Below are 57,671 nucleotides of genomic sequence, written 5' to 3'. Positions count from 1 at the left end.
GTGCGTACTTCAGAACGCGCGGCGCCTCGCCCAAGGCCCCCGCCCACCCCGGAAACGAAGAAGGCCCCAGGCGAATCGCCTGGGGCCTTCTCACTCAGCACTCACTCAGTTGTAGGTACCGGGCGTGATGTCGTCCGTCGAGAACGCGTCGAAGTCGACGTAGCCGAAGTCGCCGTCAGCGTACGCACCGTCGGATGCGAAGATCCGGTTCGGGTAGCGCTCGCTCTTGGCTTCCTCGGTGGCCTCGACCGTGACGTCGCGGTACTTCGAGAGACCGGTTCCGGCAGGGATGAGCTTTCCGATGATGACGTTCTCCTTGAGACCGACCAGCGGGTCACGCTTGCCCTGCATCGCAGCCTCGGTGAGCACGCGGGTCGTCTCCTGGAAGGAGGCGGCCGACAGCCACGACTCGGTCGCGAGCGACGCCTTCGTGATACCCATCAGCTCCGGACGGCCGGACGCGGGGCGCTTGCCCTCGGACACAGCCTCGCGGTTGATCGACTGGTAGCGCTTGAGGTCGACCATCTCACCCGGGAGCAGGGTCGTGTCGGCGTGATCGACGACGGTGACCTTGCGGAGCATCTGACGGACGATGACCTCGATGTGCTTGTCGTGGATCGGCACACCCTGCGAGCGGTACACGCCCTGGACGCCGCCGACGAGGTAACGCTGCACCTCGCGAGCACCCATGACGCGCATGATCTCCTTGGGGTCGAGCGTGCCGACCTGCAGGGGCTGACCGACGGTGACGTGCTGGCCGTCCTCGACGAGAAGCGTGGCACGCTTCAGCACCGGGTAGACCACGGGCTCGTCGCCGCTGTCGGGCGTGAGGATGACCTTCTTGCCCTTGTCGGTCTCGTCGATCGTGATGCGGCCATCGGCCTCGGCGATCGGGGACGCACCCTTGGGGGTACGCGCCTCGAAGAGCTCCTGCACACGGGGAAGACCCTGTGTGATGTCGTCCGCCGATGCCGAACCACCCGTGTGGAAGGTACGCATCGTCAGCTGGGTACCGGGCTCACCGATCGACTGGGCCGCGATGATGCCGACGGCCTCGCCGATGTCGACGGTCTTGCCGGTCGCGAGCGAACGGCCGTAGCACTGCGCGCAGACACCGACAGCGGAGTCGCAGGTCAGGACCGAGCGCACCTTGATGCTCTCGACACCGAGACCGACGAGCTTGTCGATCAGCACGTCACCCACGTCGTCACCGGCAGCGGCGAGCACCTCGCCCGACGCGCTCACGACATCGGAGGCCAGCGTACGAGCGAACACCGAGTTCTCGACGTTGGCGTCGCGCACGAGCTCACCCTGCGAGTTCGGAGCGGCGATCGGGAGCTCGAGGCCCTTCGACGTGCCACAGTCCTCTTCGCGGATGATGACGTCCTGCGAGACGTCCACCAGACGACGGGTCAGGTAACCCGAGTCGGCGGTACGCAGAGCGGTGTCGGCCAGACCCTTACGGGTACCGTGCGTCGCGATGAAGTACTCCGCCACCGACAGACCCTCGCGGTACGAGGAGATGATCGGACGCGGGATGATCTCACCCTTGGGGTTGTTCACCAGACCACGCATACCGGCGATGTTCCGGATCTGCAGCCAGTTACCACGAGCACCCGAGGACACCATGCGGTTGATGGTGTTGTCCTCCGGGAAGTTCGCCCGCATCGCGGCCTGGACCTCGTCGGTTGCCTCGGTCCAGATCTTGATGAGCTCCTGGCGACGCTCGGAGTCGGTCGTCAGACCCTTCTCGTACTGCGACTGAACCTTCGCGGCCTGCTTCTCGTAGCCGGCGACGATCTCGCCCTTGTTCGGCGGCGTGAGGATGTCGCTCAGGGCAACGGTCACACCGGAACGCGTGGCCCAGTAGAAACCGGCGTCCTTGATGCGGTCCAGCGACGCGGCCGTCTCGACCTTCGGGTACTCCTCGGCCAGCTTGTTGACGATCTGCGACAGCTTGTTCTTGTCGGCCTGCTCGCGAACGAACGGGTAGCCCTTGGGAAGCGTGTCGTTGAAGATCGCCTGACCCAGCGAGGCGTCGACGAGACCGTGACGCTCGTAGCCCTCGGGAGCTTCGCCCTCGAGGAAGGTCAGACCGGGGATGCGGATGCGGATCTTCGCCTGCAGGTCGAGGGTGCCCTCGTCCTTAGCCAGGATCGCCTCGCCCACCGAACCGAACGCACGACCCTCACCGACCGCACCCTCCCTGACCGTGGTCAGGTGGTGCAGACCGATGATCATGTCCTGCGAAGGCAGGGTGACCGGACGACCGTCGGACGGCTTCAGGATGTTGTTCGACGCGAGCATCAGCACGCGGGCCTCGGCCTGAGCCTCGACCGACAGGGGCAGGTGCACAGCCATCTGGTCACCGTCGAAGTCGGCGTTGAACGCCGCGCAGACGAGCGGGTGCAGCTGGATGGCCTTACCCTCGACGAGCTGCGGCTCGAACGCCTGGATACCCAGGCGGTGCAGGGTGGGTGCACGGTTGAGCAGCACCGGACGCTCGCGGATGATCTCTTCGAGCACGTCCCAGACCTCGGGACGGGTGCGCTCGACGGCACGCTTGGCAGCCTTGATGTTCTGCGAGTGACCGAGATCGATCAGGCGCTTGATGACGAACGGCTTGAAGAGCTCCAGAGCCATCTGCTTGGGCAGACCGCACTGGTGCAGCTTCAGCTGCGGGCCGACGATGATGACCGAACGGCCGGAGTAGTCGACACGCTTTCCGAGCAGGTTCTGACGGAAACGACCCTGCTTACCCTTCAGCATGTCGCTGAGGGACTTCAGGGCACGGTTGCCCGTACCGGTGACGGGACGACCGCGGCGACCGTTGTCGAACAGGGCGTCGACGGCCTCCTGCAGCATGCGCTTCTCGTTGTTGACGATGATCTCGGGGGCACCGAGGTCGATCAGACGACGAAGACGGTTGTTGCGGTTGATCACACGACGGTAGAGGTCGTTCAGGTCGGAAGTCGCGAAGCGGCCACCGTCGAGCTGGACCATCGGGCGCAGCTCCGGCGGGATCACCGGGACGACGTCGAGGACCATCGCGGCGGGGCTCATGCCGGTCTCGAGGAACGAGCTGACGACCTTGAGGCGCTTGATCGCACGGATCTTGCGCTGGCCCTTGCCCTCGGAGATCTGCAGACGCAGGTTCTCCGCCTCGGCGACGAGGTCGAACGCCGCGAGGCGACGCTGGATCGACTCGGCGCCCATGTAGGCCTCGAAGTACTGGCCGAAGCGGTCCTGCAGCTCGTGGAAGACGTCGTCCTCCGGGCGCAGGGCACCGACCTCGAGGGTGCGGAAGTCCTCCCACACGCGCTCCAGCTTCAGGATCGCGTCGTCTGCACCCTTGCGGATGAGCGACATCTCCTTCTCGGCGGCGTCCTTGACCTTCTTCTTGGCGTCGGCCTTGGCACCCTCTGCCTCGAGAGCGGCGAGCTCCTCCTCCAGCTTGGCCAGGCGCTCCGCGATCTTGGCGTCGCGACGGTCGCCGAGCGTCTTCAGCTCGAGGCGGATGTTGTTCTCCTGCGTGCCCAGGTCGCGGTGACGAGCTTCCTCGTCGACCGAGATGACCATGTAGGCGGCGAAGTAGATGACCTTCTCGAGGTCCTTCGGTGCCATGTCGAGCAGGTACCCGAGGCGCGAGGGCACGCCCTTGAAGTACCAGATGTGGGTGACCGGAGCAGCGAGCTCGATGTGACCCATGCGCTCACGACGGACGGAGCTCTTGGTGACCTCCACGCCGCAGCGCTCGCAGACGATGCCCTTGAAGCGGACGCGCTTGTACTTGCCGCAGGCGCACTCCCAGTCGCGGGACGGGCCGAAGATCTGCTCTCCGAAGAGACCATCCTTCTCCGGCTTCAGAGTGCGGTAGTTGATGGTTTCGGGCTTCTTGACCTCACCGTAGGACCACGCACGGATGTTCTCTGCGGTGGCCAGGCCGATGCGAAGCTCGTCGAAAGTTGTGGACTCGAGCACTAGTTCTCCTGTGTCGGAAATTCTGTTTGAGAAGTCTGCTTCGGTGTGCCCGGGAGTTGGACCCCCGGGCACACCCGCGGATTAGATCTCGTCGATCGAGGCGGCCTCGAAGCGGCTGGAGATGTTGATACCGAGCTCTTCCGCGGCGCGGAACGCCTCATCGTCGGTGTCGCGGAGGTTCACCAGTGTGCCGTCGGCCGAGAGGACCTCGACGTTCAGGCAGAGCGACTGCATCTCCTTCATGAGCACCTTGAAGGACTCGGGGATGCCGGGCTCCTGGATGTTCTCGCCCTTGACGATCGCCTCGTACACCTTGACGCGGCCGAGGATGTCGTCGGACTTGATCGTGAGGAGCTCCTGGAGCGCGTATGCGGCGCCGTAGGCCTCGAGGGCCCACACCTCCATCTCACCGAAGCGCTGTCCACCGAACTGCGCCTTACCACCGAGCGGCTGCTGGGTGATCATCGAGTACGGACCCGTGGAACGTGCGTGGATCTTGTCGTCGACCAGGTGGTGCAGCTTCAGGATGTACATGTAGCCCACGGAGATCGGGGCCGGGAACGGCTCGCCGGAGCGGCCGTCGAACATCTGGGCCTTTCCGCTCGAGTCGATCAGTCGCACACCGTCGCGGGTCGGGGTCGTGGCGTCGAGGAGACCAGCGATCTCCTCCTCGCTCGCACCGTCGAACACCGGGGTGGCGACCTTCGTACCGGGAGCAGCCTCGAAGGCCTCCTCCGGCAGACGGACGGCCCACTCCGGGGTGCCCTCGACCTTCCAGCCCTGCTTCGCGATCCACCCGAGGTGGGTCTCGAGCACCTGGCCGAAGTTCATTCGACCCGGGATGCCGAGCGGGTTCAGGACGATGTCGACCGGGGTGCCGTCCGCCATGAACGGCATGTCCTCGATCGGGAGGATCTTCGCGATGACACCCTTGTTGCCGTGACGGCCGGCGAGCTTGTCACCCTCGGTGATCTTGCGCTTCTGGGCGATGTAGACCACGACGCGGCGGTTGACACCGGAGCCGAGCTCGTCGTCGCCGTCCTCGGCGTTGAACTCCTTGACCGCGATGATGGTTCCCTGCTCACCGTGAGGCACCTTCAGGGACGTGTCGCGGACCTCGCGGCTCTTCTCGTTGAAGATCGCGCGCAGCAGACGCTCCTCGGCCGACAGCTCGGTCTCACCCTTCGGCGTGACCTTGCCGACGAGGATGTCGCCGGGGCGGACCTCGGCGCCGATGCGGATGATGCCGCGCTCGTCGAGGTCCTTCAGCAGCTCCGGGCTGACGTTGGGGAGGTCACGGGTGATCTCCTCCTTGCCGAGCTTGGTGTCGCGCGCGTCGACCTCGTACTCCTCGATGTGGATCGAGGAGAGGGTGTCGTCCTTCACCAGGTCCTGGCTCAGGATGATCGCGTCCTCGAAGTTGTAGCCCTCCCACGTCATGAACGCGACGAGGAGGTTCTTCCCGAGGGCCAGCTCGCCGTTCTCGGTGGCGGGGCCATCGGCGATGACCTCTCCGACCTCGACGCGCTCACCGGCGTTGACGACGACCTTCTGGTTGTACGACGTGCCCTGGTTCGAGCGGTCGAACTTGCGGAGGTGGTACTCCTGCGTCCCGCCCTCATCGAGCATGACGACGACGCGGTCTGCGGAGACCTCGGAGACGACACCGGCCTTCTCGGCGGTGAGGACGTCACCGGCGTCGATGGCCGTGTAGCCCTCCATACCGGTTCCGACGAGCGGCGAGTCGCTGCGCAGCAGCGGGACGGCCTGACGCTGCATGTTGGCACCCATGAGGGCGCGCTGTGCGTCGTCGTGCTCGAGGAACGGCACGAGCGAGGTCGCGACCGACACCATCTGGCGCGGGGAGACGTCGATGTAGCCGATGTCTTCCGGCAGGAACATGTCGACCTCGCCGCTGCCGCCCTTGGGGCGGGCCAGGACGTGGCTCTCGATGAAGCGACCCTTGGCATCGAGCGGGGCGTTCGCCTGCGCGATGTTGAAGTCGACCTCTTCGGAAGCCGTGAGGTAGTCGATCTGCTCGGTCACGACGCCGTCGACGACCTTGCGGTACGGGGTCTCGATGAAACCGAACGAGTTGATGCGCGCGAAGGTCGCGAGCGCACCGATCAGACCGATGTTCGGGCCTTCCGGAGTCTCGATCGGGCACATGCGGCCGTAGTGCGAGGGGTGGACGTCACGGACCTCGACGCCGGCGCGGTCACGCGAGAGACCACCGGGTCCGAGCGCGGAGAGACGACGCTTGTTCGTCAGACCTGCGAGCGGGTTGTTCTGGTCCATGAACTGCGACAGCTGCGACGTTCCGAAGAACTCCTTGATCGCGGCGACGACGGGTCGCACGTTGATCAGGGTCTGCGGCGTGATCGCCTCGATGTCCTGCGTGGTCATGCGCTCGCGGACGACGCGCTCCATGCGGGAGAGACCGGTGCGGACCTGGTTCTGGATGAGCTCGCCGACCGCGCGGATGCGACGGTTGCCGAAGTTGTCGATGTCGTCGGTCGCGAGACGGATCTCGGCCTTCTTGCCACCGCGGATGCCCGTGAAGGTCTCCTCGGTGCCTGCATGCAGGCGGACGAGGTACTTGATCGTGGCCACGATGTCCTCGACGGTGAGCACCGAGGAGGTCAGCGGCTGGTCCAGGCCCAGCTTGTGGTTGATCTTGTAACGACCGACCTTGGCCAGGTCGTAGCGCTTCGGGTTGAAGTAGAAGTTGTCCAGGAGGGCGCGGGCGGCCTCGGCGGCGACCTGCTCGCCCGGACGGAGCTTGCGGTAGATGTCGCGGAGCGCATCTTCCTTCGTGACGATCGTGTCCTTCGCGAGCGTCTCCTCGATCGAGGTGTAGCCGGCGAACTCGGCGAGGATCTCCTCGCTGGTCATGCCCAGCGCCTTGAGGAAGACGGTGACCGACTGCTTGCGCTTGCGGTCGACGCGCACGCCGACCTGGTCGCGCTTGTCGATCTCGAACTCGAGCCATGCACCACGGCTCGGGATGACGCGCGCCGACACGATGTCCTTGTCGGACGTCTTGTCGGGGGTCTTGTCGAAGTAGACACCCGGGGAGCGGACCAGCTGCGAGACGACGACGCGCTCGGAGCCGTTGATGATGAACGTGCCCTTGTCGGTCTGCAGCGGGAAGTCGCCCATGAAGACCGTCTGGGTCTTGATCTCACCCGTGAGGTGGTTCATGAACTCGGCCTCGACGTACAGCGGAGCGGCGTAGGTCTTGCCACGCTCCTTGCACTCCTCGATCGAGTACTTCTCCGGCTCGAGGTAGGGGTTCGTGAACGACAGCTGCATCGTCTCGCCGAGGTCCTCGATCGGAGAGATCTCCTCGAAGATCTCGCCCAGACCGCTGTTCTCGTTGACGTCCGTGCGCCCCTGCTTCTTGGCCTCGGCCACGCGCGCCTTCCAGGCGTCGTTGCCGACCAGCCAACCGAAGGATTCGGTCTGCAGAGCGAGAAGGTCAGGGACCGTCAGCGTGTCGGAGATCTTGGCGAACGAAAGACGGGAAGCTCCGCGTCCGTTCTTGGTGGTGGTGGATGTGGATGCGTTGCGAGCAGCAGCCAAGGGAATAACCTCCGTGAGCCCCGCAGGGCTTCTCGATTCCTTTGTCGTCAGGTGGAGTGTGCGCTCGAGAACTCAACGAAATGCCGACCACCATATGAGGGCAGGGAGGAGCGAGCGCAACTACCAACTATACGCACGATTGTGCGACATGGCAAGCGCAGTCCTTGACCAATGTGGGAAGCTGCGGTATGAGCCCTGGCCCGGTGCTCTCAGGACGCGATGTTCAGCTCGTTGCCGGGGATCGAGGCCAGCAGTCGCCGCGTGTACGGGTCCCGCGGGTTGGTGAAGATCTCCTCCGAGGTCGCCGCCTCGACGAGCCTGCCGTCCTTCATGACGCAGACGTAGTCGCTGATCAGTCGCACCACGGCGAGGTCGTGGGAGATGAACAGATAGCTCAGTCCGTACTCCCGTTGCAGGTCGCCGAGCAGCGTGAGGATCTGGTCCTGCACCAGCACGTCGAGCGCCGAGACCGGCTCGTCACAGACGATCACGTCGGGAGAGAGCGCGAGGGCCCTCGCGATCGCGACGCGCTGCCGCTGACCTCCGGACAGCTCGGACGGGTAGCGACGCAGCATCGACTGCGGCAGCGCCACGTCGTCCAGCAGCTGCCGTACGCGCGTGCGTCGATCGGCTCCGCTGCCCCTCTTGTAGAACTCCAGCGGTTCGGCGATCAGGCGCTCGATCGTGAACATCGGGTTCAGGCTCGAGTACGGATCCTGGAAGATGGGCTGCACCTGCTGTCGGAACTCGCGCGTCTCGGCCCGCGAGAGCGTCGAGATGTCCTTGCCCTCGTAGCGGATCAGTCCGCTCGTGGGCTCGATCACCTTCAGCAGCATCCGCGCGGTCGTGGTCTTCCCTGAGCCGGACTCCCCCACGATGGCGACCGTCTCCCCGCGCGGGATGACCAGCGACACGTCGTCGACGGCCACGAAGTCCTCGCCACGCCCGCGCACCGGGTACACCTTGGTGAGGTTCTCGATCTCGACGATGTTGTCGGCGGGGACGGTCCCGGCGGCATCCGTCTCTGCGGCATCCGTCTCTGCGGTGCGCTCCTGCACCCGGAAGGCCTCCGGCCGCAGTCGGGCGGCGGCGACCGAGGGAGCGGCCTTCACCAGCGACTGCGTGTACGGATGCTGCGGATCCTCCAGGATCTGCCGCGCGGCTCCTTGCTCGACGACCTTGCCGCGGTGCATCACGATCACACGCTCCGCGCGCTCGGCGGCGAGCCCGAGGTCGTGTGTGATGAGCAGCACGGCCGTTCCCAGCTCGCGGGTCATCTGGCCGATCTGATCGAGGATGGTCTGCTGCACGGTCACATCCAGGGCGCTGGTCGGCTCGTCGGCGATCAGCAGTCGCGGCTTGCACGCCAGACCGATCGCGATGAGCGCGCGCTGGCGCATGCCGCCGGAGAACTCGTGCGGGTACTGCTTCGCACGCCGCTCCGGGTCGGGAAGGCCCGCGGCCGTGAGTGCCTCCACCACCTTGGCCTGCACATCCTGCCGGGTCGCGAGACCGTGAGCGAGCAGCGTTTCGGCGACCTGCGTGCCGATCTTGGCCACCGGGTTCAGGTTCGACATCGGATCCTGCGGGACGAGACCGATGTCCCGGCCGCGGATCGTGCGCAGCTCGTTCTCGGAGGCGTGGGTGATGTCCTTCCCGTCGAGCCGGATGCTCCCGGAGGCCACCTTCCCGCCACCCGCGAGCAGTCCGATGATCGCCATCGCGGTGGTCGACTTGCCCGAACCGGACTCGCCGACGATCGCGACGGTCTCGCCCGGACGGATCTCGAGGTCCACACCTTCGACGGCGTGCACGACCCCGTCCATGGTGGCGAAGTCCACGGCGAGTCCTTGGACCGACAGCAACGGCTCGGTCGACATCTGATTCTCCTTCACGGCGCGCGTCGCGCCTTCGTCGCGCGCGTTCATCGCGCCCTCGTCCGCGGGTCCATCGCCTCGCGCAACGCCTCGCCGAGGAGGGTGAAGCCGAGCGCGGTGACGGCGATGCAGATGCCGGGGAGGAACGCGAGCCACGGGGCGATCGCGAGTTCGGACTGTGCGTAGGTGAGCATGCGCCCCCACTCGGCCGTCGCGGGGCCACCGCCGCCGAGACCGAGGAACGACAGCGCCGCCGCATCGATCACGGCGGTCGCGAGCGTCAGCGTCCCCTGCACGATCACGGGGCCGATGGCGTTGGGGAGCACGTGCGACATGGTGATCTTGCCGCGGCCGAGGCCGAGCGTCTGCGCCGACAGGACGTAGTCACTCGAACGCTGCTGCAGCATCGACGCACGGAGCAGCCGCGCGAAGATCGGCACCTGGGACGCACCGATGGCGATCATCACGGCGAACGGGGTCTGCCCGAGGATCGCGGCGATCGACACCGCGAGCAGCAGGTTCGGCACCGAGAGGATGATGTCGACCACGCGCATGATCACGGTGTCGACCCAGCCGCCGAACGTCCCGGCGATGAGGCCGAGGATCATGCCGCCGACAAGGCCCATCGCGGTGGAGATGACACCGATCAGGAGTGATGCCTGCGCGCCCCAGATCAGCTTCGACAGCACGTCCCCACCGAACCGGTCGAGGCCGAGCGGGAACTCCGGCAGCTCCCCCGGACCGGGGATGTGGGTCGGCGTGATGTACTTCGCCCCGGGAAGCGCCGTCTCCGGGTACGGAGCCAGCCAGGGGGCGAGTGCGGCGACGAGCAGGAACAGCAGCACGATGACGGCGCCGATCCAGGCCGTGGGATTGCGACGGAGGCGGCGGAACACGTCCTGCCAGAATCCGCCGGAGCTCTTCTTCAGGTCGGCCTGCGCGATCGCGACGGTGTCGATGCCGCCGCCGCTCTCTGCCGATGGCCCCTGGGCGGGCGGAAGAGGGATGCTCATGCGACCGCCTCCTTTCGGACGATGGAGAGGGACATCACTGCACCCTCACTCTCGGGTCGATGAAGCTGTAGGAGACATCGACCGCCAGGTTGATCAGCGCGTACGCGATCGCGATGAAGATGATGAAACCCTGAAGGACCGGGAAGTCCCTGGTGAAGATCGCCCTCGCCAGGAACGAGCCGATGCCGGGGAAGGCGAACACCGTTTCGGTGAGCACCGCCCCGGAGATCAGGAGTCCGGTCTGCAAGCCGATCGTGGTGATCACCGGGAGCATGGCGTTGCGCAGGATGAAGCGGTTGCGCAGCGTCGGGGAACCGACGCCCTTCGCCCGACCGGTGCGCACGTAGTCCGCGTTCTGGACCTCCAGCACGCTCGCCCTGGTGATGCGCACGATGATCGCGAGCGGGATCGTCCCGAGCGCGAGGGCCGGCAGGATCAGATGCAGGATCGCGTCCCATGCGGCGTCGAATTCACCGGTGATGATGCCGTCCCACACATAGAACCCCGTGGGATGGGTGGCGTCTATTCGAGGATCCTGTCGTCCGTCAGACGGCAGCCAGCCCAGCTGCACGGCGAACACGTACTTCAGGATGAACGCCAGGAAGAACACCGGGATCGTGATGCCGACGAGGCTCAGCACGACCGATGCGTGGTCGGTGAACTTGCCGTGGCGGCGGGCCGCCCAGTAGCCCAGCGGGATACCGATGCCGACCGCGAAGATGAGCGCCATGACGCTCAGCTCCAGCGTCGCGGGGAACCGGCGGAGGAACTCCTCCGTCACCGGCCGGTTCGTCTGGATGGACGTTCCGAAGTCGCCCTGCAGGAGTCGGCCGATCCAGGTGAAGTACTGCTGGATGATCGGCTCGTCGAAGCCGTAGAGCTCGTTGACCCTGGCGATGGCCTCGGGGGTGGCCTTCTCACCGAGGAGGGCGACCGCGGGGCCGCCGGGAAGGGCCCTGACCCAGGCGAACAGCAGGATGCTGAGCCCGAACAGGGTGGGGATGAGGAACAGCAGTCGCCTGCCGATGGTGCGCAGCACGAAGATCTCCGTCGATCGGAAGGTACGCCGTTCCCCGGTCCCGCGGAGTGCGCGGGACCGGGGCTCGACGTATCACACGGTCAGGCCTACTTGGTGAGGACGATGTCGGTGAAGACCTCGTCGTTCACGGGGCTGGCCGGGTAGCTCTCCACGCGCGGGTCGAACGCCAGGGTCGGCGCCGGGTGTGCGAGCGGGACACCGGGGATGAACGTGGCGACCATCTCGTTGATCTCCTCGTACAGCGCGGTCTGCTCCTCGAGGTTGGAGACGCCGCGCGCCTCCGTCAGCTTCTGGAACAGCTCCGGGTTGTCGAAGCCCCACTCGGAACTCTTCTGTCCGAAGAAGACGCCGACGAAGTTGTCGGTGTCGTTGTAGTCACCGGTCCAGCCCAGCAGGTGGATGCCGTGGTCGGCCGTGCCGGTGGTGCGGTCGAGGTACTCGACCCACTCCTCCGAGACCGGGGTGGTCTCCACGCCGACTTCGGAGAGCTGCGACGACAGGACCGTGTAGATCTGCTCGGGGTCCGGCATGTAGGGACGAGAGACGTTGACCGGGTAGTTGAACGTCAGCTTCAGCGGGTTCGCCTCGTCGTAGCCCGCCTCGGCCAGCAGGGACTTGGCCTTCTCGGGGTCGTAGTCGAAGGTCGTCACGTCCGGGTTGTAGCCGTTGACGACCTCGGGGACGAACTCGATCGCCTTCTGCGTGCCCTCGGGGAGCACCTGGCTGATCAGGGCGTCCTTGTCGACGGCGTACGACAGCGCCTCGCGGACCTTCGGGTCCTGGAGCTCCGGGACGGCCTGGTTGAACGCGAGGTACAGGATCGTGAACGGCGGGCGCGAGACCATCGTGAACCCGTCGTCGGCGAGGGCCTTGGTGTCGGCGGGGCCGACGAGGTCGTAGCCGTCGATCGAGCCGGACTCGAGTGCCTGGCGGCGGGCGGTCGGATCATCGATCGTGCGGAAGATGATCTCGTCGATCTGACCGGCATCGCCCCAGTAGTCGTCGTAGGCCGTGAGCGTGACCTGCTCGCCTGGTGCCCACTCCTCGAACTGGTACGGCCCGGTACCCACCGGGTGTCCCATCGCGTACTCGGACAGCTGCGGTGCCTCGGCGGAACCGCTGACGTCGTCGGCGCCGAACTCCTGCATGGCCGACGGGCTCTGCATGGCGAACGAGGGCAGCGAGAGGGAAGCGACGAAGCCGGCGAACGGCTTGTTCAGGTCGACAGTGACCGAGTAGTCGCCGTCTGGGGTGCACGACTTGTAGACGGCATCCGCCGCGTTGGAGGCGTACCCCTTGAAGAGCTTGTTGTAGTAGTAGCCGAAGGCCTCGGACGCGGCCAGACCCGTCCAGTTGAACCAGCGGTCGAAGTTGGCGCAGACGGCCTCGGCGTTGAACGGCGTCCCGTCCTGGAAGGTCACGTTCTCCTTGAGCGTGAACGTGTGCGACATGCCGTCCTCGGACGACTCCCACTTCTCGGCGAGGAGCGGCGCGGGGTCGGCGGTGCCGGGCTCGGTGCCGACGAGACCCTCGAAGATCTGTCGCGAGACGCGGAAGCTCTCGCCGTCCTGCGCGAACGCGGGGTCGAGGCTCGCCGGGTCGGAGGACGCCGCGAAGACGAACGTCCCGTCCACGTCGCCGGAGCCCTCGGCGCCGTCATCTCCTCGTTCGCTCGCGACACACCCGGCGAGGGCGAGAGCGGCGATCGTGGCTCCGGCTGCGGCGATGAGACCTCGCCGACGCTTGACTGATTGGTGCATTGTGTGACCTTCCCTGTCGGGCGCTTCTTTGCGCGTCCCGAAGCCTCTTCGCCTCGGGGACGGTGATGACTAGACGGTACCCAGCGGATCCTCAGATACCAAACGCATCCAGGTTGCAATCCGGTATCGGCGCGACCGGCGTCGATCCGGTAGTGTCCAGATCGTGCCCGACTCCCCCACGCTCGCCGTCTGCTTCGGAGAAGGCATGGTCGCCCTCGTCGCGGCCGCCGCGGGACCGCTCGAGGACTGCCGGACCTTCCACCGTTCCCTTGCGGGAGCCGAGTGGAACACCGCGATCGCTCTGGCATCCGCCGGTATCCGCACCGCCGTCGTCTCGCGCGTCGGCGATGACGGGTTCGGTCGTTTCCTCACGGCGGAGCTGCGCGCCCACGGCGTCGACGATTCCGCGGTGCAGGTCGACGCCGACGCGCCGACCGGACTCTATGTGAAGGAGCTCGCCCCGCGAGCGGATGGCGCGGTCGACGGCACGATGCACTACTACCGGTCGGGTTCCGCGGCCTCGGCGATGTCCCCGCAGACGTTGGCCGAGCCGAGGACCTCCGCACTCCTCGCCGAGGCGGCACTCGTGCACACCTCCGGAATCACCCCGGCCCTGTCCGCATCGGCACTCGCGGCGCAGGAATCGCTGTTCGCCGACCGGCGTCCCGACAGTCTGCTCAGCTTCGACCTGAACTGGCGGCCCGCGCTGTGGCGTGGCCGCGTGGCGGAGGGGAAGGCGGTCGTGTCGGACTTCGCCCGCCGGGCCGACATCGTGTTCTGCACCCGTCCCGACGCCGAGGCGGTGTTCGGGACCAGTGACCCGCAAAAACTCCGTGCGCACTTCCCCGAGCCCCGGTACCTGCTGGTCACCGACTCCGGCGGTGCCGTCGCCTACGACGGCACCGAACGTGCCGAGAGTGAAGCGCTCGACGCCCCCGTCGTCGAGACGATCGGTGCCGGGGATGCCTTCGCCGCCGGATTCCTGGCCGGCGTCCTCACCGGACTCTCGCTCACGGGAAGCCTCGCCCGCGGACACCGCATCGCGACGCGCGCGCTCGTCAGCACCCGGGATCACGTCGACTGACACGCCCTCGGTCCGGGGAGAGTGGCCTCAGGGCCTCCGTCGCGACGGAACCGCGTCGTGCGTGCGCTGTAACGACACGGCCACCGGTTCACCGCTGTGCTGCACGACGCGGACGAAGAGCACGTCGACCAGGGCGAGCTGGGCGATACGGCTCGACATCGCGGCCATCCGGAACGGCGACTCCCGCGCGTGCGTGAGCAGCACGACATCCGCCGCGAGTGCCACCGGCGAATCGGCCACGCTGGTCACCGCGACCGCCAGGGCTCCGGCGTCGCGCGCGACGTCGAGAGCACGGATCGTCTCGGCGGTCTCGCCGCCGTGCGAGAACGCGATCGCCACATCACCGGTGGTGCGCAGGGCGGCGGCGGTCACCGCGAGATGCGGATCCGAGGAGTGCGAGACCGAGCATCCGATGCGAGACAGCTTCAGCAGCAGGTCCTGCGCCGTCAGGGACGACGCCGCCTGCCCGAAGAGGTCGATGTGCCGTGCACCGACCACCGCGCGGGCGACCCGGTCGAGGGCATCGGCATCGAGGGCGAGCGCGGTCTGCTCGATCGCGTCGATCTCCTGCGCGGCGAGCTTGGCCGCGATGGCCGTCGGCCCGTCCTCCCGGTCGATCGCCGTGGTGTCCAGGCCGAAGCGCGCCTGCTGCGCCTGCGCGAGCGTGATGGCACGCGCGACCGCGACCCGGAGTTCCCGATACCCGGAGTAGCCCAGGGACTGGGCGTAGCGGGCGACCGTCGACAGGGACGTGTGGCAGAGCTGGGCGAGATCGTTGATCGCGAGGTCCACGACGAGCGTGGGGTCTCCGAGGATCGTCTCGGCAACCCGTGCCTCTGCGGCACTCACCTTCGGAAGGGAGCGTCGCACCCGAGCGAGAACGTCATCGTCCATGGGGGTCCTGTCTCAGCCGGCGCTGTTCATCCTCTGCGTCACGGCGAAGCGCCCCAGGAGTGCTTCCCTCGCCATCTGCGCACCGAGCCTACTGGCAGCGGCGACCTCGATGGTGGGCAGCGGAAGGGGACTCCGCGTCGGAAGACCGACGTTGACGACGACCGCTCCGGGATCACGGACAGCCGTCCGCTCGACGAGAGAGCGCTGCGCGGCATCCGTGTCCGGCCTGTCGATCAGCAGCACCGTCGTACCGGGCGCCGCCGTGACCTCGTCGAGCACACGGTCCTGCTCCGGCAGGTCGGCGGACGCGACGTCCAGGCGCACACGGAGTCCGTCGGCGGCGAGCGCATCCGCCACGTACGATCCCGCACTGTCGACGGCGAGGGTCGACCGGCGGCGCGCGTCGATGACCGCGAGGGCCGTGGCTGCCTCGGGGGCATCGCCGGAGACCGTCACCGTCCGACGCACGATCTCCGCGGCGTCGTAGTCGTCCGGGTCGTCGTGCCCGAGCTCTGCGGCGACGCGGAGCTTGGTGGCGAGTGCGGCGACGCGAGCGGCGGCCTCCTCCACGCGCGCACGGGAGAGCGAGCCGTCGCGCAACGCGGCGACGATCCCGTCCCTGGCCGCGTGGAAGTCCCGTTCGTCCTGATCCACAAGCGCGGCGTCACCCGGGTTGGTCGGGTTGCCGATGCAGAGGAGGTCGGCGCCGGCAGCGAGGGCGAGCGCCGCTCCCCCGCCGAGTCCGACCGTCTCTCGGATGGCGGCCATGTCCAGCGCATCCGTGATGATGACGCCGTCATAGCCCCAGTCGCGCAGCTTTCCGAGCACGCGGGGGTTGAGCGTCGCGGGCTGCTCGCCCCACGCCGGGACCACGATGTGGGCGGTCATCACGGCATCGACGCCGGCATCGACCGCCGCGCGGAACGGCTCCAGGTGCACCCGTTCGAACTCCTCGACGTCGAGAGTGATCTCGGGGAGGGAGTGGTGCGAGTCGAGGTGGGTGTCGCCGTGGCCGGGGAAGTGCTTCACGCACGCGGCGACCGCGGAGTCCTGGATGCCGTCGATCGTCGCGACCACGTGACGGGAGACGAGCGCCTCGTCGTCACCGAACGCCCGCACACCGATCACCGGGTTGCGAGGGTCGGTGTTGACGTCGGCGACCGGACCGAGCACGACGTTCGCACCGACCGCACGGACCCGCCGGGCGAGTTCCGCGCCGGTCCGCTCCGAGGCGACCAGGTCGTCGAGGAGCCCGAGCTGAGCGGCTCCGGGCACGGTGGAGCCGGTGGCGGACTCGAGGCGCGTGACGCTGCCGCCCTCTTCGTCGATGCCGATCAGGGCGTTCGGGTTCGCGTCGAGGATCTCGGCGCTCAAGGCCGGGAGTCCTTCGCCGACGTTCTGGCCGAAGTACACCACGCCGGCCAGGCCGTCACGCAGTTCCTGGCGCAACCACTCCGGTGCTTCGGTGCCGAAGAATCCCGGCCACAGCACACCGTTCGCGAGGCGCTCGAGCTCGTCGGTCATCCCTTCACCGCGCCTGCGACCATGCCCGAGGCGAGCTTGCGCTGCACGAGGACGAAGAAGATCATGACCGGGACCGTGATGATGGTCGAGGCCGCCATGATGCTGCCCCAGTCGTTGGAGTAGAGGCCGAAGAACGACTTCAGACCGATCGAGACTGTGTACTGGTCGGTCTGCGCGCCGAGGATCGTCATCGCGAAGATGAACTCGTTCCACGCGGTGATGAAGCTGAAGATGCTCGTCGCGACGAGACCGGGCATGACCAGGGGCAGCAGCACCGAACGGAACATCCGCCACCAGCTCGCGCCGTCGATGTACGCCGCCTCTTCGAGCTCGACGGGGACGGCGGCCACGAAGCCGCGCAGCATCCAGATGCCGAACGCGAGGGACAGCGCGACGTACACGACCATGAGTCCGAGGATGCTGTTGAGCAGACCGAGGCTCTTGACCTGGAGGAAGAGCGGGATGACGAGCGCCTCGAGCGGCACCATCTGCACGATGAGGATCATCATCAGGATCATGGTGCGGAACTTGAACTTGAACCGCGCGACGGCGACCGCGGCGAGCAGACACACGAGCGCACTGACGAGCACGGTGACGAGCGCGACGATCGCCGAGTTGCGGAGGTAGGTGCCGAAGCCGCCCTCGGTCAAGACGAAGGCGAAGTTGTCCCACGTGAATTCCTGGGGGACCAACGACTGCCCGCCACTGGAGGCCTTGGCGTCGAAGGCGCTGGAGACCATCCAGTAGACGGGGAACAGGGTGAAGATCAGGACCGCGGCGACCGCGATGCCGGTGCCGATGCGGGAGCGGAGCCTCGGACGCGGGTTCACAGCTCATCCTCCTTCATGAGGGAGCGGATGTAGACGATCGTGATGCCGATGAGCACGAGGGTGAGCAGCACGGCGAGAGCGGCACCGAATCCGTAGCGGTTCTGTCCGAAGGACTCGACGTAGGACCAGACACCGAGGTTCAGCACCTGACGGTTGCCGCCCCCACCGCCGGGCATCAGGTACACCTGTGCGAAGACCTTGAAGTCCCAGATGGTCGAGAGGATGATCACGACCGAGAACACGGGCCTGAGGGTCGGGAAGATGATCTTCCAGAAGCGGCGCCAGGCGCCCGCACCGTCGAGCGCTGCGGCTTCGAGCATCTCCTTCGAGACGCCGAGGAGGCCGGCCAGCACGGTGATCGCCACGAACGGGAAGCCGTGGTGGACCACGTTGAGGAGCACGATGGCGTAGAACGACCACTGGTTCGTGAACCAGTTGACCGGATCGCTCATGAGACCGAGGTCCATGAGGACCTGGTTGAAGATGCCGCGGTCGGCATCGAAGATGAAGGTCCAGACGTACGTGCCGGTCACGGCGGGCATCGCCCACGCGACCATGATGCAGCTGGAGACGATGACCCGCCAGGTCGTGCCGAGGCGTGCCAGGAGCAGGGCCACGAGCGTGCCGACGGCCACGGTGACGAACACCGCGACGGCGGCGAACCCGACCGTGTTGGGCAGCACCACCGTCCAGAGAGTCGGGTTGGTGAGCGCCTCGACGTAGTTGTCGAAGCCGATCCAGTTGTTCTCCCCGGTGTTGATCTCACGCAGGCCGTAGTCCTGCAGCGAGTAGATGAACACCTGGACGAGCGGCCAGAGCATGAGCACCGCGAGGATGGCCAGCCCGGGCGCGAGAAGGAGCCAGGGGCGGGCCGCGACGATCGAGAGACCGCGTCGCTTCCGGCCGCCGGCCACGGAGGCGGAGGTGGACTCCGCCTTCGTGGCCGGCAGTGGCGCTTGCACCATCGACATGGAAGGGATGCTTCCTTACTGGTTGAGCAGTTCGGTCATCTCGGCGGCGGCGTCCTTCGTCGCGGTGGCGACGTCCTTCTGCCCGCTGAGGATGGCCTGGATCATGGAGTTGGTCGTCTTCTTCGCCTGCACGGCGCCGAAGTTCGGGGTGACCGGCACGGATGCGCCGCCGTCGACCATCTGCTCGGCGAACGGTGCGACGAGCGGGTCGGTCGAGGCGAGGGCCTCCTCCATCGCGGACTGCACGCCCGGGAAGTAGCCGGTCTCGTTCGACCACTGCTCGGCGAACTCACCGGTGGTGACGAGCTTGACGAACTCCCACGCCAGGTCGGCGTTCTTGGTCGTGTTGAAGATCGAGAGGTGCGATCCGCCCAGCACGGACGGGGCGATGCCGCCGTCTTCGCCCGGGATGACCGCGGCGCCGATCTTGCCTTCGAGCTCGGGGTTCGTCTCCATGAGCTTGTTCGGGGTCCAGGAGCCGGAGAGCATCATGGCGACGTTGCCCTGCGTGAACGCGTCGCTCAGATCGGTCTCCTTCCAGGTCGTGGCACCTGCGGAGGAGAAGCCGTGCTCGGTGGCCAGGCCCGTGTAGAACTCGATGCCCGCCTGCGATTCCTTGCTGTCGAGCTCGCTCGTCCAGGTCTTGCCGTCCTTCGTGGCGATCTCGCCGCCGGCACCCCAGACCCAGGGGTAGACCTGGAACTCGGCGTCACCCGGAACCGGGAACGGCATCATGTCGGGCTTGGCGGCCTTGATCGCGTCGCCCGCTGCGACGATGTCGTCCCACGTCTTCGGAGCCTCGAGACCGAGCTCCTCGAACACGTCGGCGCGGTAGACGAGCGAGCGGACGCCGGCGTACCACGGCATGCCGTAGAGCTCACCGTCGTAGGTGCCGGCGACCTCGAGGCCCTCGACCAGGTCGCCGCGCAGGTCCTTCTCACCGTCGACGTACTCGTCGATCGGGAGGAGTGCTCCGGCGTCGGCAAACTCGGCGGTCCAGGTGGTGCCGGTCTCGGCGATGTCGGGGGTCGTACCACCGGCGATGGAGGTCACGAAGCGATCGTGGGCGTCGGCCCACTGGATCTCGTCGATCTTGACCGTCGCACCGGTCTCCTTTTCGAAGGCTGCCGCGACGTCGTCGTAGAAGGCGGTCGCGTCGGGGTTGGTGCCCTTCATGATCCAGACGGTGAGCTCCTTGCCCTCACCGTCGGCCGAACCGGTGTCGCTGCCGCCGGCGCAGCCGGCGAGGGCGAGCGTGGCCACGGCGCCGAGCGCCACGGCCGAGAGAATGCGCTTGTGCATTGCGGGGATCTCCTCTTTGAAAGTCCTGGAAAGCATCGGGTACTCACCGGGGGTTAGGAAAAAGTATCCACGACTAACTAATTCCCTGCAAGTTGCTCCCACAATCGTCATGTGGCCGTAACATCAGCTTCCCCCGGTAGGCTCCCCGGATGGTTCGCCGCACTCCCGACAAGGACCGTTCGACGGTCGCCCGCCACGCGACGCTCCCCTCTCCCGGGCCCGCCAGAGGTTTCCTGAAGATCGCCGGAATCACGCTGGGCGTCGTGCTCGTCTCCGCGATCGCCGTCGCCGCTTTCGTCGTGACCGACTACTTCAACCGATTCAACGACGGTGCCGTCGCGCTGGAGGGTGCGCCGGAGGTCGAGCCGCCCTCGATCAGTGCCTACCCCGGCGAGTTCAGCATGCTCATCATCGGGACCGACGAGTGCGGTGCGGTGTCGACGGGCCTGCTGGGTGAGCGCTGCTCCGAGGCTGACGGCGGGATCCTCAACGACGTGAACCTGCTCGTGCACGTGTCGGCGGAACCCCGCAAGGTCACGGCGATCTCGCTCCCTCGTGATCTGATGCTCGAGACGCCGGAGTGCACCCTGCCCGACGGATCCGTCGCCTCGGCCACGAGCAAGACGCAGATCAACTCGATCTTCCAGCGCGCCGGACTGTCCTGCGTAGCGAAGACGGTGACCGAGCTCACGGGCATGGAGATCCCCTTCGCCGCGAAGATCGACTTCGACGGCGTGATGGAGGTGACCGATGCGATCGGCGGCGTCGAGGTGTGCATCGGCGGCGACGGCATCCGAGACAGCCACACCGCTCTCGACTGGGCGCCGGGCCCCCGCACCGTCTCCGGCTACGAAGCCCTCCAGTTCATCCGCACGCGGCACGGCGTCGGCGACGAGAGCGACATGGCGAGGGTGTCGAACCAGCAGCAGTACATGTCGCGCCTGGTGAAGAAGATCATGAGCGACGAGGTCCTCACCGACCCCGGCAAGGTGCTCGGACTCGCCAACACCGTCGTCGACAACATCGACCCGAGCGACCAGCTGGCCAACCCGGTGCGTCTGGCGCAGCTCGCGCTGTCCATCAAGGATGTGCCGTTCTCCGAGTTCGTCTTCGTGCAGTACCCCGTGTTCGAGGACCCGGACGATTCCGACCGTGTCATCCCCAACCGCGAGGCTGCAGCGACGATCTGGGATGCGCTGAAGGCCGGCCAGTCGGTGCAGCTGACGGGCAAGGCCAGCAACAACGGCGGCGTCGAGCTCGTCGACCCCGCGCCGGGAACCGATCCGGAGGCACCGGCGACCGAGGCACCTCCCACCGGGACACCCTCGCCGCGTGCCACGCTCGACCCGGCCATCTCCGGCCAGACGGTCGAGCAGGAGACGTGCGCCAACGGCAAGCAGCGCTGAGCCCCTCCCCGGAGCGTAGGCTCGTGCCCATGGGCCGGACGAGATCGCGCGACACCGAGCACCCGCAGGCCCGACTCGATCATGGGGGCATCGCCGGTGTCCTGCCGTCGGAGTTCACCACGGGCTTCGAGCTGATCGTCGACGGCACCCCGCAGTCGCACGTCGACCTCGACGACCCGACGCACCTGCACTTCGAGTACATCGTGCGCATGGGGGCGGTGATCGATCAGCTCGCCGCAGGCCCGCTGACCGCCGTGCACCTCGGCGCCGGCGCGATGACGATCCCCCGCTACATCGAAGCGACGCGCCCCGGCTCCCGCCAGCAGGTCATCGAGTTGGAGGCTCCGCTGGCACAGCTGGTCCGGGAGCACCTCCCGCTGCCGAAGGGCGCCTCCATCCGGATCAGGATCGGCGACGCGCGGGCGGGCGTCACGAAGCTCCCGAACGCACTGCGGGCGAACTGCGACCTCGTCGTCTCCGACGTCTACTCGGGGGCGCAGACGCCCGCACACCTCACCAGCGTCGAGTTCTACCGCGAGCTCGCCGAGCTGCTGGCTCCCGGCGGCGTACTCCTCGTCAACGTCGCCGATGGTCCCGGCCTCGCCTTCGCCCGGCGCCAGACGGCGACGATCGCGGAGGTCCTCCCGGAGGTCGCCGTCCTCGCCGACACCCAGGTGCTCAAGGGCAGACGATTCGGGAACCTCGTGATCGCGGCGTCCGCCGCTCCCCTGCCGACGGAATGGCTGCCGCGGATCCTCGCCGCCGGCCCCCACCCCGCGAAGATCGCCCAGGGCGCCGAGGTCGAGACGTTCACCCAGGGCGCCCGCATCGTCACGGATGCGGATGCCGTCGCCTCACCGCGTCCCGACGCCTCGCTGTTCCTGCGCTGAGCCGGCCGATCCGGCACAGCGACGACGCCGGATGCGGCGACCAGGGCGCGCCGCCGGGACGACCCCGCGACCGGAAGGCAGACTGGACGGGGACGCTGCGGAAGGAGAGCAATGAGTTTCATCCGGGGATACGACCAGGAGACCCTCCGCGAGGTGGTCGATCTCGACGAGTGCGCGACCCGTCTCGCGGAGATCGAGGGGCAGCGGAGCCTGCCCGCACTGCTGGAGCGGGTCTGGCTGTTGAAAGTGCTCGACCGCCTGGATGAGGCGCTCGCGCTGGCCGACGAGACCGTCCGCCAGGCGCGCATGGCCGGTACCCGCAAGGACGTGCTCCGCGCTCGCGTGCTGCACGCGACGATCCTGCAGTATCGGGGAGCGCACGCTGCTGCCGAACAGGAGCTGGCGACCTGCGCGACCGAGGCCGAGGGACAACGGTGGCTGTCGATCGCGGCCTTCGCGTATCAGCACCACGGCAAGAACGCCTACGACGCCGGGGACTTCGAGACCGCCCGGGAGAGCTTCAAGCAGTCGCTGTTCCTGCGTCGTGAGTCCGGTGCACAGGACAGCGAACTGGAGACCGCGCTGCTCGCGATCGAAGCGGCCGAGCGGCATCGTCCCTCACAGCTCATCGCGGGCTGAGTCCTCCCGCGACCGCGATGTCGGTCGCATGGCTTACCCTGATCGCATGGCGGAACTCGACCGTGTGCGCGTCTGGGGCGAAGCACTGATCACGCTGCATCTCGATGACAGCTGGTCCTTCGGCTTCGACAATGCCAAGCGCCGTGCCGGGCAGTGCGACTACACGAAACAGCGCATCACGGTCTCGCGCTATCTGGCCGCGCGGTTCGATGACGACGAGATCCACCAGGTGCTGCTGCACGAGGTCGCGCACGCCCTCGCCGGTCACGCGGCGGCGCACGGACCGGCGTGGAAGCGCGTCGCGCGCGACCTCGGATACGTCGGCGGCACGACGCACCACGGAGAGACCGCCGTCGAGCTCGCCCCCTGGGTGGGAAGCTGTCCCGCGGGTCACGTGACGTACCGCCACCGCCGACCGACCCGCCCCACTTCCTGCGCGCGCTGTTCGCGCACCTACGACGCCCGACACCTGTTCGCCTGGACGCGGCGCGAGATCTCGTCCGACGTGCGTCTCGCCGCGCAGATGCCGCGCTGACTGCGACTCAGGTGACCGGGTCGCCTGAGTCCCCCTGCTCGGTCGAGTCCGCGAGGTCGTGGTGAGGGGCGGCGCCATGTCGGCGGCGAAGCAACGCCGCGATCCCGCGCCAGCCGACGAGGAACGCGCCGAGGACCAGCGTCGCGACGATGATGAACGGCACCTCGGCGGTGTCACCGCTGAGCACGCGGATGAGCATTCCGCCTGCGACCGTCACGATCCACACGACCACGCCCCACAGGACGGACCACGGGCGGCGCGGCCTGCCCGGGAGCAGAGCGGCGAGGAGATGCCCGAGGAGCACCGCGATCAGGAAGGGCCAGGCGGTGAGCAGGAACCCGGCGGGGTTCTCGTCATGCGAGGCCCGGCCGATCGCCGCGAAGACCAGCACGAGCACGATGTCGACGATGACGGCGGGGAGGTACCTCATGCCACGACCCTACGTGCCCTGAGCCGAACCGGAGCCTCCCTCGCCGCACGAGTCCGTGCCGGGGGATCAGGCGAACGGGACGAACGCCCCCGACCGCAGCACCGGGACGACGTCGACCGCGTCGAGCGCGGCAGCGTCCGTCGTCGACGTCGGCACCAGTCCGGCTGCCTCGATGCGGGTGGTCGCCTCGACACCCCCGGCAAGCTCGCGCCCTGACCCGCTCGCGCCGATCATGTGCCGCAGGGCGCCTCGCAGGGCACGGAACCCCTCGGCGGCGACCGCCGCATCCGGGGCCGTGTGATCGATGCCGCGATCCGAGAGCGCCAGGACGATCGCCCCCGCGCCGAGCTGGTCCTCGACCGCGAACCGCAGCGTTCCCTCCGCATCGGCCTCCCCCGCGGCGATGATCGCGACCGAGGTACGCGCCTGCCGCCGCTCCTGGAGTGTCTGCACCGCTCGTGCCACGGCAGAGGCGTTGCGGACACCGCCGATCAGCACGGTCGCATCCGGTGCTGCCGCCGCGGCCACTGCCGCGCCGTTCCGCGACCAGCCCTCCGCCTCCGCCAGCACGACCTCCGTGCCGGACATCACCGCATCGATGACCGTGGAGGAGAACCGCAACACGTCCACGACCACCACGATGTCGGTGGGGGCGAGGCGGGCGAGGCCCGCGGTTCCCCACTCGAGACGGACCTGATACGTGGACTGATCGAACGGCGACGGCATCCGACCAGCCTAGAGGCGTCAGTCCGCCGCGAGCGCCTCCACCGGAGCCACCCGCGTCGCCAGGCGGGTGGGCGTCGCCGCGGCCACGAGGGTGAGCACGGCCGTGGAGGCGACGATGATCGCCACCGGGATCCACGGGATCTGCGGTGCCACGAGGCCGGCGGGGACGAAGTCGGGCAGGGTCGGGACGGATCCCAGGAGCGACTGCGCGGCGATCCAGCCGTACACGACGCCCAGCACGAGTCCGGTCAGCGTCGCCGCGACGGTGATGTGCGTCGCCTCCAAGAGGACCATCCGCCGCACCTGCCCGTTGGACAGACCGATCGAGCGCAGCAGACCGAGTTCGCGACGGCGCTGCACGACACCGATCGTGAGCAGGTTCACAAGGCCGACCGCGGCGATCACGGCGGAGACGGCCACGAGCACCATCATGATCGCGGCGAAGGCGTCCATCGGGGCGAAGAACTCGTCGGGGACCTCTCCCGTGACCTGGCTCATCATCAGACGCTTCGCGGACTCGAGCGCGACGGCGAACATCGTCACCAGGGTCACCCCCATCACCACGCCGATCGCCATCCGCGACGAGCGCTCCGGATACCGCAGTGCGTTCTCGGCGGCGAGTCGCGCAGTGGCGCTCGACCCGAACATCCGCCCCACCAACCGCAGCACGGGCGGCATGAACAGCACGGAGCCGAGGGCCAGGCCGGTGAACGAGAGCACCCCGCCGAAGAAGGCGACCACGACGCCGAGGGGCGTCATGAGGCCGACCACCACCCCACCGGCCAGCAGTGCCGCACCGGTGAGGAGCAGGATCCAGGCGCCGATGTGTCGTCCCTTCGTGCCCGAGACCTCCTCGTGCGTGCGTTCCACGGCGCCGCCGAGGGCCTGCAGCGGGGTCACCGAGAGCACCCGTCGCGAGCCGGCCCAGGCTGCAGCCCAGGTGGTGAGCGCCACGCCGACCGCCGGAAGCGCCACGAACGGCTGCGCGAGGGAGAAGGAGGTCGGGACGTTGTCGAGGAACCGGGCGCCGACCTGCACCCCGATCGCCGCCAGCACGAGTCCGGCGAGAAGGCCGAGTCCCGCACCGATCAGCCCGACCACGAGGCCCTGCGTGCCCACCTCGGCCCGCTGCGAGCGCGCCGTCGCTCCGATCAGACGGAGGAGAGCGATCTGCCGGGTGCGCCCGGCGATGATCGTCGAGAAGGTGTTCGCCGTGACGATCGCCGCGACATACATCGCGACCACCGTCAGCAGCACCGACAGGAGCGCGACGACGAACGCGAGCGTCCCGCTGTCGCCGATGAACGGGTCGGCCTGCAACACCGCGCCGATGTATGCGGTGATCTCCACGAGGAGCACCCCGAACGCGGCCGACAGTGCGGCCACCAGGATGCTGGCGCCCATACCGCGATCACGCAGCCAGGCCAGACGCGGTCCGGTCGCCCGACTCTCGGGGACGACCGACGCGACGGCGGTCATGCGGCCACCTCTGCGGCGAGCATGTACGCGGAGATCTCCTCCGCGGTCTGCCGAGGGTGGTCCGCGACGATGCGGCCGTCTCCGAGGTACAGCACGCGGTCGGCGTGACTCGCGGCGATCGCGTCATGCGTGACCATCGCGATGGACTGCCCGTGCTCCCGGCTCGCCGTGGCGAGCAGACGCAACACCTCTCGGCCTGTCTTCGAGTCGAGGTTCCCGGTGGGTTCATCCGCGAACACGAGGTCGGGCGCGGTGGCGAGAGCGCGGGCGATCGCGACCCGCTGCTGCTGCCCGCCCGACAGCTGATGGGGCCGGTGGTTCAAGCGTGAGCCGAGGCCGAGGGTCTCGATGAGACCGTCGATCCTGGCGCGTTCGATCGCACTCGGACGCCGGCCGTCGAGCTCGAACGGCAGCATGATGTTGGCACGTGCGTCGAGCGTGGGGACGAGGTTGAACGCCTGGAAGATGAAGCCCACGCGACGGCGGCGCAGGATGGTGAGGTCGATGTCACCGAGCCCGGTGATCTCGGTGTCGCCGATCCACGCACGGCCCTCCGTGGGGCTGTCGAGCCCCGCCATGATGTGCATCAGGGTGGACTTCCCCGAGCCGGAGGGCCCCATGATCGCGGTGAACTGTCCGCGGCGGATGCCCACGCTGACATCGTCGAGCGCACGGACGGTGCCCTCGCCCGAGCCGTAGGTCTTCTTCAGGTGCTGGACGCGGGCGGCGAGCCCCATGTCGGTGGTCGTGATCTCCATGCCTCCGACGCTATTTCGGTCGCTGCCTGCGGGTCATCGCCCGGGCGGATCATCCGCGTACATCGCAAGGATGATCCGTGCTCGACCGACGGTCAGGCGAGGCCGTGCTCGAACGCGAAGACCACGAGCTGCACCCGGTCGCGCAGCACGAGCTTCGTGAGGATGCGGCTGATGTGCGTCTTCACCGTCGCCTCACTGAGGTACTCCCGGCCGGCGATCTCGGCGTTCGACAAGCCGCGTGCCGCGAGCGCGAAGATCTCCTTCTCGCGATCGGTGAGCGTGTCGTACTGCGGAGGCACCGGGCGCGGCGCTTCCGCGAAGTGCGCGAACAGGTCGCGCGTCGCCGCGGCCGCGATCACGCTCGAACCGGAGTGCACAGTGCGGATCGCGGCGAGCAGGAACTCGGGATCGGCGTCCTTGAGCAGGAAGCCGCTCGCACCCTGCCGGATCGCCCGGGCGGCGGCCTCGTCGAGGTCGAACGTGGTGAGCATGACGACGCGCGGAGGCTCCGGACGGGCGAGGATCTCGGCCGTCGCGGTGAGCCCGTCCATGACCGGCATCCGGATGTCCATCAGCACCACGTCCGGCCGCGTCGCCCGCACGACCTCGAGAGCCTCCCGCCCGTCGCCCGCTTCGCCGACCACTTCGAGATCGGGCTGCGAAGCCACGAGCATGCGGATACCGGCACGGAACAGCGCCTGGTCGTCGACGAGCACGACTCTGATCATTCGGCGGCTCCGATCGGAAGCGTGGCATGGACGACGAACTGCGCCCCTCGACGCTCGGCTTGCAGACTACCGCCGACGAGCTGCGCCCGCTCCCGCATCCCGATCACGCCGTGGCCCCCGACACCGACGGCAGCGTCGCGCGACACCGTGTTGCGCACGTCGACGTCGACGCGGTCCGCGAGCCACGCGAGGTGGACGTCGACCGCGCCGTCGCCGTGCCGGATCGCGTTCGTGAGCGCCTCCTGCAGGATGCGGTACACCGCGAGCTGGATGGCCCCGGGCGGCTCCCCCGGGGGCATGGGATCGACCGTGACCCGCGGCTCGATTCCCGCTTGCCGGACCTGCGCGAACAGGGCTTCGAGGTCGGCGAGGGTCGGTTGCGGACCGTCACCCTGACGGTGCCGGAGCTGCGTGAGCAGCATCCGCACATCGCTCAAGGCTCCGCGCGCGGTCTGCGCGATCGTGCCGAGTGCCTCGGTCGCCATCTCGGGTTTCGCCGCTGCCGCATACCGTGCACCGTCCGCCTGCGCGATGACGACGGCCAGGGAGTGGGCGACGATGTCGTGCATGTCCCGCGCGATGCGCACCCGCTCCTGCTCCTCGATGGCGAGTGACTCGGCCTGCAGCTGCGCCGCACGGGTGCGCCGCGCACGCAGCACGACCCGCCACAGCAACCCGCACACCCAGGCGAAGCCGAGGGCCATGACCGAGATCACCAGCAGGAGTGTGCCCGTCGTCACCTTCTCCCAGCCGCTGCTCGTGCCGAAGGCGACACCGTTGACGACCACCATGTACAGCGCGGCGATGAGGCCGCCCAGAAGCGCGGAGCCGAACCCCCACCAGAGCACACGCCGAGTTCCCCAGGCCGCCGTGGCGTAGAGCACGAGCAGGATAGCGATGTCGATCGGCACCGGCCCGAATCCGGCCAGCATCTGGAGGATCGCGCCCGCCCACGCGGCGGCGAGGGCGAGCCCGGGCGCGAGTCGCCCGATCGCGACACCGCCGAACATCAGGACGGCGGCGAAGACCACGGCCACGACCGCCGCGCCCCCGAGCGCGCTGTTCCCGGTACCCGGACCGTAGAACACGATCGACATCGGGACGAAGACGAGGAAGAGCAGCGCCGCCCCGACGATGTCGAGGATCAGCGCCGTGCGGGACAGGGGGCGGATCACTCCCCCACGCTACGCGAGGGTCTGGGGGCGGGCATCCGTCGCAGGATGTATCCCCGGCTCGTCACACGCGGGCGATGATCTCTCCGTGCGGCACGAGGTACCAGCCGTCGCCGTCATCGGCCCAGCGCTTCCAGGCGTCGCTGATCTCCTGCAGCTCGGCCCGCGTCGCCAGGTCGCTGTCGACGAGCTGCCGTGCGAGTGCCGACTCGAGGATGCGGTCGGCCCACATCCCGCCCCACCACGCACGCTCGGAAGGAGAGGCGTAGCACCAGGTGGACGCCGTCGCCGTGACCTCTTCGAAGCCCGCGGCGCGCGCCCAGGCCAACAGTCGTCGTCCGGCATCGGGCTCCCCGCCGTTCGCCCGCGCGGCTGCCTGGTACAGCGTCAGCCAGCGGTCGAGTTCGGGCAGGATCGGGAACCAGATGAAGCCCGCGTAGTCCGCATCGCGAGCGGCGACGATGCCACCCGGAGCGGTCACTCGGCGCATCTCCCGTAGGGCCTGCACCGGGTCGCCGACATGCTGCAGCACCTGGTGCGCGTGCACGACGTCGAAGGAGGCATCGGGGAAGCTCAGGGCGTGCACGTCCTCGATCGAGAAGGAGAGGTTCGTCAGGCCCCGCTCGCCGGCGAGGTCGCGCGACAGGGACAGCGCGTTCTCGTCGATCTCGGTCGCGGTGACGTGGGCGACGATCCCGGCGAAGTCGGCGGTGATGGTGCCCGGCCCCGCCCCGACGTCGAGAAGCCGCGTCGCCGCGGTGAGGTGCGGACGAAGGTAGGCCGCGGAGTTCGCGATGTCGCGCGAGTTGTGCGAGCGGAGGACGGATTCGTGGTGTCCATGCGTGTACGAGGCCATGCGGTTCAGTCTGGCAGAGCGCAGGGCAGCGACGCTCAGTGCAACTCGACGACGGCGCGCCGGATCGCCTCGCGGTCGGGCTTCCCGGATGGGAGGACGTCGATCTCGTCCACGAGGATCAGGCGGGCCGGACGTGCGTGCCTGCCGAGCTCGTCTTCGACGGCGTCGCGCGCGTGGGCGAGCTGCTCGGACTCGCTGCGCCGCAGGACCTCGCCGCGGACTGCGACGATCACCGAGGCCTCCCCCCAGCGCTCGTCTTCCACGCCGACCACCACGGCCTCGTGAAGTCCCGCGATCCGACGGACGATGCGCTCCACGCGATCGAGCGAGATGTTGATCCCGCCCGAGACGATCACATTGTCCGCTCTGCCGTGCACACGCACGATCCCCTCCTCCACCAGGCCCAGGTCGCCGGTGCGGTACCAGCGGATCCCGTGCTCGTCGTGGACGAACGTCCGGGCCGTCAGCGACCCGTCGCCGAGGTACCCTTCGGCGAGCATGGGACCCGCGAGACGCAGCTCGCCATCGACCACGCGCACCCCCACGGTGTCGAGTGGCACACCGTCGTAGACGCACCCGCCGCTGGTCTCCGTCGAGCCGTAGGTGCGCACCAGACGCACTCCGAGGTCGGCCGCCCGCTCGCGGAGGGGCTCCGGGAGCGCCTGCCCACCGACGAGGATCGCTCGATACGCCGTGAGCGCGGCACGGACCGCCGTGTCCTCCGCCGCATCGAGCAGCGTCGCGACCTGGGCCGGGACCAGCGAGGTGTACAGGTCGGGGATGCCCGACGGCGACGAAGGGCGCATCATCTCGAAGGTCGCCTCAGCGAAGGACTCCGGCGAGAAGCGGCCCTCGATCCGCGACGGCCGGGTACCGGCGAGGATCGAGCGCACGAGCACCTGCAGCCCCGCGACGTAGCCGGCGGGGAGGGCGAGCAGCCAGCGTCCGCTGCCGATCCGCGCCGCGGTGGCCTCGGCGCTCGCCCGCAACGCCTCACCGCTGAGCGCGACTCGCTTCGGGATGCCGCTCGACCCTGACGTCGCGATGACGGCCGCGATGCCGTCGGCGACGCCCTCGGGCGCGCCGTCAACCATCCCGAGTCCCAGGGCGGGGCCGCCGTCGAACGCACGCTCCAAGGCATCCCGCAGCTGTGCCGGGTCTTCGGCATCCGTCGGGATCAGTGCGACCATGCTGCTCTCCGGCTCAGTAGTGCCAGGGGAAGGAAGACCAGTCGGGATCGCGCTTCTCGAGGAACGAGTCGCGGCCCTCGACGGCTTCATCGGTGCCATAGGCCAGGCGGGTCGCCTCCCCGGCGAACACCTGCTGTCCGACCAGACCGTCGTCGACGGCATTGAAGGCGAACTTCAGCATGCGGATCGCCGTGGGCGATTTCGTGAGCACGGTGCGGGCCATCTTCAGCGCTTCGCGTTCGAGTTCGGCGTGCGGGACCACACGGTTCACGGCGCCCATCTCGTACGCGCGCTGCGCGGAGTACTCCTCGGCGAGGAAGAACACCTCACGCGCGAACTTCTGACCGGTCTGGCGAGCCATGTACGCAGACCCGTAGCCGGCGTCGAAGCTGCCGACATCGGCGTCCGTCTGCTTGAAGCGGGCCTCCTCCGCGGATGCGATCGTGAGGTCGCAGACCACGTGCAGGGAGTGCCCGCCTCCCGCTGCCCACCCCGGCACGACCGCGATGACGACCTTGGGCATGAAGCGGATGAGGCGCTGCACCTCGAGGATGTGCAGACGACCGACCGCGGCACGGCTCGCACCGTCGACGACCGCCGTCTCGGCGTCCGAGTACTTGTAGCCGTCACGACCGCGGATTCGCTGGTCACCACCGGAGCAGAACGCCCAGCCGCCGTCTTTCGGGCTCGGACCGTTGCCGGTGAGCAGCACCGCGCCGATGCGCGCGTCCTGCCTGGCGATGTCGAGGGCACGGTAGAGCTCGTCGACGGTGTGCGGGCGGAACGCGTTGCGCACCTCCGGACGGTTGAAGGCGATGCGTGCGACTCCGCCGTCGCGCGAGACGTGCGCAGTGATATCGGTGTAGCTCTCGGCCTCGGGCGCGAGCACCCATTCGGCCGGGTCGAAGAGGTCGGAGACGAATGCGCTGGTCACGACATCCAGCCTATTCCTCGCCCCGCTCGGTGCGGGATTCCGTGATGTCAGGCGCGGCGAGCGCGTACCGTCTTGATCCAGCCGTCGACGATGTCCCAGCCGACACCGATCGCGAAGCCGAACCCCAACAGCACGGCGAGGATACGGAAGACGCCACCCTCGTCGGCGGATGCCGCCTGCCCCGCGGCGAAACCCTCGCCGCCCGCAGCTGCGATCCGCGCGAGGAAGTCCGGATTCACGAGCTGGTTCGTGAGCAGGAGGGCGACGACCCAGAGAAGGAACATCAGAGCGAGGATCGTGTTCACCACAGCCAGGCCGATCGTCCACCGTCTCGTGCGGAACAGCACGACGGCGAACACCGCCTCCGCGGCGATCAGGAGGAACAGGACGCTGATCCCCCAGGGCCACAACTGTGGATCGACGATCGGCACGACGGTGCCGTCCACGATGACGAAGCCTCGGAAACGGTCCCAGAGGAGCGCGCCGACGGAGATCCCGAGGAAGACGAGCGATGCGATCAGATCGTTCCGCCCCGCCACACCGTTCTCGCTCGGCTCCGGGAGCTGGTCGAGGTCCCACTTCTCGATCGCCGTCGCGCTGTCGGTGCGATCGAGGATGACGAACACCAAAGTGGTCCAGAAGCAGATGTGGAGGATCGCGCCCCCGGCGGCGAGGATCGATGAGGAGATGATCTCGCCGACCGGAGCGCCCGCGATGGTCTGCCCGAGGGCGACCGCTCCGAAGACGCAGACCGGAACGATGATCAGCAGCAGCTTGAGCAGCCGCCACCAGGTCAGGTAGAACCGCGGACCGATGAGGTACAGCGGGCGATCCGCATAGCCGGCGGCGAGGACGCCGGGGTCGCCGAGCTCGGTGAGCACCGCGCGCTCGGCATCCTCCGGTGCGTCGCCCTGGTCCACCCGCGCCTCGATCGCATCGGCGATGGAGGCCTCGAGCTCTGCACGGACGTCGTCCTGGGCGTCGGGACGGAGACTGCGGATCGTGGCACTGATGTACCGCTCCGCGAGCGTGGTCGTCGTGGTCATGTCAGTTCTCCTCTGTGGTGAGAGAGGTGATCGCGGTCGTGAGTGACCGCCATTCGTCGGTGAGGGTGTCGGCCAGCCGGATGCCTGCTTCGGAGGTGCGGTAGAACTTGCGCGGCCTGGCTTCCTCGGTGTTCCACTCGCTCGTGAGGTACTCCTGCTTCTCCAGACGGCGAAGCAGCGGATACAGCGTGTTGGCGTCCGTCGCGAAGCCGCGGCGCTCGAGTTGCTCGAGAAGCGAGTAGCCGTACCCCGGCGCACGCAGCAGCTGCAGGCAGGCGAGCACCACCGTGCCGCGCCTCAGTTCCTGCAGGTGCGTATCGAGCGTCTCGTTCATGTCGAACACAATACTGTGTGTCACACACTATTGGCAATGGCACATCGACAATCGAAGCGCGGTGCCGACCTGACGACTCACCCGGACGACGAACACCGGCCCGCATGCTCCACGGAGCAGAATGGGCACATGATCCCGCCGCTCGCAGACCTGCTCGACTCGGCCAGGGTCGTCGCCCTCCCCCTGCACAGTCGCTTCCGCGGCGTCGATGTGCGCGAAGCGCTCCTCTTCGAAGGACCGGAAGGCTGGGCGGAGTTCTCACCGTTCGTCGAGTACGACGACGTCGAGGCCTCGACCTGGCTCGCCGCGGCGATCGACTTCGCCTGGCGCCCCCAGCCTGAACCGCTCCGTGATCGGATCGGCGTGAACGCGACCGTCCCGGCGATCGAGGCCGACCGCGTGGCTGAGCTGCTGTCGCGGTTCACGGGGTGCCGCACGGCCAAGGTCAAGGTCGCCGAGCCGGGGCAGACCCTCGCCGACGACGTGGCACGCGTCCGGGCGGTGCGCGAGGCGATGGGGCCCGAGGGACGCATCCGGGTCGACGCGAACGGCGCCTGGAACGTCGACGAGGCCGAGCACGCGGTGCACGCCCTCGGTGAATATGACCTGGAATACGTCGAGCAACCCTGCGCGACGGTTCCGGAGCTGGCGGAACTCCGCACGCGCGTGAAGTACATGGGCATCCCGGTGGCAGCAGATGAGAGCGTGCGGAAGTCCTCCGATCCACTCGCGGTCGCCCGCGCCGGTGCCGCCGACCTCCTCGTGATCAAGGCCCAGCCACTGGGCGGCATCACGCACGCCCTGCAGATCGTCACGGCTGCTGGACTCCCGGTCGTGGTCTCGAGCGCGCTGGACACCGCGATCGGCCTGTCCCAGGGAGCCGCGCTCGCCGCCGCCCTTCCGACGCTGGACTACGACTGCGGGCTCGGCACGGCGTCGCTGTTCCTCGACGACGTGGCCGACCTGCGTCCGGTTGACGGCTCGATCCCGGTCGGACGCGTGACCCCGGACGCGGAAGCACTCAGCCGCCTCGCCGCCTCGGACGAACGCCGCGAATGGTGGTTCGCTCGCCTCGCCCGCTGCCACTACGAGCTGTCCGCCGCCGCGCACTGACCCCGCGCGCCGCCGACACGCCAGATCTCGGGCGCTTCCGCGGGTACGGTCCGGCATCTGGCGTGTCGGCCGAGGATTGAACGAGCGGACCGGGACCGCTACAACTCGATGAACAGCTGCACGAGCCGTCCGAGCTGCTCGCTGCCCGAATGCCGCAGCTGCGCGTCGTCGAGCCCTGCCATCGCACCACGCACGGTCATGCCCTCCCAGAGGATCATGAGCATCCGCGCCGCCGTCTCCGCAGGCAGCCGCAACTGCAACGGCCCCGCCGACACGATGTCCTCGATGATCTGCGCGATGCTCCCGACCATCTCGCTCTCCTGAACGAGATAGGCCGCGCCGAACTCGGGGTCACGCAGTGCACGGATACGGATCTCGCTCATCAGCATCACGCCGAGGCGGTCATCGCCTCCGAGCTCCATGATCTGCTGGACGAGCTCGATGGGGTCGCAGCCCTCGGCGAGCGCGCCGTCCGCGGTCAGCTGCTCGACGCGCGCACGCACCGCGCTCACACGCACCTCGGAGACGCTGGCCGCCAGCATCAGGAAGAGCTCGTCCTTGGATTCGAAGTTCGAGTAGAACGCGCCGCGGGTGAACCCTGCACGCTCGCAGACCGCCTCGACGGAGGCACCGTCAAGTCCGACTTCGGCGAAGACCTGCGCCGCCGCCTCCAGCAGACGGGCACGCGTGTTCTCGCGACTACGGGTTGCGGGTGTCGACATCGAAACCTCCTGACCCTTCACTCTCGCACGATTCACACCCCGCACACAGACTCACCCGTGCGGGTCACCTTACGATACATCTATGTATCGGATACACCTGTGTATCCACCCCGCACCCTTTCGGAGGAACGCGTGTCCACACTCCTGTCCTCACTCGGACGTTGGTCGTTCCGTCACCCGTGGCGAGTCCTCGTGTCCTGGCTCCTCGCGCTCGGCATCGCCGGTGCCGGTGCCCTCGTGCTCGGCGCAGGCACGGACAACACCTTCTCCATCCCCGGAACCGAGTCCCAGGCAGGTCTGGAGCAGCTCTCCCGGTCCTTCCCCCAGGTGAGCGGCACGAACGCGCAGTTCATCGTGGTGGCCTCCGACGGCGATCAGGTCACGGATGACGACTACCGCGACCACATCGAAGAGGCCGTCGACGACCTCGCGGACCTCGACGGTGTCCTCGCGGCCACCTCGCCGTACGACGAGATGGTCAGCGGGATGATCAACGACGACGACACCGCGGCGATCGTCCGTGTGCAGTTCGACGGTGAGTCCACGGATGTCTCGGACGACACGAAAGAGGCACTGCGCACCGTCGTGAGCGACCTGGACTCCGAGCTCCCGGACGGCGCACAGACCTCCCTCGGCGGCGACCTCTTCGCGATCTCGATCCCGGGCGTCACGCTCACCGAGGCGGTCGGTCTGCTCATCGCGCTGCTGGTCCTGATCGTCACCTTCCGCTCATTCGTCGTCGCCGGTCTTCCCCTCCTCACGGCGATCCTCGGCGTCGGCATCTCGATGGCAGGCATCTTCACGGCGACGGCCTTCGCCACGGTCTCTTCCACCACGCCGCTGCTGGCGCTCATGCTCGGGCTCGCGGTCGGCATCGACTACGCACTGTTCATCATGGCGCGACATCAGGATCAGGTGCGCGAGGGCGTCGATCCTGAGGAGTCCGCGTCGCGCGCCGTCGGGACGGCCGGCTCCGCCGTGGTGTTCGCGGGCGTCACCGTACTCATCGCCCTGATCGGACTCGGCTTCGCCGGCATCCCGTTCCTGACGACCATGGGCATCGCCGCCTCGGTCGCCGTGGCCGTCGCTGTCGCGATCGCGGTCACCCTCACCCCCGCGCTCCTCGGATTCATGAAGGGCAGAGTGGTCGGTCGGCCGAAGCGCGCACCGAAGCCCAAGAAGAAGGACGCGAGCGACGACCCCGACAGCGCGCCCGCGGCTCCCGCCCGCGCCAAGGGCAGTGCCCGCTGGGTGAACGGTGTCACCAAGCGCCCCCGCCTCGTCTCCCTCGCCGTGGTGATCGGCCTCGGCATCGTGGCCATCCCCGCCCTCAGCCTGAACCTCGCCCTCCCGAACGCCGGGGTGCTGCCGAAGGACTCGGAAGCGCGTCAGAACTACGACCTCGTCGCTGAGGAATTCGGCCCCGGGTTCAACGGCCCGCTGATCCTCACGGGCACGATCGTCACGTCCACCGATCCGCTCACCTTGATGGAAGACCTCGGGGATGCCGTCGCGAAGGTACCTGGCGTCAAGGAAGTCGCCCTCGCGACACCGAACGAGACCGCTGACACCGGCATCGTCCAGATCATCCCGGAGACGGCCCCGGACGACCCGGCGACCGCCGACCTCGTCCGCGAGCTGCGCAGCCATCACGACGAGTGGCTCGACGAGTTCGGCATCGACCTCAAGGTCACCGGCTTCACCGCCGTCGGCATCGACATCTCCGATCAGCTCGGCAATGCCCTGTTGCCGTTCGGCATCTTCGTGATCGGCCTCTCGCTGATCCTGCTGACCATCGTGTTCCGCTCGCTGTGGGTGCCGATCACCGCGGCCGCCGGATACCTGCTCTCGATCGTGGCGGCGTTCGGCGTCGTCGGGGCCGTGTTCGAATGGGGCTGGTTCGCCGACCTCCTGCACGTCGCCCGGGTCGGGCCCATCATCAGCTTCATGCCGATCATCCTGATGGGCGTGCTATTCGGACTCGCGATGGACTACCAGGTCTTCCTCGTCTCGCGCATGCGGGAGGACTTCGTGCACGACCCGGACTCCAAGAGCCCCGACCGGGCGACGCGGCGCGCTGCCGCATTGCGCACCGTTCGCAGCGGGTTCACCGGGTCGGCGAAGGTGGTCACGGCGGCCGGCCTCATCATGTTCGCCGTCTTCGTGGCGTTCGTCCCCGAGGGCGACTCGTCGCTCAAACCCATCGCCCTGGGCCTCGCGGCCGGCATCGCGATCGACGCCTTCCTGGTGCGCATGACCTTGATCCCCGCGCTGATGGCGATCCTCGGCGAGCGCGCCTGGGAGCTCCCGGCCTGGCTGGAGAAGGTCCTCCCCCGCGTCGACGTCGAGGGCGAGGCGGTGGAACGCGAGCGGCACCTCGCTGCCTGGCCGGGAGACGGTTCGATCGTCGCCGCCGACGACCTCGTGCTGACGGAGGCCGGGATCGACGGACTGCACCTCCGGGTCCGTCCGGGCGGAGCGCTGCTGCTGACCGGGAGCTCCGGTGCCGCGTTGCGTGCGCTGGCTCTGACGATCGCCGGACGGGTGACGCCTGACGCAGGCCGCCTCCGGGTGGCGGGGCATCTGCTGCCAGGACGCGCGGCCTGGGTGCGCGCACACGTCGGCGCCTTGATCGCGACGGATGCCGGGGTCCCGGCATCCGAGCTCTCCGAGGCGCTGCGGGATCGACCCGCGGTGGTCGTGATCGACGGCGTCGAGAGGCTCCCCCTCGACGCGCGCGATCAGATCGCCGCCCGACTCCGGGATGCGGATGCTGCGACCGCGGTGATCCTCACGACCACCGCGCCCGAGGTCGCGCGCGACCTCCTCGCCGCCGCAGGTCGTCCCACCCCCGACCTTCTCTCCGTCGACACCCCCGCCGAGCGTCGACACCCCCTCGAGTCACCGCATCCAGACGGGGGTATCGACGACGAAAGGGGGCCTCGACCTGAGGACGACACGACGAAAGCCACCGAGGTGACCGCATGACCCTCCCCATCGAGCGCGCCCGCTCCCGCAAACCCATCACGTGGCTCACGATTCTCGGAGTGCTGCTGCTGCCTGCCGCGGTCGGCGGCATCCTGGTCGCGGCCCTGCAGAACCCGACCGAGCGTCTGGACTCGATGACCGCGGCGATCGTCAATCTCGACGATCCGGTGACCATCGACGGGCAGGTGACCCCGCTCGGACGCCAGCTCGCCTCGGGCCTGGTCGAAGGATCGGACGACCTGGACTCGAACCTCACCTGGGTCATCTCCAACGAGGACGACGCCAGCGACGGACTCGCCGACGGCACCTACCAGGCCGTCATCACGATCCCGGAGGAGTTCTCCGCGGCCGCCACCTCCGCGGGCACCGCGATCTCGGACGGCGGTGGGGAGGCCGAGCAAGCCACGATCACCGTCACCACACCCGACGACGGCCTCGTCGCCGATGACCTCATCACGGGCCAGATCGCCGACGTCGCCGCCTCGACCATGGGCACCATGCTCTCCGAGGCCACGACCGAGAACATCCTGGTCGGCTTCACCACCATCGGCGACCAGATCGGCGAGGCGGCGGATGGTGCGTTGAAGCTCGCGAACGGAGCGCGGGATGCCGCGACCGGAGCCGCAGCGATCCCCGACGGTGCCACGAAACTCGCTTCCGGTGCGGGCGAACTCAGCACCGGTGCATCGTCACTCGCCACCGGACTCGACACGATCGCGGGCAAGACGCGGGATGCCGCCGCGGGTGCCGCGCAGATCGGCTCAGGGCTGACGGCCGGAGCATCTCAGCTTCAGTCCGGAGCCGAGGATTCGAAGCAACTGGTGGGCGCGATTCAGAGTGCATCATCCTCGGCGCAGGCTGCCGCGAGCGGATCGGCCGACCTCGCTCAGAAACTCGGAGCCGCAGCCGCTGCGGTCTGCACGCCCCCGGTCTCGGACCCGGCGGAGTGCCAGCTGCTCTCCGACCTGGCCGCAGAAGCAGGAACTGTGGCGACGGACGCCGGTACGGCATCCGGGATCCTGAACAGCAAGAAGGTCTCCGCCGGCGTCGCCGCCCTTCCGGGGACGTTCTCGACCATCGCCGGGCAGATGTCCCAGGCCGGCGACGGCGTCACGCAGCTGTCCTCCGGGCTCACGCAGATCGCGGACCAGGGCATCAGCGCTTCCGCCACGGGCGCGCGGGGCATCGCATCCGGAGCCACCCAGCTGTCGACCGGTGCGACCAGCCTCGCCAACGGTGCCACGGAGCTCTCGACCGGGCTCGACACCCTGGTCACCGGTACGGGTGACCTCGCGGGCGGTCTGCGCACGGCCTCCGACTCGCTCCCCTCCTTCAGCGACTCGGAGTCGAAGTCCCTCGCCTCGGTGATCGCTGATCCGGTGTCGTCGAACTCGTCGATGGACACGATCTTCGGCCCGACCGCGATCCCGCTGCTCGCCGCCGTCGTGCTGTGGTTCGGCGGACTCGCGACCTTCCTCGTCATGCGCGCCCACACCGCCCGCACCCTCACCTCACGACGCTCGTCTGCCACGCTCACGTTGCGCGCCTTCGCACCCGCTGCTCTGATCGGGGCAGGGCAGGGCCTGCTCGTGTCGTTGATCGTGCAGATCGTCGCGAGCTACGACGCCCCCGCCTGGTGGGCCTTCGCCGGCACAGCCGTGCTCGCCGGCGTGGTGTTCGCCGCTGCGAACCAGGCACTCGTCGCACTGTTCGGCGGTGTGGGGCGGTGGATCTCGGCGCTCGTCGGTGTGCTCGCGGTCGCCACGGGTCTGATCTCCACCGTGCCCGACTGGCTGGCCGGACTCGGCGCGGTCCTGCCCACCGCTCCGGCCTTCGCGGGACTGATCACCGCGAGCGGCTCCGCGGTCGCAGCCCTGGTCGTGTGGGGCGTGCTGTCGCTCGTGGCCACGACCCTCGCCGTCGCCCTCCGACGGACCACTTCGGCGCGGGCGGTCGTCGCCGCGACCTGAGCACCCTGCGAAAGCGGAGGCCATCCGCTCCCGGCCCGGCGCGTCGACTCATGACACGCCGGGCTGGAGTGTTTCGGTCTCGGTTTTCGCATCCCCGTCGACGAGACCTAGGCTCTCCGCATGCGCCGACCGTTCATGAGCACCCCCGACCAACTGGAGAGCCTGAACGGTCAGCAGTACCTCGTGCTCCGGCCGACCGCGGACGTCGCAGCGACCTATCGGGAGATCCAGAGCACCGCGCTCGCGCATCTGGGCATGCCGCTGCGATACCCGCACACGGAGCACGTCACCCTCCGAGGCTTCTTCGAACCGGAACGGCGAGAGGAGCTCGGCGAGCTGGTCCGCGCGTGGGCCGCGCAGCAGTCGCCCATCGAGATCATCGGCGACGCCGTCGACGAGTTCCCCACGCCCTGGCAGATCCTGGTCGTCCGTCTCGCACGCACGACGTCACTCGTCTCCGCATACTCGTCGCTGACCGATGCGCTGGATCGCACGGATCTTCGTCGCATCGGAGAGCTGCCCCTCGAGGAGTGGACGTTCCATCTGTCCGTGCTCTACGGCAAGACGCTCGACGCCGCCACGTGGGACCGCGTCGTCCAGGAGGAGGCCCGCTCCCTCACGCCACAGCCTGCCGAAGTCGTGCGCGAAGCCGAACTGGTCTGGTACCAGGACGGCGCCGAGCACGCCGAGGTGATACCGCTCGGCGGCTGAGGCTCACGAGGTAGGCGTGAAGCTCCGGGCCGCCTCCAACAGCAGTCGCGCGCCGAAGCCGGTGGCACCTGCGGTACGCCAGGAGTCGTCCTTCTCGGTCTGCATCGTCCCGGCGATGTCGATATGCGCCCACGGGGTCTCCCCCACGAAGTGCTGCAGGAACAGCGCCGCCGTCGTGGCTCCGGCGAAGGGGCCACCGAGGTTCGCGATGTCGGCGATGTCCGAGTCGAGCTGCTTGCGATACTTCTGCTCGAGCGGCAGCTGCCACACGGGCTCGTCGGCGAGCGCCGCGGCCTCACGCACCCGGTCGACCATCGTCTGGTCGTTGCCGAAGACCGGCGCGGTCGCGGAGCCGAGAGAGACCAGTGCGGCACCGGTGAGTGTGGCGATGTCGACGATCGCGTCCACCCCGTCCTCGGTCGCGAGCACGAGGGCATCGCTCATCACGAGACGCCCTTCGGCATCGGTGTTCTTCACCTCGATCGTGGTGCCGCCGCGCGCCGTGAGCACGTCACCGAGTTTGTACGCGGTACCGGACGGCATGTTGTCGGTGCACATCAGCCAGCCCGAGACCTTGGTCGAGACTCCGGCGTCGCGCATTCCGACGAAGGCACCGAGCACGGCCGCAGCACCGCCCATGTCCATCTTCATGAGCAGATGCATCGGGTCGCTGGGCTTGAGGCTGATGCCACCCGAGTCGTACATGATGCCCTTGCCCACCAGGCCGAGGTGGCCGGAGCCGCCACCCTCGGGCGTGTAGACGAGCTTGATCATGCGCGGCTCCTCCACGGATCCCTGATTGACGCCGAGCAGACCCCCGCAGCCGAGATCGATGAGCGCCTGCTTGTCGAACAGCTCGACCTCGAATCCGAAACGCGCTCCGAGTTCCACCGCGATCTCGCCCATGTTCACAGCTGTCAGGTGACCGGGCGGGGTGTTCGCCAGATCACGGGCCACGACACCGGCGCGGGCAGCCGTGCGTGCGACCTCGAGTGGCCCGCCGTCCGCGCCCGGCACATCCACGGTGAAGGCGGCGAGCGGGACGTGCTTCGACGACGCGTTCAGCACGGTGTACCGGTAGCGCGCGAGGAGTGCCCCTTCGGCGAGCGCTCGCACAGCCTCGCCTGCCTCCACCCCCGCGAGGTCGCCGATCCGCAGCCCCAGGGTCGCCCGACGGGGGACAGCGCGAGCGAGAGCAGCCGCTGCATCGCGAAGGCCACGCGGCCCGACATCCGCTCGATCGCCCAGACCGACGGCGACGAGATCCGGCTGACCCGCGCGCGGCAGCACCAGCGAGGTCCCCGGCTCGGCAGTGAACCCCGCATCCTCCAGGCCGGCGCGGTCGAACCCGAGCTCACCCGGAACGTCCCCGTCGGTGTACACCCCGACTCCGATCGCCTCGACGTCGGAGGCGATCTCACCGACCCGGAGATCCACGGCGTCCACGGCATCCAGCCCGGGCGTAGTCTTCAGATCGGCGGGGATCAGCTTGTTGGGTCTGCGGTCCATGAGGTCTGCTCCTTCTGTGCGGTTGTTCGGATACGTCGTCCGCCGGCGATGGCGGTCAGCCGGCGATGTCGACCGGTGAGCTCGGGCCCCAGGGGATGCCGAGGAGGAACCAGACCACGTACAGCGCCGTCCAGGAGAGCAGCATCCACACCGCATACGGGATCATCAGGGCGATGATCGTGCCGATACCCGCCTCCTTCTTGTAACGCTGCGCCACGGTGACCATGAACGGCAGGTAGACCATCAGCGGCGTCAGCACGTTCACGGGTGAGTCCCCCACCCGGTAGGCGGCGAGGAGCGTCTGCGGTGCCACGTCGAGCGACGCGAAGATCGGGATGAACACCGGCGCGAAGATCACCCACTTGGGCACGAGCCCCGGGAGGATGAAGTCCAGGATCACGATCACGACGATGAACGCGAGCAGCAGGACGATGGCGGGGACACTCGCCTGCTCGAGCAGCTCGGCGGCCGAGACCGCAGCGACGGTCGGGAGATTGGTCCAGTTGAACAGCGCGATGAACTGGGCGATCATCAGGAACATCACCAGCAGACCGCCCAGACTCGCGAACGTCTTGGCGATCGCACGGACGGTGGCCGTTCCGCCTCGCAGCGTCCTCGCCCCCGCGCCGTAAGCGACGCCGCACACCAGGAAGGCGAGGGAGATGAGGAAGACCAGGCTGGCCATGAAGGGCGTCGTGCCGATGATCGCGCCGGTCTCCGGGTCACGCAACGGTGCGCCGGGTGGCAGGGTCAGCGCGAGGACCAGGGCGACGAACCCCAGCAGCGCCCAGAACGAGAACTTCAGCCCGCGGGCCTCGGCGTCGTGGTCGACGCCTTCGGCCTCATCCGCGATCGTCATGTCTCTGCGGTCGTAGGAGCCCAGACGTTTCTCGGTGACGAACACCGTCACCAGGAGCGCCACCGTGGCGAGCAGGAAGGTCGACACGATCCCGAAGTAGAAGTTCTGCGTCACCTCGATCGGCTGCATCCCGGCGCTGACGAGCACCTCATTGGTGATCTCGGTGAGCATGCTGTCGCTGGGCGTGATCAGGAGGTTGGCCCCGAAGGCCGCGCCGACACCGGCGAATGCCCCGGCGAGACCGGCCAGCGGATGCCGCCCAACAGTGAGGAAGGCTGCGGCGGCGAGCGGCACGAGGATCAGGTAGCCGGCATCCGTCGCCACCGACGACAGCACACCGACGAAGATCAGGATGAACGCGAGCCAACGGCGCGGGGCCACTTTCACGACGCGACGGATCATCGCGCCCATCAACCCCGCGTGCTCTGCCACTCCGACGCCCGCCATCGCGATGAGCACGACGGCGACCACACCGAAGCCCGCGAAGTTGTCGACGAAGGAGGAGAAGAAGAAGCGGATGCCGTCGATCGAGAGCAGGTTGCGCACCTCGAAGGTGCGCTCCTCGATCGTGTAGTCGGGGATCTCGGCGGGCATCCCGGTGGTGGTGTCATAGATCTGCCAGTTGCCACCGAACTGCTCGTTGACCTGGGAGAATTCTTCCTTCGGCACCGGGACCACGACATCGTCGGTGACCGACACCCCGATCCACGCGAGGATCGCGGAGAGCACGGCGATGAGGCCGATCAGGTAGACGAACATGATCGTCGGATCCGGCACCTTGTTGCCGACCTTCTCGATCCAGTTCAGGAACCCTTTACCCCCGGCATCGGGGGTGCTCGACGACTTCTCCGTAGCCATAGCCCCCATGATCCTGTCGAGCGAGAAGCTCCCACAAGACCACCCCCTAGAACTAGGGGGGTCGCCGCGATGCGAGCGTCGCCCTATCGTGGGGCCGTGGACCCGATCATCGCGACGTTCGTCATCCTGCTCTGCGCAGTGATCGCGTTCGTCTCGAATCGCATCCCGCTCGGAGTCGTGGCCGTCGGGGTCTCGGTCGCCCTCTACCTGACCGGGGTGCTCGATCTGACCTCCGCCCTCGCCGGTTTCGGCGATCCGACCGTGCTCTTCATCGCCTCCCTGTTCGTGGTGAGCGAGGCTCTGGAGTCGACGGGCATCATCGCCTGGGCCGGACAGGAGGTCGTGGCCCGCTCCGGAACCGGCCGCGCGCGCCTGCTCCTCACGATCGGGCTGCTGGCCGCCGCGATGACCGCGGTCATCAGCGTGAACGGGTCGGTGGCCGCGCTCCTGCCCCTGGTCGTGGTCGTCGCGGCGCGCGCCGGGATACGCCCGTCTCAGATGCTGATGCCGCTCGCGTTCTCCGCACACGCCGGCTCGATGCTCGCTCTCACCGGCACACCGGTCAACATCATCGTGTCCGAGGTCGCCGCCGACAGCGGTGCCCGCCCGTTCGGGTTCTTCGAGTTCGCCCTCGCCGGGCTTCCGCTTCTGGTGGGGACGCTGGCCATCATCCTGCTGCTCGGTAACCGGCTGCTGCCCGAGCGCACCCCGGCCTCGGCTCCGATCGATCTCGAACGCCTCGCGTCGACGCTGCGATCCGACTACGCGATCTCCCACGACCGGGCGTTGGTCTCGGCGTCGCGAGGGGTCGCCGAGGTCGTCGTGCCGCCGCGATCGTCGTTGATCGGCCTGCACGTCTTCCCCGGCATGTGCACGCCGTCGGGCGATCTGGTCGTGCTCGGAGTGCGACGAGGGCAGGAGGCACTCGACGAGTCAGGCACCGACCTGCAGGCCGGAGACGCCCTGCTTCTCGACGGGTCCTGGGACGACCTGCACCGGCACACCTCGAAGCGCGACGAGGTCCTGGTCGTCGATGCGCCGCTCACCCTGCGCCGGTCGGTCCCGCTCGGCGCGGGTGCCAAGCGCACGGCCGTGATCCTGCTCGCGATGATCGTCCTGCTCGCGACCGGCATCGTGCCCGCTGCGATCGCGGGGCTCCTCGCAGCCGGTGCCCTGATCCTGAGCGGAGCGGTGTCGATCACCCGGGCATACCGGGCGATCTCCTGGACGACGGTCATCCTGGTCGCCGGCATGATCCCGCTCTCGACCGCGTTCCAGGAGACCGGTGCCGCACAGCTCATCGCCGACGGCCTGCGCTCGTTCCTGGGCACGGCCGGCCCGCATGCCGCCGTCGCCGTGATCGTGCTCATCACCCTCGTTCTCGGGCAGCTCATCAGCAACACCGCGACCGTGCTCATCGTGGCCCCCGTGGCGGTCGCTCTCGCCGCCGCGATGGATGCGTCGGTGCTGCCGTTCCTGATGGCCCTCACGATCGCGGGTGCGGCCTCGTTCCTCACCCCGGTCGCAACGCCCGCGAACCTGATGGTCATGGAACCCGGCGGCTACCGCTTCGGCGACTACGCGCGCTTCGGCTGGCCCCTGATGATCCTGTTCTTCGCGGTCGCCGTCTTCTACGTCCCGCTGATCTGGCCGTTCGCGGGCTGACCGCCTCACGCACGATCAGCTGGGCTGCAGGACCAGTCCGTCCTCCACCGCGCGCCGGAACAGGTCGACCTTCGTCGGCGCCGTCCGATCGACCGCGGCGTACTTCGCTCGGATGCGACGGATGTGATCGAGCACGGTCTCCCGCGACAGGAACAGGGTCTGGGCGACCCGCTCGGCGGTCTGGCCGGACGCGTACAGCGACAGAACCTCGGATTCACGCTGGCTGAGATGCGCCGCGACGAACCGGCGGTCCGCATCGAGCGCGTCCGCCCATTCCGTCGTCGCCACGACGTGCCCCTGCGCGGCGCGTCGCACCGACGCGGTGATGGCCTCGAGCGATTCCGACTTGGCGATCATGCCCGATGCGCCCGCGCGCACCGCCTCTCGGAGCCGATGCGGCTCATCCCCCGAGGTGTACGCGAGGATGCTCGCCGCGAGGGACTCGAGCGTCAGGATGTTCTCCGCCGGAGTCGAACCGTCGGAGAGGGCGAGGTCGAGCAGGACCACATCGAGTCTCCGTGCACGGCGCGCGACCTCGTTCGCGGTCGCACCGCTGGCTGCGACCCGGATACCGCCGCTGCGGTTGAGGATGGTCACGATCCCGAACAGCATCGCGGGATGATCTTCAACGATTCCGACGAGGACGGGCATGTGGGACTCCTGCCGTGGGCGCGCTCCCTTGCGATGAGCATACAACTGCGCCTCGGCGCACCGGAGGGCAAACACTCCGGACGCACGAGACCCGTCCGCGCGGATGCTGCCGCGGACGGGTCTCGGTGTCGTTACGAGAGTCGGGTCAGCTCAGACCGGAGTACGCGTGCAGGCCCTTGAAGAACACGTTCACGATCGTGAAGTTGAAGATCACGGCGGAGAAGCCCACGATCGCCAGCCACGCCGACGGATTGCCTCGCCAGCCGCGGGTCGCACGGGCATGGATGTAGCCGGCATAGAGGACCCAGATCACGAACGTCCAGGTCTCTTTCACGTCGAAGCCCCAGAAACGGCTCCAGGCGTAGTACGCCCAGATCGACCCGGCGATGAGGGTGAACGTCCAGAGGATGAAGCCGATGATCGTGAACATGTACGCCAGGCTCTCCAGGCGTACCGCGTTGGGGAAGGTCCGGAGGAAGCCGGGACCGGTCTTCGTGGCGCCTTCGCCGACGAGTCTCTCGCGACGCGACTGCATGAGCTGGATCACCGAGAGCGCGAACGCGAGGGCGAAGAAGGCCGTCGCGAGGGAGGCCACGAACACGTGGATGACGAGCCACACGCTCTTCAGCGGGTCCATCAACGGAGAGACATCGACGTAGAAGTTCGTCGCTCCCAGGCCGAGCAGCACGACGACGAGGCCTGTGATGAAAGTGCCGAGGAACCGCAGGTCGATGCGGGTGAGCACCACGAGGTATACCGCGATGATGAGCAACGTGCCCATCATCGCGAATTCGTACAGGTTCGCCCACGGCACGCGCCCCGCCGCGATGCCGCGGGTGACGGTGGCGGCGAGCTGAAAGAGGAATCCGAGCACCGTCAGCGAGGTGCCGATCCGCGCCATCACGAATCGCTGCGGGGCGGCGACCGCACCGGAGGCCTCGCCGGGTGCCGGGACGCTCCCCCCAGAGGCTCCGACGAGCACCTGCTCGCGGACGGTGAGCGCGTCGGCCGTCGCCTGCGAGCGCCGCGCGAGATCGAAGGCGTAGGCCACGAAGGCCGCCGCGTAGATCGCGATCGCCGTCCAGAGCAGGACCGGCGAGATCACGTTGAGCTCGAGCATGGTGTCAGTCTACTTTCCGGGTTTCGGGCGCCGGGGTCTCCGGCTCGGCGGACTCGTCCGCGGTGTCATCGATCGGGGAGCGCGCCGTGGTTCCTCCGGCCGCGTCGAGCAGTCGGGTGTGCCCTGCGACGAGGTCGTCCACGGCGGCAGCGAGAGTCGGGTCCTCGCCACGGGCGAGTGCGGCGTACTCCAGAGCGATCTCGCCGTCGCGTGCGGTGGCCTTGACCCACACGCGTCGACGAGGCACGAACAGGGCGATCATGAGACCGCCGAGGGCGAGCAGCGCGAAGCCGAGGACCCAGACGCCGGACTCATCACGGTGGATCTGCAGCGAGGCGAAGCGCTTCACCGACTGCGAGGCGTCCGTCGCACCTGCGGGAGAGTCGTCCTCGAAGGTGACCGAACCGAGGCCGTTCGGCAGCTGCGCGGTCTGTCCGGGGGTGAGTTCGATCGACTCGACGTCCGTGGTGCGGCCGGTGAGCTTGGTCATCCCCGTGGTGTCGAGCACGTAGACCGAGCGCGGCACGCCCTCGTTGATGCCCAAGTCGCCGGTGTACACATCGAGCGTCAGCGTCGGGTTGGTGAGGTCGCCGTACGCGGAGAAGAACGCACCGGTGTCGAGCACGCCGGTCGTCGGATAGAAGAACCCGACCAGGCCGACCTGCTCGGCGAGTCCGTCCGGCACCTTGAGAACTCCGAGGGAGGTCATGCTGGTGTCCTGCGGGAGGAAGGGCGTGCTGCCCGTGAAGACGACCTTGCCCTCGGGATCACGCACGGTCACGGTCGGCGCGTAGCCGTTGCCGAGCAGGAACACGTCGTCGTCGGCGACCGCGAGCGGCTCGTTCACCTTGACCGCGCCGGTGCGCTCCTCACCGTTCTCCTGCACGGTCACGTTCGCCGAGAAGTCGCCCGCCTGCCCGGAACCCGGCTCGCCGAACGGCTGGTACGTCACGTCGAACGAGTCGAGGCGCATCGAGTACGGAGCGAACGCATCGTCGCCCACGAAGCGACCGCGGTTCATCGAGTCGTAGTCGAGGAGCGTGTTCGCGAAGGTCTCGCCCTCGACGAGCACGCGCTGACCTGTGTACGAGAACCCGCCGCCGATGCCGACCGTGACGAGCACGCCCACGAGCGCGAGGTGGAACAGGAGGTTGCCGGTCTCACGCCAGTATCCGCGCTCCGCGGAGACCGAGAACGTGCGGCCCCGGTCGTAGCGTTCGACCCGGTAGCCGAGTGCCTTGAGCTGTTTCGTCGCGACATCGATCGATGCGGCGGCCTCGGCGTCGGCATCACCGGTCTTCGTCCCGGAGTCCGCAGAGGGGTCTCGCGTCACCGCACGGTAGTCCTCGAGGCGCTGCAGCCGTGCCGGAGTGCGCGGCGGACGTGCGCGGAGCGCCTTCGCATGGTGCTTGATGCGCGGGATCACACAGCCGACGAGCGAAGCGAACAGCAGCAGGTAGATCGCCGAGAACCACGGCGACAGGTACACGTCGAACATCTTGAGTCCGTCGAGCACCGGGAACAGGTCGGGGTTGTCGCGCTCCCACTGCGTGACGCCATTCGGGTCGGCCATCCGCTGCGGGAAGATCGAGCCGGGGATCGCCGCGATCGCGAGCACGAGCAGCAGGATGAGAGCCGTGCGCATCGAGGTCAGCTGCCGCCACCCCCACCGCAGCCAACCCACGAACCCGAGCCGCGGCTGGGTGATCGTGTCGTCGCCGTCGACGTGGTCGGACGGGCGGAGCGGGTCGCTGGAGTCGCTGTTCACGGCACCCTTGTTCTCGGTCATGGCGTTCTCTGTGCGGGGGTTCTTCTCGGGGCTGGTGGATTTCGCGGCGTGATCAGAGCGGGAGGATGACACTGCCGATCACCGCCATCAGCCGGGACATGATCTCGGTCCACAGGCCGGTGGCCATCAGGACGCCGAGGACGATCAGCATCACTCCGCCGATGACGTTCACCGTGCGGATGTGACGACGGAGGAAGCCGACCGCCTTCGTCGCCCACCCGAACCCGAGGGCGACGAGGAGGAACGGGATGCCGAGTCCGAGCGAGTAGGCGAGGCCCAGGAAGCCCGCACGCACCGGATCTCCGGCGTTGAAGGAGAGGGCGATGATGGCGGCGAGCGTCGGCCCCATGCACGGGGCCCAGCCGATGCCGAGGGCGATACCGAGCAGCGGGGCTCCGACGATGCCGGCCCGCGAGTCGACATGGAAGCGGAACTCCTTCTGCGCGAACCCGAACAGGCCCAGGAACACCAATCCCATCCCGATGATGACCACGCCCAGGATGCGGGTGATCAGGTCACCCCACTGCAGGAGGAAGACACCGACCGTTCCACCGAGCACCGTGTAGGCGATGAAGACGATCGTGAAGCCGAGGATGAACAGCAGCACGCCCATCACGAGTCGACCGCGGGTCGCCGTCGCCTGGGTCGTCGTCTGCGCCTCCGCACCGGCGACCGTGGAAGACCGGGGCGCGACCGCACCGCCCAGGAACCCGAGGTAACCGGGGACCAGCGGGAGGACGCACGGGGACAGGAAGGAGACGAGTCCCGCGAGCATCGCGACCGGAATCGCGAGCCAGAGGGCTCCGGAGCCGATGATCGCGTCGGGGTTCACAACGCTCCCGAGGTACTCACGAGTCCTCCGCGAGCGCGTCCTTGACCAGCGTGGAGAGGATCGACGGGCCATCGATCGGACCGATGATCTTGGCGGCGACACGACCCTGCTTGTCGAGGACGAGTGTGGTGGGTGTGGCCGCGATCGGCACGACCTTGGCGAACGCCAACTTGGCCTCAGCGGTGTCGACGTCGATCAGACTCGGGTAGGTGATGCCGTACTCCTCGGCGAACGCGACGGCGGTGTCGGCCTGATCGCGGGTGTTGATGCCCACGAACGACACATCCTCGTCGGCGAACTTCTGCCACACGGCCTCCAGGTCGGCGGCTTCGAGGCGGCACGGCGCGCAGCCGGCGTACCAGAAGTTGACCACCGTGACCTGTCCGGCGACGTCTGCGCTGTCGAACTTCTCGCCGGTCTCGGTGACACCGCCGAACTCCACGGGTTCGCCGCGGTCGGCGGCGGGGATCTCCACGATCGCACCGTCGGCCGCGACATAGCCGGTGTTCTCGCCGTTCAGGAACGATTCACTCACCGGATCGGGAGCGCAGGCGCTCAGACCGATGGCGAGCACCGCAGCGAGCGCGGCACCGACCGCACGACGCGAGCGCCGGGTGCGGGAGGAGCGGCCGCTGCGGATCGGACGGACCGTCGAATCGCTTGGCACGACTCCGAGTTTACGCAGAGCTTCCTATGCGCGAGATGGAAACGGAGGCGTCTGACGAAGCCTCAGAACCGCGCCAGGACGTCGTCCACGCCGGCTCGGAAACGCGGGCACGTGGCGATGTCGTGCGCGCGACACCCCATCGCGTGCTCGGTCATCTCCCGTGATCGGCGCATCTCCTCCATGCGCCGGTCGATGTCGTCCAGGTGCTGCTGCAGCACCTGGTGCCGTCCGGCGCTCCCGTCGTCGAGCAGCACCGCGATCTGCTCGAGGCTCATCCCCGCGGCCTTGCTGCGCTGGATCACGGCGATGCGCACCACCTCGTCCTCGCCATATCGTCGCCGCCCGGCGGAGTCGCGGGGAGGGGTGAGCAGCCCGACCGACTCCCAGTGCCGCAACACATTCGTCGGTAGATCGAACCGGGTGGCGACGTCGCCCACGGACCAGGGATGCTCGGCGCTTGACTTCATGTTGACATGAAGTCACAGACTGTGCGGGAAAGCAACCTCCACGGAAGGATCCCCATGTACGACGCCATCGTGATCGGCGCAGGCCCGGCAGGGCTGCAGGCCGCCCTGACCCTCGGCCGGATGCACCGCTCGGCACTGCTGCTGGACTCGGGCGAGTACCGCAACGGCACCGTGCTGCACATGCACAACATGATCGGTGCAGACGGCACTCCCCCTGCCGAGTTCCGAGCGAAGGCTCGAGACGAGCTCTCGGCCTACGCCGACGTGGAGATCCGCGAGGGTGCCGCCACCGGGATCTCCGGATCCGAGGATGCGTTCACCGTGACGCTCGCCGACGGATCGACCGTCGAGGGGCGACGGGTCATCCTGGCCACCGGCGTCGCCGACGATCTGCCCGTCGTCCCCGGGTTGCAGGACCTGTGGGGCACCCTCGCGTTCAGCTGCCCCTTCTGCGACGGCCACGAGCATGCGGGCACGTCCATCGGCATCGTGGGTGCCGCCCCTCGCGCCGGCCATCTGATCGGGCTGCTCGGGCGCATCGTCGAGGACATCACGGTGTTCCCGATCGCCGAGGCGTTCACGGACGAGGAACGCATCTCCCTCGAGGCGGAGGGAGTGCGGATCAGCACCGCTCCGGTGGCATCCGTCGAGAGGCACGACGACGGGGTCCGGATCGTCGCCGGTTCCGAGGAGTCCGTCGTCGCGGGCGTCTTCGTGGCGTCCGGCACGATGCGGCAGCGGGCGCCCTTCGTCGCGGATCTCGGCGTGCGGATGCTCGAGTCCGGTGCGATCGAGATCGATGAATTCGGCCGCACCTCGCTCCCCGGGGTCTTCGCCGCGGGCGACCTCGCGCACCGCGCCTCGCTCCCCGGCCCGATGGCGTCCGTCCTGCTGGCGGCCGGCGCCGGTCAGCTCGCAGCCGTCGGCATCATCCAGTCACTTCTGGCTGCCGAGCACTGACCTCGGCTTTCGAATCGCGCAACTGGCCGCATCCGTCGCCGAAAGGGAGCCGGTTGCGCGATTCGAACGGGGGTCAGACGGCTCCGACATCCACGGCGCCGCCGGTCGCGGCCGGCTCGGCGTAGGCGACTTCGCGCCAGACATCACCGACGCGTTCGAATGAGGTGACGCTCGACAGGGCGCAGCGTCGGGTGCGCGGGTCATGACGCAGGGGCAGACCCGCGACGCGGAGGTGCGTGATCCAGATCGGCGCCTGATGGGACACCATCACGACGTCTCCGTCGGCCGCCTCATCCCAGGCTTCATCCATGACGCCGAGCATCCGCTCCGCGATGGAGGAATACGGTTCGCCCCAGCTCGGCAGCGCGGGTTGGCGCAGGTGCCACCAGTTCAGCGGGTTCATGAGGGAACGACGCATCTGCGTGCCCTCGAAGACGTTGGTCGGCTCGATGAGGCGGATGTCGATCTCCGGCACGAGATCGAAGCCCTCGGCGAACGGCTCAGCGGACTCCTGCGCACGCTCCAACGGTGAGGAGTACAGCGCGGAGACCGGCCGACCCGACTCCGCGACGTGCTCGGCAGCGGCCGCCGCCATCCCCCGGCCCGCCGTGCTCAGGTGGTAATCGGGCAGCCGCCCGTAGAGCACGCGGGCCGGATTGTGCACCTCGCCGTGTCGGACGAGGTGCAACCGGGACGCCGTCATGTCACGCCTTGCTGTAGCGCGAATCCCCGAAGCCGAGGATCAGGTACCCGATGTACGGGAAGAGGAAAAGCAGGAAGAACGAGAAGGCCCCGCCCTTGCCGAAGCGTGCGCCGAGCTTGAACGCCACGATGATCGCGAGGACCAGGTTCGCGATCGGGATCAGGTAGAGCAGCGCGAACCACCCGGACATGCCGGCGATCTTCACCAGGAAGATGAGGTTCACGATCGGGATGATCGCGAGGATCCCGGGGTATCCGGCCTTCGTGAACACCTTCCAGAGTCCGACGGCGACGAGGATGTAGAAGACGAGCGCGATCAGCCCCGTGGTGCCGGAGAAGATCGATGCGTAGAGATCGGAGATGCCGTTGTTGTCCACGGTGCTCCCTTTCTGTGTAAGAGCTGTGTCGTGGCGATCCTACTGATCCGGCGGCTCCGGCGCCGCTGACAGGGCCGGAGACGTGCCGACCACCCCCGTAGAATGGGCGCGTTCCCCATTTCCCAGATCAGAAGGAATACTCCGTGCTTCGCACCCACTCGGCAGGCTCTCTGCGAGCCGAGCACATCGGTCAGACCGTCACCCTCACGGGTTGGGTCGATCGCCGTCGTGACCACGGAGGAGTCGCTTTCATCGATCTGCGGGATGCCTCGGGCATCGCCCAGGTCGTCATCCGCGACGAGGAGATCGCGCACCCGCTGCGCAACGAGTTCGTCCTGAAGGTCACCGGGGAGGTGTCGCTGCGCCCCGAGGGCAACGCGAACCCGAACCTGCCGACCGGTGAGATCGAGCTCATCGCGACCGAGGTCGAGGTGCTCAACGAGTCCGCTGCGCTGCCCTTCCAGGTGTCGACGGCGCTCGCCGACACCGAGACGGTCGGAGAAGAGGCGCGCCTCAAGTACCGCTACCTCGACCTGCGTCGTCCCGGACAGGCCGCCAACCTGCGCCTGCGTTCCGACGTCTACAAGGCGATCCGCGATGTGCTGCACGCCGAGGACTTCACCGAGGTCGAGACGCCGACCCTCACGCGTTCGACGCCCGAAGGCGCCCGCGACTTCCTGGTGCCCGCGCGACTGAGCCCCGGCAGCTGGTACGCCCTGCCGCAGTCGCCGCAGCTGTTCAAGCAGCTGCTGATGGTCGGCGGTGTCGAGAAGTACTTCCAGATCGCACGCTGCTACCGCGACGAGGACTTCCGCGCCGACCGCCAGCCCGAGTTCACGCAGCTCGACATCGAGATGAGCTTCGTCGACCAGGAAGACGTCATCGCCCTGATGGAGTCGCTCATCGTCGCGATGTGGGCGACGATCGGCGTCGAGGTCGCGACCCCGCTGCCGCGCATGACGTACGCCGATGCCATGGCGAAGTACGGTTCCGACAAGCCCGACCTGCGCTTCGGCCTCGAACTCGTCGACGCGACCGAATACTTCGCGGACACCCCGTTCCGCGTCTTCCAGGCCGAGTACGTCGGCGCCGTGCGGATGCCCGGCGGCGCGAGCCAGCCGCGCAAGCAGCTCGACGCGTGGCAGGACTGGGCGAAGCAGCGTGGAGCCCGTGGTCTCGCGTACGTGCTGTTCAACGAGGACGGGACGCTCGGCGGCCCCGCGGCGAAGAACCTGTCCGAGTCGGAACAGGCCGGACTCGCAGAGCTCGTGGGTGCGGAGACCGGCGACTGCGTCTTCTTCGCCGCCGGTTCCACCAAGGAGAGCCGCGCCCTGCTCGGTGCCGCACGCGTCGAGATCGGTCGTCGCCTCGGCTACCTGAGCCCGGACGAGTTCGCCTTCACCTGGGTCGTCGACGCCCCGATGTTCGAGCCCGCTGCAGATGCCGTGGCCTCGGGCGACGTCGCTGTGGGCGCCGGGGCATGGACCGCCGTGCACCATGCGTTCACGGGCCCGAAGCCGGAGTTCGAGGACACCTTCGACACCGACCCCGGTTCTGCTCTCGCCTACGCCTACGACATCGTGTGCAACGGATCCGAGCTCGGCGGCGGGTCGATCCGCATCCACCGCGAAGACGTGCAGAAGCGCGTGTTCGAGGTCATGGGCATCAGCGACGAGCAGGCTGACGAGCAGTTCGGCTTCCTGCTCGACGCGTTCAAGTTCGGCGCCCCGCCGCACGGCGGAATCGCGCTCGGCATGGACCGCGTGCTGCAGCACCTCACCAAGACCGAGTCGATCCGCGAAGTCATCGCGTTCCCGAAGTCCGGCAACGGCTTCGACCCGTTGACCGCCGCACCGGCACCGATCACCGCGGCGCAGCGCGCCGAGGCCGGCGTCGACTTCGAGCCGGAGGACGACGAGGCCTGACCCCGCCGTCACCGCGACGCGCGCCCGGGCCGTACGAGATCTTCGGATTCGTGCGACCCGGGCGCTTTTTCGTTGCTCAGCCGAGGAGCGCGAGCGCGGGCACGATGTTCTCGTTCCACACGTCGACACCGAGCTTCGCGATCAGGGCGACCACGACCGCCAGGAACACCACGCGGATGAAGGTGGTGCCGCGGGAGATGGCCATGCGCGAGCCCAGGTAGCTGCCCGCGACGTTCGCCACGGCGAGGATGCCGCCCAGCAACCACAGCACCGCGCCGTGCGGGATGAACAGCATCAGGGCACCCGCGTTCGTGGCCAGGTTCACGATCTTCGCCTTGGCGCTCGCCTGCAGGAAGTCGTAGCCGAGCAGCGCGACGAGAGTGATCACGAGGAAGGTACCGGTGCCGGGACCGATCATCCCGTCGTAGAAGCCGATCCCGAGGCCGGCGGCACCCGCCATGATGTGATGCTTGTGCCCGTGGAAACGCAGTTGGGTCGCCGCGCCCATCTGGGGACGGAATGCGGTGAACAGCGCCACCACGAGCAAGGCGATCACGATGATGGGCTTGAACGCGGCGGGCGGAAGCACGGTCGCCACGGCCGCGCCACCGAACGAGCCGACGAAGGCGATCGCCGCCATGGGCAGGGCCGTGCGTATGTCGGGCTTCGCGCGGCGATAGTAGGTGACGCTACTGGTCGCGGTGCCGAAGACCGAGGCGAGCTTGTTCGTCGCCAGGGCCTGCACGGGGGAGATGCCGGGGATCAGCAGGAGCGCGGGGAGCTGCAGCAGGCCTCCCCCACCGACGACGGCGTCGATCCAGCCGGCGCAGAAAGCGGCGATGACGACGAGCAGCAGTATCCCCCACGTGAGTTGCTCCAGTCCGAGCGCAGCGCCGATATCCACCTGGCCATGATTCCAGAGAGTCGGCGGTGCTCCGGCATCCGGCCGGGCGCTGGCAGACTGGTGGCATGCTCGATGCCCTCCCGCTGCCGCACTCGTTCGATTCACGCAGGGGCACCGCGCTCCTGCGCCGGGCGACCGTGGACGACACGGATGCCGTGATCGCTCTCCTCGCCGACGACCCAATCAGCGCCGCGCGCGGTGACGTGGCTTCCGACGAGGACCGTCCCGCGTACACACGGGGGCTCGTCGAGATCCTGACCGAGCCGTCGAACGACCTCCTCGTGGTCGAGCTGGACGGCGACGTCGTCGGCACGCTGCAGCTCACCTCGATCCCGGGGATGGCGCGTCGGGGCGCGCGGCGACTGCTCGTCGAGGCAGTGCGCGTGCGGAGCAGTCTGCGCTCGTCGGGCATCGGCTCGGCCGTGATGCGCTGGGTGGGAGAGGTCGGTGCCCCCGCCGTGGGCGCGACGATGGTGCAGCTCACCTCCGATGCCGCCCGTACCGACGCGCACCGCTTCTACGAGCGACTGGGCTACGTCGGCTCGCACCGCGGATTCAAGTACAGCGTCCCGCAGGTCTGAGGCCCGCGGCCCTGTTCGGCCACCCCCTCGCCACCGTCCGTTCACCCGCACCGCGACGGTCGGCAACCTGCGCCTCATAGTGTCCTCTCGCAACCCGAACCCGGCTCACAGCGCCGGACACCGAGAGGACACTCATGGCCCGCATCACCCGCCGCGCGCGCATCGGCGCCGGCATCGCCCTGGCCACCGCGGCCGCACTCGCACTCACCGCCTGCTCCGGCGCAGCGGACGCGACCGGTGGTGGCAGCTCCGATGTCGACGCCGCCACCGCGACCTCGGTCACCGACTTCGGCACCTTCGCCGACCTCGAAGCCGCAGCCAAGGCCGAGGGCTCCCTCAACGTCATCGCCCTTCCGCGCGACTGGGCGAACTACGGCGAGATCCTCGATCTGTTCGCCGAGAAGTACCCGGAGATCACGATCAACGAGACCTCGCCCGACGTCTCCAGCGCCGAGGAGATCCAGGCTGCGGAGACCAACAAGGGTCTCGACACCGCCCCGGACGTGTTCGACCTCGGCCTGACCGTCGCGCTCCAGAACACCGACACGTTCGCGCCGTACAAGGTGCAGACCTGGGACGACATCCCCGAGGAGCTGAAGGAGCCCAGCGGCCTCTTCGTCGGCGACTACGGCGGGTACATGTCGATCGGCTACGACTCGTCGAAGTTCGATGCTCCCGCCGAGCTCTCCGACCTGCTCTCGTCCGACTACAAGGGTGCTGTGGCGATCAACGGCGACCCGACGCAGGCCGGTGCCGCCTTCGCCGCCGTGGGCCTGGCGACCGTGCAGTCCGACGGCACGCTCGACGACTTCCAGCCGGGCATCGACTTCTTCTCCGAGCTTCAGCAGGCGGGCAACCTGCTCAAGGTCGACGTCACCACCGCGACCATCGTGAGCGGCGAGACCCCGGTCGTGTTCGACTGGGACTACCTGAACGCCTCGCACTCGGCCGACAACGAGGACTGGAAGGTCGTCGTGCTCGACGGCACAGGCTACGCCGGCTACTACAACCAGGCCATCAACGTCGACGCCCCGCACCCCGCTGCAGCCCGTCTGTGGCAGGAGTTCCTCTACAGCGACGAGGTCCAGAACCTGTGGCTGAAGGGCGGCGCCCGTCCGGTGCGCATGGAGGCCATGACCGACGCGGGCACGATCGACGCCGACCTCGCTGCTGCGCTCCCGGAGGCCCCGGAGACGACCGTGGTCCCGAGCGAGGAGCAGTCCACGAACGCCGGCACGCTTCTCGGCGAGAAGTGGGCCGCGGCGGTCCAGTGACGACCCTCACCGTAGCGGGGGCGGATGCCACGGCATCCGCCCCC

The 57,671-nt window shown here is 68.3% G+C and carries 48 protein-coding genes; 14 read left to right on the top strand and 34 right to left on the bottom strand.

Features of this window, described 5'->3' with window-relative positions; translation table 11 throughout:
- Positions 1-105: 105 nt before the first annotated feature.
- From rpoC to L978_RS04610, 6 genes are all read right to left on the bottom strand, one after another.
- Positions 106-3,981 (bottom strand): DNA-directed RNA polymerase subunit beta', encoded by a 3,876-nt coding sequence (gene rpoC, locus L978_RS04635; RefSeq protein WP_047520787.1) that lies wholly within the window; start codon positions 3,979-3,981, stop codon positions 106-108.
- A gap of 81 nt (positions 3,982-4,062) precedes the next feature.
- Positions 4,063-7,566, bottom strand: coding sequence for a DNA-directed RNA polymerase subunit beta (gene rpoB / locus L978_RS04630; RefSeq protein WP_047520785.1), 3,504 nt, complete (start codon positions 7,564-7,566; stop codon positions 4,063-4,065).
- Between the two features lie 209 nt (positions 7,567-7,775).
- The gene (locus tag L978_RS04625; protein ID WP_081996915.1) at positions 7,776-9,494 is read right to left on the bottom strand and encodes an ABC transporter ATP-binding protein; all 1,719 of its coding nucleotides are present in this window, start codon (positions 9,492-9,494) and stop codon (positions 7,776-7,778) included.
- Entirely contained in the window at positions 9,491-10,456 is a 966-nt protein-coding gene (locus L978_RS04620; protein ID WP_047520784.1) for an ABC transporter permease, read from the bottom strand. The genes L978_RS04625 and L978_RS04620 overlap by 4 nt, the downstream gene beginning before the upstream one ends.
- A 34-nt stretch (positions 10,457-10,490) precedes the next feature.
- On the bottom strand, positions 10,491-11,495 hold the full coding sequence (locus L978_RS04615; protein ID WP_047520782.1) for an ABC transporter permease: 1,005 nt from the start codon (positions 11,493-11,495) through the stop codon (positions 10,491-10,493).
- Positions 11,496-11,581: 86 nt separating this feature from the next.
- Positions 11,582-13,255, bottom strand: coding sequence for an ABC transporter substrate-binding protein (locus tag L978_RS04610; protein ID WP_047520780.1), 1,674 nt, complete (start codon positions 13,253-13,255; stop codon positions 11,582-11,584).
- A 163-nt stretch (positions 13,256-13,418) separates the two neighbouring features.
- On the opposite strand from L978_RS04610, the gene L978_RS04605 reads away from it, so the two are divergent.
- Positions 13,419-14,339, top strand: coding sequence for a sugar kinase (locus tag L978_RS04605; RefSeq protein ID WP_047520778.1), 921 nt, complete (start codon positions 13,419-13,421; stop codon positions 14,337-14,339).
- Positions 14,340-14,366: 27 nt separating this feature from the next.
- On the opposite strand, the gene L978_RS04600 is transcribed toward L978_RS04605, so the two are convergent.
- The 5 genes from L978_RS04600 to L978_RS04580 are packed head-to-tail and all read right to left on the bottom strand — an operon-like array spanning position 14,367 to position 19,860.
- The gene (locus L978_RS04600; RefSeq protein ID WP_047520776.1) at positions 14,367-15,233 is read right to left on the bottom strand and encodes a MurR/RpiR family transcriptional regulator; all 867 of its coding nucleotides are present in this window, start codon (positions 15,231-15,233) and stop codon (positions 14,367-14,369) included.
- Positions 15,234-15,245: 12 nt separating this feature from the next.
- Complete coding sequence (locus L978_RS04595) at positions 15,246-16,757, bottom strand: glycoside hydrolase family 3 N-terminal domain-containing protein (RefSeq protein ID WP_047520774.1); 1,512 nt, start codon at positions 16,755-16,757, stop codon at positions 15,246-15,248.
- Positions 16,754-17,587, bottom strand: a complete 834-nt coding sequence (locus L978_RS04590) for a carbohydrate ABC transporter permease (protein ID WP_047520772.1) — start codon at positions 17,585-17,587, stop codon at positions 16,754-16,756. The genes L978_RS04595 and L978_RS04590 overlap by 4 nt, the downstream gene beginning before the upstream one ends.
- Positions 17,584-18,558, bottom strand: a complete 975-nt coding sequence (locus L978_RS04585) for a carbohydrate ABC transporter permease (protein WP_047520770.1) — start codon at positions 18,556-18,558, stop codon at positions 17,584-17,586. Before L978_RS04585 ends, L978_RS04590 begins: the two co-directional genes overlap by 4 nt.
- Positions 18,559-18,573: 15 nt before the next feature.
- On the bottom strand, positions 18,574-19,860 hold the full coding sequence (locus L978_RS04580; protein ID WP_047520769.1) for a sugar ABC transporter substrate-binding protein: 1,287 nt from the start codon (positions 19,858-19,860) through the stop codon (positions 18,574-18,576).
- Between the two features lie 149 nt (positions 19,861-20,009).
- On the opposite strand from L978_RS04580, the gene L978_RS04575 reads away from it, so the two are divergent.
- From L978_RS04575 to L978_RS04560, 4 genes are all read left to right on the top strand, one after another.
- Entirely contained in the window at positions 20,010-21,266 is a 1,257-nt protein-coding gene (locus tag L978_RS04575; RefSeq protein ID WP_047520767.1) for an LCP family protein, read from the top strand.
- Between the two features lie 29 nt (positions 21,267-21,295).
- Positions 21,296-22,156 carry a spermidine synthase gene (locus L978_RS04570; RefSeq protein WP_047520765.1) on the top strand — a complete coding sequence of 287 codons (861 nt, stop codon included), beginning with the start codon at positions 21,296-21,298 and terminating at the stop codon, positions 22,154-22,156.
- Positions 22,157-22,267: 111 nt separating this feature from the next.
- On the top strand, positions 22,268-22,795 hold the full coding sequence (locus tag L978_RS04565) for a hypothetical protein (RefSeq protein ID WP_047520763.1): 528 nt from the start codon (positions 22,268-22,270) through the stop codon (positions 22,793-22,795).
- Positions 22,796-22,841: 46 nt separating this feature from the next.
- Positions 22,842-23,330, top strand: coding sequence for a SprT-like domain-containing protein (locus L978_RS04560; protein ID WP_047520761.1), 489 nt, complete (start codon positions 22,842-22,844; stop codon positions 23,328-23,330).
- 7 nt (positions 23,331-23,337) lie between these two features.
- Here the strand turns inward: L978_RS04560 and L978_RS04555 are convergent, their stop codons facing one another.
- The 11 genes from L978_RS04555 to L978_RS04505 form a co-directional block, all read right to left on the bottom strand.
- A complete protein-coding gene (locus L978_RS04555; protein WP_047520759.1) occupies positions 23,338-23,760 on the bottom strand; it encodes a DUF3054 domain-containing protein in 423 nt (140 codons plus the stop codon).
- Between the two features lie 66 nt (positions 23,761-23,826).
- A complete protein-coding gene (locus L978_RS04550) occupies positions 23,827-24,486 on the bottom strand; it encodes a 2-phosphosulfolactate phosphatase (RefSeq protein WP_047520753.1) in 660 nt (219 codons plus the stop codon).
- An 18-nt stretch (positions 24,487-24,504) separates the two neighbouring features.
- Positions 24,505-25,965, bottom strand: coding sequence for an ABC transporter permease (locus L978_RS04545; RefSeq protein ID WP_047520750.1), 1,461 nt, complete (start codon positions 25,963-25,965; stop codon positions 24,505-24,507).
- Positions 25,962-26,723 (bottom strand): ABC transporter ATP-binding protein, encoded by a 762-nt coding sequence (locus L978_RS04540; protein ID WP_047520748.1) that lies wholly within the window; start codon positions 26,721-26,723, stop codon positions 25,962-25,964. Before L978_RS04540 ends, L978_RS04545 begins: the two co-directional genes overlap by 4 nt.
- Before the next feature lie 92 nt (positions 26,724-26,815).
- Positions 26,816-27,451: a response regulator gene (locus tag L978_RS04535; protein ID WP_047520746.1), complete on the bottom strand. Its 636-nt coding sequence runs from the start codon at positions 27,449-27,451 to the stop codon at positions 26,816-26,818.
- On the bottom strand, positions 27,448-28,626 hold the full coding sequence (locus L978_RS04530; RefSeq protein ID WP_047520744.1) for a sensor histidine kinase: 1,179 nt from the start codon (positions 28,624-28,626) through the stop codon (positions 27,448-27,450). Before L978_RS04530 ends, L978_RS04535 begins: the two co-directional genes overlap by 4 nt.
- 61 nt (positions 28,627-28,687) lie before the next feature.
- On the bottom strand, positions 28,688-29,479 hold the full coding sequence (locus tag L978_RS04525) for a class I SAM-dependent methyltransferase (protein ID WP_047520742.1): 792 nt from the start codon (positions 29,477-29,479) through the stop codon (positions 28,688-28,690).
- 35 nt (positions 29,480-29,514) lie between these two features.
- On the bottom strand, positions 29,515-30,669 hold the full coding sequence (locus L978_RS04520) for an AMP-binding protein (protein WP_047520740.1): 1,155 nt from the start codon (positions 30,667-30,669) through the stop codon (positions 29,515-29,517).
- 13 nt (positions 30,670-30,682) lie between these two features.
- Positions 30,683-31,603: a 1,4-dihydroxy-2-naphthoyl-CoA synthase gene (locus L978_RS04515; protein ID WP_047520738.1), complete on the bottom strand. Its 921-nt coding sequence runs from the start codon at positions 31,601-31,603 to the stop codon at positions 30,683-30,685.
- A 47-nt stretch (positions 31,604-31,650) separates the two neighbouring features.
- Complete coding sequence (locus L978_RS04510; RefSeq protein ID WP_047520737.1) at positions 31,651-32,649, bottom strand: permease prefix domain 1-containing protein; 999 nt, start codon at positions 32,647-32,649, stop codon at positions 31,651-31,653.
- Between the two features lies 1 nt (position 32,650).
- Entirely contained in the window at positions 32,651-32,983 is a 333-nt protein-coding gene (locus L978_RS04505; protein ID WP_047520874.1) for a PadR family transcriptional regulator, read from the bottom strand.
- A 129-nt stretch (positions 32,984-33,112) separates the two neighbouring features.
- Here L978_RS04505 and L978_RS04500 point away from each other — a divergent pair, with 129 nt between their 5' ends.
- A complete protein-coding gene (locus L978_RS04500; RefSeq protein WP_047520735.1) occupies positions 33,113-34,096 on the top strand; it encodes an o-succinylbenzoate synthase in 984 nt (327 codons plus the stop codon).
- Between the two features lie 98 nt (positions 34,097-34,194).
- On the opposite strand, the gene L978_RS04495 is transcribed toward L978_RS04500, so the two are convergent.
- Positions 34,195-34,818, bottom strand: a complete 624-nt coding sequence (locus tag L978_RS04495) for a TetR/AcrR family transcriptional regulator (RefSeq protein ID WP_047520733.1) — start codon at positions 34,816-34,818, stop codon at positions 34,195-34,197.
- A gap of 132 nt (positions 34,819-34,950) precedes the next feature.
- Between L978_RS04495 and L978_RS04490 the strand changes: the two genes are divergently transcribed.
- The 3 genes from L978_RS04490 to L978_RS04480 all read left to right on the top strand — a co-directional run bounded on the left by L978_RS04490 (position 34,951) and on the right by L978_RS04480 (position 40,487).
- Complete coding sequence (locus tag L978_RS04490) at positions 34,951-37,806, top strand: efflux RND transporter permease subunit (RefSeq protein ID WP_052193325.1); 2,856 nt, start codon at positions 34,951-34,953, stop codon at positions 37,804-37,806.
- Positions 37,803-39,776, top strand: coding sequence for a YhgE/Pip domain-containing protein (locus L978_RS04485; RefSeq protein ID WP_047520731.1), 1,974 nt, complete (start codon positions 37,803-37,805; stop codon positions 39,774-39,776). Before L978_RS04490 ends, L978_RS04485 begins: the two co-directional genes overlap by 4 nt.
- Positions 39,777-39,896: 120 nt before the next feature.
- A complete protein-coding gene (locus L978_RS04480; RefSeq protein ID WP_231554969.1) occupies positions 39,897-40,487 on the top strand; it encodes a 2'-5' RNA ligase family protein in 591 nt (196 codons plus the stop codon).
- A gap of 3 nt (positions 40,488-40,490) precedes the next feature.
- Here the strand turns inward: L978_RS04480 and L978_RS04475 are convergent, their stop codons facing one another.
- Complete coding sequence (locus tag L978_RS04475) at positions 40,491-41,996, bottom strand: leucyl aminopeptidase family protein (RefSeq protein ID WP_047520728.1); 1,506 nt, start codon at positions 41,994-41,996, stop codon at positions 40,491-40,493.
- A 55-nt stretch (positions 41,997-42,051) separates the two neighbouring features.
- Entirely contained in the window at positions 42,052-43,713 is a 1,662-nt protein-coding gene (locus tag L978_RS04470) for an AbgT family transporter (RefSeq protein ID WP_047520726.1), read from the bottom strand.
- Positions 43,714-43,809: 96 nt separating this feature from the next.
- On the opposite strand from L978_RS04470, the gene L978_RS04465 reads away from it, so the two are divergent.
- A complete protein-coding gene (locus tag L978_RS04465) occupies positions 43,810-45,378 on the top strand; it encodes an SLC13 family permease (RefSeq protein ID WP_047520724.1) in 1,569 nt (522 codons plus the stop codon).
- A 15-nt stretch (positions 45,379-45,393) separates the two neighbouring features.
- On the opposite strand, the gene L978_RS04460 is transcribed toward L978_RS04465, so the two are convergent.
- The 6 genes from L978_RS04460 to L978_RS04435 form a co-directional block, all read right to left on the bottom strand.
- Positions 45,394-46,029, bottom strand: a complete 636-nt coding sequence (locus L978_RS04460; protein WP_047520722.1) for a response regulator transcription factor — start codon at positions 46,027-46,029, stop codon at positions 45,394-45,396.
- Positions 46,030-46,174: 145 nt separating this feature from the next.
- Entirely contained in the window at positions 46,175-47,149 is a 975-nt protein-coding gene (ccsB, locus tag L978_RS04455) for a c-type cytochrome biogenesis protein CcsB (protein ID WP_047520720.1), read from the bottom strand.
- A 4-nt stretch (positions 47,150-47,153) separates the two neighbouring features.
- Positions 47,154-48,938 (bottom strand): cytochrome c biogenesis protein ResB, encoded by a 1,785-nt coding sequence (gene resB, locus L978_RS04450; protein WP_052193323.1) that lies wholly within the window; start codon positions 48,936-48,938, stop codon positions 47,154-47,156.
- 52 nt (positions 48,939-48,990) lie between these two features.
- Positions 48,991-49,770 carry a cytochrome c biogenesis CcdA family protein gene (locus L978_RS04445; RefSeq protein WP_047520718.1) on the bottom strand — a complete coding sequence of 260 codons (780 nt, stop codon included), beginning with the start codon at positions 49,768-49,770 and terminating at the stop codon, positions 48,991-48,993.
- A 16-nt stretch (positions 49,771-49,786) separates the two neighbouring features.
- Positions 49,787-50,437: a TlpA family protein disulfide reductase gene (locus L978_RS04440; RefSeq protein WP_047520716.1), complete on the bottom strand. Its 651-nt coding sequence runs from the start codon at positions 50,435-50,437 to the stop codon at positions 49,787-49,789.
- A 62-nt stretch (positions 50,438-50,499) separates the two neighbouring features.
- Complete coding sequence (locus L978_RS04435) at positions 50,500-50,904, bottom strand: MerR family transcriptional regulator (RefSeq protein ID WP_047520711.1); 405 nt, start codon at positions 50,902-50,904, stop codon at positions 50,500-50,502.
- A 54-nt stretch (positions 50,905-50,958) separates the two neighbouring features.
- Between L978_RS04435 and L978_RS04430 the strand changes: the two genes are divergently transcribed.
- On the top strand, positions 50,959-51,864 hold the full coding sequence (locus L978_RS04430; protein ID WP_047520709.1) for an NAD(P)/FAD-dependent oxidoreductase: 906 nt from the start codon (positions 50,959-50,961) through the stop codon (positions 51,862-51,864).
- Positions 51,865-51,937: 73 nt separating this feature from the next.
- Here L978_RS04430 and L978_RS04425 read toward each other — a convergent pair whose 3' ends face one another.
- Entirely contained in the window at positions 51,938-52,567 is a 630-nt protein-coding gene (locus L978_RS04425; RefSeq protein ID WP_047520707.1) for a histidine phosphatase family protein, read from the bottom strand.
- A gap of 1 nt (position 52,568) precedes the next feature.
- Positions 52,569-52,943: a DUF5684 domain-containing protein gene (locus tag L978_RS04420; protein WP_047520706.1), complete on the bottom strand. Its 375-nt coding sequence runs from the start codon at positions 52,941-52,943 to the stop codon at positions 52,569-52,571.
- Positions 52,944-53,086: 143 nt separating this feature from the next.
- On the opposite strand from L978_RS04420, the gene aspS reads away from it, so the two are divergent.
- Entirely contained in the window at positions 53,087-54,868 is a 1,782-nt protein-coding gene (aspS, locus tag L978_RS04415) for an aspartate--tRNA ligase (RefSeq protein ID WP_047520704.1), read from the top strand.
- A 76-nt stretch (positions 54,869-54,944) separates the two neighbouring features.
- Here aspS and L978_RS04410 read toward each other — a convergent pair whose 3' ends face one another.
- On the bottom strand, positions 54,945-55,772 hold the full coding sequence (locus tag L978_RS04410; RefSeq protein ID WP_047520701.1) for a sulfite exporter TauE/SafE family protein: 828 nt from the start codon (positions 55,770-55,772) through the stop codon (positions 54,945-54,947).
- A 65-nt stretch (positions 55,773-55,837) separates the two neighbouring features.
- On the opposite strand from L978_RS04410, the gene L978_RS04405 reads away from it, so the two are divergent.
- Positions 55,838-56,353 carry a GNAT family N-acetyltransferase gene (locus tag L978_RS04405; RefSeq protein WP_047520698.1) on the top strand — a complete coding sequence of 172 codons (516 nt, stop codon included), beginning with the start codon at positions 55,838-55,840 and terminating at the stop codon, positions 56,351-56,353.
- A 134-nt stretch (positions 56,354-56,487) separates the two neighbouring features.
- Positions 56,488-57,627, top strand: a complete 1,140-nt coding sequence (locus L978_RS04400; protein WP_047520695.1) for an ABC transporter substrate-binding protein — start codon at positions 56,488-56,490, stop codon at positions 57,625-57,627.
- Positions 57,628-57,671: the final 44 nt, after the last annotated feature.

The organism is Microbacterium sp. ZOR0019 (assembly GCF_000800925.1).
GTDB classification, from domain to species: Bacteria; Actinomycetota; Actinomycetes; order Actinomycetales; family Microbacteriaceae; genus Microbacterium; species Microbacterium aurugineum.
This window is presented reverse-complemented; position numbering and strand designations above follow the sequence as displayed.

What these genes read in the sequence shown, in the direction of transcription:
- L978_RS04495 (WP_047520733.1), bottom strand. Translation starts at nt 34,818, where the DNA reads ATGTCGACACCCGCAACCCGTAGTCGCGAGAACACGCGTGCCCGTCTG.
- L978_RS04505 (WP_047520874.1), bottom strand. Translation starts at nt 32,983, where the DNA reads ATGAACGAGACGCTCGATACGCACCTGCAGGAACTGAGGCGCGGCACG.
- L978_RS04620 (WP_047520784.1), bottom strand. Translation starts at nt 10,456, where the DNA reads ATGAGCATCCCTCTTCCGCCCGCCCAGGGGCCATCGGCAGAGAGCGGC.
- L978_RS04435 (WP_047520711.1), bottom strand. Translation starts at nt 50,904, where the DNA reads ATGAAGTCAAGCGCCGAGCATCCCTGGTCCGTGGGCGACGTCGCCACC.
- L978_RS04430 (WP_047520709.1), top strand. Translation starts at nt 50,959, where the DNA reads ATGTACGACGCCATCGTGATCGGCGCAGGCCCGGCAGGGCTGCAGGCC.
- L978_RS04500 (WP_047520735.1), top strand. Translation starts at nt 33,113, where the DNA reads ATGATCCCGCCGCTCGCAGACCTGCTCGACTCGGCCAGGGTCGTCGCC.
- L978_RS04575 (WP_047520767.1), top strand. Translation starts at nt 20,010, where the DNA reads ATGGTTCGCCGCACTCCCGACAAGGACCGTTCGACGGTCGCCCGCCAC.
- L978_RS04625 (WP_081996915.1), bottom strand. Translation starts at nt 9,494, where the DNA reads ATGAACGCGCGCGACGAAGGCGCGACGCGCGCCGTGAAGGAGAATCAG.
- L978_RS04585 (WP_047520770.1), bottom strand. Translation starts at nt 18,558, where the DNA reads ATGTCGATGGTGCAAGCGCCACTGCCGGCCACGAAGGCGGAGTCCACC.
- L978_RS04595 (WP_047520774.1), bottom strand. Translation starts at nt 16,757, where the DNA reads ATGACCGACGAGCTCGAGCGCCTCGCGAACGGTGTGCTGTGGCCGGGA.
- L978_RS04540 (WP_047520748.1), bottom strand. Translation starts at nt 26,723, where the DNA reads ATGGAGATCACGACCACCGACATGGGGCTCGCCGCCCGCGTCCAGCAC.
- L978_RS04560 (WP_047520761.1), top strand. Translation starts at nt 22,842, where the DNA reads ATGGCGGAACTCGACCGTGTGCGCGTCTGGGGCGAAGCACTGATCACG.
- L978_RS04400 (WP_047520695.1), top strand. Translation starts at nt 56,488, where the DNA reads ATGGCCCGCATCACCCGCCGCGCGCGCATCGGCGCCGGCATCGCCCTG.
- L978_RS04555 (WP_047520759.1), bottom strand. Translation starts at nt 23,760, where the DNA reads ATGAGGTACCTCCCCGCCGTCATCGTCGACATCGTGCTCGTGCTGGTC.
- L978_RS04580 (WP_047520769.1), bottom strand. Translation starts at nt 19,860, where the DNA reads ATGCACAAGCGCATTCTCTCGGCCGTGGCGCTCGGCGCCGTGGCCACG.
- L978_RS04485 (WP_047520731.1), top strand. Translation starts at nt 37,803, where the DNA reads ATGACCCTCCCCATCGAGCGCGCCCGCTCCCGCAAACCCATCACGTGG.
- L978_RS04520 (WP_047520740.1), bottom strand. Translation starts at nt 30,669, where the DNA reads ATGGTCGCACTGATCCCGACGGATGCCGAAGACCCGGCACAGCTGCGG.
- L978_RS04535 (WP_047520746.1), bottom strand. Translation starts at nt 27,451, where the DNA reads ATGATCAGAGTCGTGCTCGTCGACGACCAGGCGCTGTTCCGTGCCGGT.
- L978_RS04525 (WP_047520742.1), bottom strand. Translation starts at nt 29,479, where the DNA reads ATGGCCTCGTACACGCATGGACACCACGAATCCGTCCTCCGCTCGCAC.
- L978_RS04470 (WP_047520726.1), bottom strand. Translation starts at nt 43,713, where the DNA reads ATGGCTACGGAGAAGTCGTCGAGCACCCCCGATGCCGGGGGTAAAGGG.
- L978_RS04425 (WP_047520707.1), bottom strand. Translation starts at nt 52,567, where the DNA reads ATGACGGCGTCCCGGTTGCACCTCGTCCGACACGGCGAGGTGCACAAT.
- L978_RS04460 (WP_047520722.1), bottom strand. Translation starts at nt 46,029, where the DNA reads ATGCCCGTCCTCGTCGGAATCGTTGAAGATCATCCCGCGATGCTGTTC.
- L978_RS04600 (WP_047520776.1), bottom strand. Translation starts at nt 15,233, where the DNA reads ATGGACGATGACGTTCTCGCTCGGGTGCGACGCTCCCTTCCGAAGGTG.
- ccsB (WP_047520720.1), bottom strand. Translation starts at nt 47,149, where the DNA reads ATGCTCGAGCTCAACGTGATCTCGCCGGTCCTGCTCTGGACGGCGATC.
- L978_RS04545 (WP_047520750.1), bottom strand. Translation starts at nt 25,965, where the DNA reads ATGACCGCCGTCGCGTCGGTCGTCCCCGAGAGTCGGGCGACCGGACCG.
- L978_RS04475 (WP_047520728.1), bottom strand. Translation starts at nt 41,996, where the DNA reads ATGGACCGCAGACCCAACAAGCTGATCCCCGCCGATCTGAAGACTACG.
- L978_RS04510 (WP_047520737.1), bottom strand. Translation starts at nt 32,649, where the DNA reads ATGACCACGACGACCACGCTCGCGGAGCGGTACATCAGTGCCACGATC.
- L978_RS04480 (WP_231554969.1), top strand. Translation starts at nt 39,897, where the DNA reads ATGCGCCGACCGTTCATGAGCACCCCCGACCAACTGGAGAGCCTGAAC.
- resB (WP_052193323.1), bottom strand. Translation starts at nt 48,938, where the DNA reads ATGACCGAGAACAAGGGTGCCGTGAACAGCGACTCCAGCGACCCGCTC.
- L978_RS04565 (WP_047520763.1), top strand. Translation starts at nt 22,268, where the DNA reads ATGAGTTTCATCCGGGGATACGACCAGGAGACCCTCCGCGAGGTGGTC.
- L978_RS04405 (WP_047520698.1), top strand. Translation starts at nt 55,838, where the DNA reads ATGCTCGATGCCCTCCCGCTGCCGCACTCGTTCGATTCACGCAGGGGC.
- L978_RS04610 (WP_047520780.1), bottom strand. Translation starts at nt 13,255, where the DNA reads ATGCACCAATCAGTCAAGCGTCGGCGAGGTCTCATCGCCGCAGCCGGA.
- L978_RS04550 (WP_047520753.1), bottom strand. Translation starts at nt 24,486, where the DNA reads ATGCCGTCGCCGTTCGATCAGTCCACGTATCAGGTCCGTCTCGAGTGG.
- L978_RS04570 (WP_047520765.1), top strand. Translation starts at nt 21,296, where the DNA reads ATGGGCCGGACGAGATCGCGCGACACCGAGCACCCGCAGGCCCGACTC.